This window comes from Halobellus inordinatus, from assembly GCF_024498335.1.
GTDB lineage: Archaea > Halobacteriota > Halobacteria > Halobacteriales > Haloferacaceae > Haloquadratum > Haloquadratum inordinatus.
In genome coordinates this window covers 2354036-2408640 of sequence record NZ_CP101825.1, presented here as the reverse complement: position 1 = coordinate 2408640, position 54605 = coordinate 2354036, and the positions used below count along the sequence as shown (strand labels likewise).

Annotated in this window: 61 protein-coding genes (2 of these 61 running past the window's edge); 17 read left to right on the top strand and 44 right to left on the bottom strand. The window is 63.9% G+C overall.

The genetic code is table 11. The features are described from left to right. The 7 genes from NO362_RS12280 to NO362_RS12250 form a co-directional block, all read right to left on the bottom strand. Positions 1-985, bottom strand: the 5' portion of a protein-coding gene (locus NO362_RS12280; protein WP_256545499.1) for a 5-methyltetrahydropteroyltriglutamate--homocysteine methyltransferase. Its footprint begins 29 nt before the window's first position; the window shows 985 of its 1014 coding nt (coding positions 1-985); it begins with the start codon at positions 983-985; its stop codon lies beyond the left edge, outside the window. Positions 986-1044: 59 nt separating this feature from the next. Beyond that, on the bottom strand, positions 1045-1692 hold the full coding sequence (locus tag NO362_RS12275; RefSeq protein ID WP_439331173.1) for a HemK2/MTQ2 family protein methyltransferase: 648 nt from the start codon (positions 1690-1692) through the stop codon (positions 1045-1047). A 38-nt stretch (positions 1693-1730) separates the two neighbouring features. Next, entirely contained in the window at positions 1731-2927 is a 1197-nt protein-coding gene (locus NO362_RS12270) for a mechanosensitive ion channel family protein (protein WP_439331156.1), read from the bottom strand. 10 nt (positions 2928-2937) lie between these two features. Further along, positions 2938-3804: a 16S ribosomal RNA methyltransferase A gene (locus NO362_RS12265; protein ID WP_256545496.1), complete on the bottom strand. Its 867-nt coding sequence runs from the start codon at positions 3802-3804 to the stop codon at positions 2938-2940. Between the two features lie 185 nt (positions 3805-3989). Beyond that, positions 3990-4634 (bottom strand): DUF655 domain-containing protein, encoded by a 645-nt coding sequence (locus tag NO362_RS12260; RefSeq protein ID WP_439331155.1) that lies wholly within the window; start codon positions 4632-4634, stop codon positions 3990-3992. A gap of 64 nt (positions 4635-4698) precedes the next feature. Continuing rightward, positions 4699-5055 (bottom strand): RNA polymerase Rpb4 family protein, encoded by a 357-nt coding sequence (locus NO362_RS12255; RefSeq protein WP_121569384.1) that lies wholly within the window; start codon positions 5053-5055, stop codon positions 4699-4701. Positions 5056-5067: 12 nt separating this feature from the next. Beyond that, complete coding sequence (locus tag NO362_RS12250) at positions 5068-5358, bottom strand: 50S ribosomal protein L21e (protein ID WP_121569383.1); 291 nt, start codon at positions 5356-5358, stop codon at positions 5068-5070. A 148-nt stretch (positions 5359-5506) separates the two neighbouring features. On the opposite strand from NO362_RS12250, the gene NO362_RS12245 reads away from it, so the two are divergent. Further along, positions 5507-5791, top strand: a complete 285-nt coding sequence (locus tag NO362_RS12245; RefSeq protein ID WP_256545495.1) for a glycine zipper domain-containing protein — start codon at positions 5507-5509, stop codon at positions 5789-5791. A 15-nt stretch (positions 5792-5806) separates the two neighbouring features. On the opposite strand, the gene NO362_RS12240 is transcribed toward NO362_RS12245, so the two are convergent. The 8 genes from NO362_RS12240 to NO362_RS12205 all read right to left on the bottom strand — a co-directional run bounded on the left by NO362_RS12240 (position 5807) and on the right by NO362_RS12205 (position 11830). Next, positions 5807-6073: an elongation factor 1-beta gene (locus NO362_RS12240; protein WP_256289676.1), complete on the bottom strand. Its 267-nt coding sequence runs from the start codon at positions 6071-6073 to the stop codon at positions 5807-5809. 3 nt (positions 6074-6076) lie between these two features. Then, the gene (locus NO362_RS12235; protein ID WP_081927459.1) at positions 6077-6256 is read right to left on the bottom strand and encodes an HVO_2753 family zinc finger protein; all 180 of its coding nucleotides are present in this window, start codon (positions 6254-6256) and stop codon (positions 6077-6079) included. Between the two features lie 45 nt (positions 6257-6301). After that, positions 6302-7579, bottom strand: a complete 1278-nt coding sequence (locus NO362_RS12230; protein ID WP_256545494.1) for a tripartite tricarboxylate transporter permease — start codon at positions 7577-7579, stop codon at positions 6302-6304. 188 nt (positions 7580-7767) lie between these two features. Further along, positions 7768-8106, bottom strand: a complete 339-nt coding sequence (rpl12p, locus tag NO362_RS12225) for a 50S ribosomal protein P1 (RefSeq protein WP_256545493.1) — start codon at positions 8104-8106, stop codon at positions 7768-7770. 18 nt (positions 8107-8124) lie between these two features. Next, entirely contained in the window at positions 8125-9177 is a 1053-nt protein-coding gene (locus NO362_RS12220; protein WP_256545492.1) for a 50S ribosomal protein L10, read from the bottom strand. Next, positions 9174-9812 carry a 50S ribosomal protein L1 gene (locus NO362_RS12215; protein ID WP_121569377.1) on the bottom strand — a complete coding sequence of 213 codons (639 nt, stop codon included), beginning with the start codon at positions 9810-9812 and terminating at the stop codon, positions 9174-9176. The genes NO362_RS12220 and NO362_RS12215 overlap by 4 nt, the downstream gene beginning before the upstream one ends. A gap of 350 nt (positions 9813-10162) precedes the next feature. Further along, complete coding sequence (locus NO362_RS12210) at positions 10163-10642, bottom strand: 50S ribosomal protein L11 (protein WP_256545491.1); 480 nt, start codon at positions 10640-10642, stop codon at positions 10163-10165. A gap of 123 nt (positions 10643-10765) precedes the next feature. Continuing rightward, positions 10766-11830 carry a M20/M25/M40 family metallo-hydrolase gene (locus tag NO362_RS12205; protein ID WP_256545490.1) on the bottom strand — a complete coding sequence of 355 codons (1065 nt, stop codon included), beginning with the start codon at positions 11828-11830 and terminating at the stop codon, positions 10766-10768. A gap of 105 nt (positions 11831-11935) precedes the next feature. Here NO362_RS12205 and NO362_RS12200 point away from each other — a divergent pair, with 105 nt between their 5' ends. The 3 genes from NO362_RS12200 (at position 11936) to NO362_RS12190 (ending at position 14216) form a co-directional block, all read left to right on the top strand. Next, positions 11936-12232: a hypothetical protein gene (locus NO362_RS12200; RefSeq protein WP_256545489.1), complete on the top strand. Its 297-nt coding sequence runs from the start codon at positions 11936-11938 to the stop codon at positions 12230-12232. Between the two features lie 176 nt (positions 12233-12408). Continuing rightward, a complete protein-coding gene (gene mvk, locus NO362_RS12195) occupies positions 12409-13482 on the top strand; it encodes a mevalonate kinase (protein WP_256545488.1) in 1074 nt (357 codons plus the stop codon). Then, positions 13479-14216: an isopentenyl phosphate kinase gene (locus NO362_RS12190; RefSeq protein ID WP_256545487.1), complete on the top strand. Its 738-nt coding sequence runs from the start codon at positions 13479-13481 to the stop codon at positions 14214-14216. The genes mvk and NO362_RS12190 overlap by 4 nt, the downstream gene beginning before the upstream one ends. A 34-nt stretch (positions 14217-14250) precedes the next feature. Here NO362_RS12190 and NO362_RS12185 read toward each other — a convergent pair whose 3' ends face one another. From NO362_RS12185 to NO362_RS12175, 3 genes are all read right to left on the bottom strand, one after another. Next, positions 14251-14658: a hypothetical protein gene (locus tag NO362_RS12185; protein ID WP_256289668.1), complete on the bottom strand. Its 408-nt coding sequence runs from the start codon at positions 14656-14658 to the stop codon at positions 14251-14253. Continuing rightward, positions 14655-15062 (bottom strand): hypothetical protein, encoded by a 408-nt coding sequence (locus NO362_RS12180; RefSeq protein ID WP_256545486.1) that lies wholly within the window; start codon positions 15060-15062, stop codon positions 14655-14657. Before NO362_RS12180 ends, NO362_RS12185 begins: the two co-directional genes overlap by 4 nt. 211 nt (positions 15063-15273) lie before the next feature. Beyond that, entirely contained in the window at positions 15274-15408 is a 135-nt protein-coding gene (locus NO362_RS12175; RefSeq protein ID WP_256545485.1) for a hypothetical protein, read from the bottom strand. 159 nt (positions 15409-15567) lie between these two features. Here NO362_RS12175 and NO362_RS12170 point away from each other — a divergent pair, with 159 nt between their 5' ends. From NO362_RS12170 to NO362_RS12160, 3 genes are all read left to right on the top strand, one after another. Next, a complete protein-coding gene (locus NO362_RS12170) occupies positions 15568-16488 on the top strand; it encodes a sodium:calcium antiporter (protein WP_256545484.1) in 921 nt (306 codons plus the stop codon). A gap of 402 nt (positions 16489-16890) precedes the next feature. Next, positions 16891-19458, top strand: a complete 2568-nt coding sequence (locus NO362_RS12165) for a PAS domain-containing hybrid sensor histidine kinase/response regulator (RefSeq protein WP_256545483.1) — start codon at positions 16891-16893, stop codon at positions 19456-19458. A 160-nt stretch (positions 19459-19618) separates the two neighbouring features. Beyond that, positions 19619-20953 (top strand): RimK family alpha-L-glutamate ligase, encoded by a 1335-nt coding sequence (locus NO362_RS12160; RefSeq protein WP_256545482.1) that lies wholly within the window; start codon positions 19619-19621, stop codon positions 20951-20953. An 89-nt stretch (positions 20954-21042) separates the two neighbouring features. On the opposite strand, the gene NO362_RS12155 is transcribed toward NO362_RS12160, so the two are convergent. The 4 genes from NO362_RS12155 to NO362_RS12140 all read right to left on the bottom strand — a co-directional run bounded on the left by NO362_RS12155 (position 21043) and on the right by NO362_RS12140 (position 23722). Further along, positions 21043-21843 (bottom strand): energy-coupling factor ABC transporter ATP-binding protein, encoded by an 801-nt coding sequence (locus NO362_RS12155; RefSeq protein WP_343218097.1) that lies wholly within the window; start codon positions 21841-21843, stop codon positions 21043-21045. 68 nt (positions 21844-21911) lie between these two features. Further along, entirely contained in the window at positions 21912-22715 is an 804-nt protein-coding gene (locus NO362_RS12150; protein WP_256545480.1) for an energy-coupling factor transporter transmembrane component T family protein, read from the bottom strand. 6 nt (positions 22716-22721) lie between these two features. Further along, positions 22722-23045, bottom strand: a complete 324-nt coding sequence (locus NO362_RS12145; RefSeq protein WP_256545479.1) for a cobalamin transport operon protein — start codon at positions 23043-23045, stop codon at positions 22722-22724. Further along, the gene (locus NO362_RS12140; protein ID WP_256289661.1) at positions 23045-23722 is read right to left on the bottom strand and encodes an energy-coupling factor ABC transporter permease; all 678 of its coding nucleotides are present in this window, start codon (positions 23720-23722) and stop codon (positions 23045-23047) included. Before NO362_RS12140 ends, NO362_RS12145 begins: the two co-directional genes overlap by 1 nt. Before the next feature lie 224 nt (positions 23723-23946). Between NO362_RS12140 and NO362_RS12135 the strand changes: the two genes are divergently transcribed. Beyond that, positions 23947-25059: a pyridoxal-phosphate-dependent aminotransferase family protein gene (locus tag NO362_RS12135; protein ID WP_256545478.1), complete on the top strand. Its 1113-nt coding sequence runs from the start codon at positions 23947-23949 to the stop codon at positions 25057-25059. A gap of 77 nt (positions 25060-25136) precedes the next feature. Further along, positions 25137-25547 (top strand): SRPBCC family protein, encoded by a 411-nt coding sequence (locus NO362_RS12130; protein ID WP_256545477.1) that lies wholly within the window; start codon positions 25137-25139, stop codon positions 25545-25547. 182 nt (positions 25548-25729) lie between these two features. Here the strand turns inward: NO362_RS12130 and NO362_RS12125 are convergent, their stop codons facing one another. Further along, positions 25730-26464, bottom strand: coding sequence for a helix-turn-helix domain-containing protein (locus tag NO362_RS12125; RefSeq protein WP_256545476.1), 735 nt, complete (start codon positions 26462-26464; stop codon positions 25730-25732). Between the two features lie 178 nt (positions 26465-26642). Here NO362_RS12125 and NO362_RS12120 point away from each other — a divergent pair, with 178 nt between their 5' ends. Continuing rightward, positions 26643-27935 (top strand): MFS transporter, encoded by a 1293-nt coding sequence (locus tag NO362_RS12120; protein WP_256545475.1) that lies wholly within the window; start codon positions 26643-26645, stop codon positions 27933-27935. Between the two features lie 212 nt (positions 27936-28147). Here NO362_RS12120 and NO362_RS12115 read toward each other — a convergent pair whose 3' ends face one another. Continuing rightward, positions 28148-28981: a universal stress protein gene (locus NO362_RS12115; RefSeq protein ID WP_256545474.1), complete on the bottom strand. Its 834-nt coding sequence runs from the start codon at positions 28979-28981 to the stop codon at positions 28148-28150. A gap of 723 nt (positions 28982-29704) precedes the next feature. On the opposite strand from NO362_RS12115, the gene NO362_RS12110 reads away from it, so the two are divergent. Further along, positions 29705-30304 carry a DUF5789 family protein gene (locus NO362_RS12110; RefSeq protein WP_256545473.1) on the top strand — a complete coding sequence of 200 codons (600 nt, stop codon included), beginning with the start codon at positions 29705-29707 and terminating at the stop codon, positions 30302-30304. A gap of 101 nt (positions 30305-30405) precedes the next feature. Here the strand turns inward: NO362_RS12110 and NO362_RS12105 are convergent, their stop codons facing one another. The 6 genes from NO362_RS12105 to NO362_RS12080 all read right to left on the bottom strand — a co-directional run bounded on the left by NO362_RS12105 (position 30406) and on the right by NO362_RS12080 (position 37448). Continuing rightward, the gene (locus NO362_RS12105; protein WP_256545472.1) at positions 30406-31656 is read right to left on the bottom strand and encodes an RNA-guided endonuclease InsQ/TnpB family protein; all 1251 of its coding nucleotides are present in this window, start codon (positions 31654-31656) and stop codon (positions 30406-30408) included. 486 nt (positions 31657-32142) lie between these two features. Further along, positions 32143-33495 (bottom strand): APC family permease, encoded by a 1353-nt coding sequence (locus NO362_RS12100; RefSeq protein ID WP_256545471.1) that lies wholly within the window; start codon positions 33493-33495, stop codon positions 32143-32145. Positions 33496-33947: 452 nt separating this feature from the next. Next, positions 33948-35330: an NAD(P)/FAD-dependent oxidoreductase gene (locus tag NO362_RS12095; protein ID WP_256545470.1), complete on the bottom strand. Its 1383-nt coding sequence runs from the start codon at positions 35328-35330 to the stop codon at positions 33948-33950. 81 nt (positions 35331-35411) lie between these two features. Continuing rightward, the gene (locus tag NO362_RS12090) at positions 35412-35735 is read right to left on the bottom strand and encodes a DUF7521 family protein (RefSeq protein ID WP_256289652.1); all 324 of its coding nucleotides are present in this window, start codon (positions 35733-35735) and stop codon (positions 35412-35414) included. Continuing rightward, positions 35735-36076 carry a winged helix-turn-helix domain-containing protein gene (locus NO362_RS12085; protein WP_121569356.1) on the bottom strand — a complete coding sequence of 114 codons (342 nt, stop codon included), beginning with the start codon at positions 36074-36076 and terminating at the stop codon, positions 35735-35737. The genes NO362_RS12090 and NO362_RS12085 overlap by 1 nt, the downstream gene beginning before the upstream one ends. 124 nt (positions 36077-36200) lie before the next feature. Beyond that, a complete protein-coding gene (locus tag NO362_RS12080; protein WP_256545469.1) occupies positions 36201-37448 on the bottom strand; it encodes a hypothetical protein in 1248 nt (415 codons plus the stop codon). A 216-nt stretch (positions 37449-37664) separates the two neighbouring features. Here NO362_RS12080 and NO362_RS12075 point away from each other — a divergent pair, with 216 nt between their 5' ends. Beyond that, complete coding sequence (locus NO362_RS12075) at positions 37665-39608, top strand: PAS domain S-box protein (RefSeq protein ID WP_256545466.1); 1944 nt, start codon at positions 37665-37667, stop codon at positions 39606-39608. 99 nt (positions 39609-39707) lie between these two features. Beyond that, positions 39708-40262 (top strand): hypothetical protein, encoded by a 555-nt coding sequence (locus tag NO362_RS12070; protein ID WP_256545465.1) that lies wholly within the window; start codon positions 39708-39710, stop codon positions 40260-40262. Positions 40263-40294: 32 nt separating this feature from the next. Here the strand turns inward: NO362_RS12070 and NO362_RS12065 are convergent, their stop codons facing one another. The 6 genes from NO362_RS12065 to NO362_RS12040 all read right to left on the bottom strand — a co-directional run bounded on the left by NO362_RS12065 (position 40295) and on the right by NO362_RS12040 (position 45520). Further along, on the bottom strand, positions 40295-41194 hold the full coding sequence (locus NO362_RS12065) for a sugar phosphate isomerase/epimerase family protein (protein WP_256545464.1): 900 nt from the start codon (positions 41192-41194) through the stop codon (positions 40295-40297). Positions 41195-41458: 264 nt separating this feature from the next. Then, entirely contained in the window at positions 41459-41773 is a 315-nt protein-coding gene (locus NO362_RS12060) for a DUF7526 family protein (protein WP_256545463.1), read from the bottom strand. A 193-nt stretch (positions 41774-41966) separates the two neighbouring features. Continuing rightward, a complete protein-coding gene (locus NO362_RS12055) occupies positions 41967-42815 on the bottom strand; it encodes a sugar phosphate isomerase/epimerase family protein (RefSeq protein ID WP_256545462.1) in 849 nt (282 codons plus the stop codon). 124 nt (positions 42816-42939) lie between these two features. Beyond that, positions 42940-43878, bottom strand: coding sequence for a UbiA family prenyltransferase (locus tag NO362_RS12050; protein WP_256545461.1), 939 nt, complete (start codon positions 43876-43878; stop codon positions 42940-42942). Between the two features lie 7 nt (positions 43879-43885). Next, on the bottom strand, positions 43886-44713 hold the full coding sequence (locus tag NO362_RS12045; protein WP_256545460.1) for a sugar phosphate isomerase/epimerase family protein: 828 nt from the start codon (positions 44711-44713) through the stop codon (positions 43886-43888). A gap of 6 nt (positions 44714-44719) precedes the next feature. Further along, a complete protein-coding gene (locus NO362_RS12040; protein ID WP_369335092.1) occupies positions 44720-45520 on the bottom strand; it encodes a TatD family hydrolase in 801 nt (266 codons plus the stop codon). Positions 45521-45680: 160 nt separating this feature from the next. On the opposite strand from NO362_RS12040, the gene NO362_RS12035 reads away from it, so the two are divergent. Continuing rightward, positions 45681-46922: an inositol-3-phosphate synthase gene (locus NO362_RS12035; protein WP_439331154.1), complete on the top strand. Its 1242-nt coding sequence runs from the start codon at positions 45681-45683 to the stop codon at positions 46920-46922. Continuing rightward, positions 46919-48328, top strand: coding sequence for an alkaline phosphatase family protein (locus NO362_RS12030; RefSeq protein WP_256545457.1), 1410 nt, complete (start codon positions 46919-46921; stop codon positions 48326-48328). The genes NO362_RS12035 and NO362_RS12030 overlap by 4 nt, the downstream gene beginning before the upstream one ends. Positions 48329-48768: 440 nt before the next feature. Here NO362_RS12030 and NO362_RS12025 read toward each other — a convergent pair whose 3' ends face one another. The 7 genes from NO362_RS12025 to NO362_RS11995 form a co-directional block, all read right to left on the bottom strand. After that, entirely contained in the window at positions 48769-49434 is a 666-nt protein-coding gene (locus NO362_RS12025; RefSeq protein ID WP_256545454.1) for a helix-turn-helix domain-containing protein, read from the bottom strand. A gap of 681 nt (positions 49435-50115) precedes the next feature. Further along, complete coding sequence (locus NO362_RS12020) at positions 50116-51216, bottom strand: tyrosine-type recombinase/integrase (RefSeq protein WP_256545452.1); 1101 nt, start codon at positions 51214-51216, stop codon at positions 50116-50118. Continuing rightward, positions 51209-51349 (bottom strand): hypothetical protein, encoded by a 141-nt coding sequence (locus NO362_RS12015; RefSeq protein WP_256545450.1) that lies wholly within the window; start codon positions 51347-51349, stop codon positions 51209-51211. Before NO362_RS12015 ends, NO362_RS12020 begins: the two co-directional genes overlap by 8 nt. Next, positions 51349-51588 carry a hypothetical protein gene (locus NO362_RS12010; RefSeq protein ID WP_256545449.1) on the bottom strand — a complete coding sequence of 80 codons (240 nt, stop codon included), beginning with the start codon at positions 51586-51588 and terminating at the stop codon, positions 51349-51351. Before NO362_RS12010 ends, NO362_RS12015 begins: the two co-directional genes overlap by 1 nt. Next, positions 51581-51799: a hypothetical protein gene (locus tag NO362_RS12005; protein ID WP_256545448.1), complete on the bottom strand. Its 219-nt coding sequence runs from the start codon at positions 51797-51799 to the stop codon at positions 51581-51583. The genes NO362_RS12010 and NO362_RS12005 overlap by 8 nt, the downstream gene beginning before the upstream one ends. Continuing rightward, a complete protein-coding gene (locus NO362_RS12000; protein WP_256545447.1) occupies positions 51792-52352 on the bottom strand; it encodes a hypothetical protein in 561 nt (186 codons plus the stop codon). Before NO362_RS12000 ends, NO362_RS12005 begins: the two co-directional genes overlap by 8 nt. Then, a complete protein-coding gene (locus tag NO362_RS11995) occupies positions 52349-52804 on the bottom strand; it encodes a hypothetical protein (protein ID WP_256545446.1) in 456 nt (151 codons plus the stop codon). The genes NO362_RS12000 and NO362_RS11995 overlap by 4 nt, the downstream gene beginning before the upstream one ends. Positions 52805-53118: 314 nt before the next feature. Between NO362_RS11995 and NO362_RS11990 the strand changes: the two genes are divergently transcribed. Further along, on the top strand, positions 53119-53457 hold the full coding sequence (locus NO362_RS11990; RefSeq protein WP_256545445.1) for a winged helix-turn-helix domain-containing protein: 339 nt from the start codon (positions 53119-53121) through the stop codon (positions 53455-53457). Beyond that, positions 53458-53778: a winged helix-turn-helix domain-containing protein gene (locus NO362_RS11985; RefSeq protein ID WP_256545444.1), complete on the top strand. Its 321-nt coding sequence runs from the start codon at positions 53458-53460 to the stop codon at positions 53776-53778. It begins immediately after the preceding gene. Positions 53779-54184: 406 nt separating this feature from the next. On the opposite strand, the gene NO362_RS11980 is transcribed toward NO362_RS11985, so the two are convergent. Continuing rightward, positions 54185-54605 carry the 3' end of a hypothetical protein gene (locus tag NO362_RS11980; protein WP_256545443.1) on the bottom strand. Its footprint extends 479 nt past the window's final position, so only the last 421 of its 900 coding nucleotides appear in the window; its start codon lies beyond the right edge, outside the window; its stop codon occupies positions 54185-54187.

The following is a 54605-nucleotide window of genomic DNA, read 5'->3' as shown; positions in this document are numbered from 1 at the left end:
CGGCGGCCGCAGCGAGGGCGGCGAGCTTCTCTTGGTGTTTGTTCACGGGTAGATAGAACGGCTCGGTGTTCGTACTCAGATACACGGTCTCGAAGTCGGTCGCAGGAAGCTGCTCTTCGAACCACTCGACGCGTTCGCGGAGCGTCTCGGGCGATTCGACGAGCGTGTTCTGTCCGTCCGAGAGGCCGAGCGCGACGTCGTCGGTGACGCCGTACTCGCTGGCGTTGTAGACTGTCTGTTCGCGGTCGCCGGCGACCACGTCGAGGCCGACCGCCGAGACGTCCGCGTCCAGCAGGTGCGCGTAGGTCTTCTCGTCGAGCGCGCCGAAGTACGTGTGGACGACGACGTCGGCGTCGGTTGCGCCCGCGACGGCGTCGATCGCTTCGGGGACGGCCGCCGCGAGGTCGTCGTCGGGTGCGGACTCCACGAGGGAAGGCTCTAAGAGGAACAGGGTCTCGTGCTCGGGGAACGCCTCGACTTCGCCGCCGAGGAACTCCGCGATGGCCGAGAGGAACGTCTCCGCGTCGCCGTAGTGTTCGTCGGTCGCCAGATCCGCGAGCGAGTACGGGCCGGGGAGAACCGCCTGCAGCGGTGCGGCGTCGTCGAGCAGTTCGGACGCCTGCTCTAATTCGGCCGCAACGTCACCGGAGGGAGTCAGGTCGTCGACGACGCGCGGGTCGCGATAGAAGTTGTTGTTGTCGTAGTAGCGGACGATGCCACCGGTCTCGACGTTGTCGTGGACCGTGAGGGGGTGTGCGATCATATCGTCCCAGCGGAGCTGTCCCTCGACGGCGCGGTCGAGGCCGGCGTCGAGTTGGTCGTCGACGACTTCCGACCGCGCGTTTTCGTACGTGGAGACGATCGCTTCGGACTCGTCGCCGGAGATCAGATCGCCTTTCTGGTGTCCTTTGAGGTCCGATAGGTCCGACTTCGCCCAGTCCGGCAGCGGGAACAGGCCGGGCGTCGTCGCTACGAGTTCTGTCATCGACAGACGCTACGAAATGCCGCGGCTTAATATTTGCTAAAGCAGAAAATGCGTGATGGTTATTCGAGATCGGGTGCGGAATCGGATTCCGTCTGTGTCAGCGCGACCACCGAGAGCGACTCGAACGGATAAGACTCCTCGACGACGACCTCGTGGGCGAAGCCGCACGCTTCCGCGCGGTCGATCACAGCATCGTATCCTGTGAGCGAACTCACGAGCAACAGGACGACGCCGCCGGGTGCGAGGACGCGACCGACGGTGTCGAGGAACGGATCGACGAGTTCTCGGCCGGACTCCCCGCCCGAGAGCGCCTGCTCCATCCAGTCGTCCCACTCGTTTTCGGGATCGGTTGGGAGATACGGCGGATTGAACGCGACTGTGTCGAACGCACCGTCGGCGAACGGTTCGACGAGGTTCCCGCGCACCACGTCGAAGGTGGCGGCGTCGCGGCCGTCGATCGCAGACTGTTCACTCTCGTCCGCGTCGCCACCGCGGTCACCGAGTGCCCTACGACGCGCCGCCCGACAGGCGTGCGGGCTGAGGTCGCTCGCGACAACGTCGGTCACGGCGTCGACCTCGCGGGCCGCCTGTTCGGCGACCCACCCCGAGCCGGTACCAACCTCCAGGAACCGCCCGCGCCCACGCGCTTCGACGGCGGCGGCGAGGAGCCCGGAGTCCTCTGCGGGCTGGTAGACTTTCGTTTCCATCCCGCGCCGATCCGCGAGGTCCTGCTTCGTCTCCTCGCTCACGACGACTCACCCCCGTCGCTCGCCGCTTCCGCCGGCGGCGCTTGCTCCTCGCTCGATGCTGCTTCGGCGCCCGTGTCGTCACCCGCGAGGACGAAGCCGCCGGCCTCCTCCCGGCCGGTGAGTTCGCGCTGCGGGAACGGGATCTTGATGTCCTCGGCTTCGAGCGCTTCCTTGACCGCGCCGATGACCGCGGTCTGTGAGCGCCACTTCCGACGCGCGCTCGGATTGTCGATCCAGTACCGGACGCCGAGGACGACCGCGGAGTCGCCGAGTCGCTTGAGCACGACCTGCGGCGTCGGAACGCTCATCGGATCGTCGAGCCTCGACACCGCCTTCTGTGCGACTTTGGCAGCCCGTTCAGGATCGGCGTCGTAGTCGACGCCGACCTCGACTTCGATGCGGAGCCGTCCCTTCCGGCTCCGGTTGACGAGGCTCTCTGAGGAGACGACGTCGTTGGGGATCATCACGTACTCGCCGTCGAACGTCTGGATCCGGGTGTTGACGATCGTGATGTCGGTGACGATCCCCTCGTGCTCGCCGACCTGGATCCAATCGCCGATCTCGAAGGGGCGCGAGAACATCAGCACGAACCCGGCGATGAGCGCCCCGAGCGTCTGTCGGGCGGCCATACCGACGACGATCCCGAGGAATCCCGCCCCGACGAGGATGCCGCCGACGTTCACCCGCCACAGCGAGAGCACGATCGTGAACGCCAGGAGATACAGCGTGACCTGCCCGATCCGGAACGCGATCTCGCGCTCGTGCTCACCGAGTGAGGACCGCGTCTCGGCGATCTCCTCGATGAGCTGTCGGACGAGCCCCGTCATCGTGTACGCACCGATCAGGAACAGCAGCGAGATGCCGATCCGGACGAGGGTCTCCGGACCGTAGTTGTCGCCGAAAACGCCGAGCAGTTCCACCGAAAGCCCCCACACGGCGACGATCGCGACGCCGCCCGTCAGCGCCAGGATCATCGTGCCGAACGTTACGAAGACGTGCCACAGCGTCTGTGGGATCTGTTCGGGCTCGATCGCGTGGAGCCACTCCGTCCGTGCGAGCAGTGCCATCACCGCGACGCCGATGGCGAACGTGACGGCGATTCGACCGGCGGTCGACGGGACGAGTTGCGGGAGACCCGCGAGCGTACTGCCGACCCCGTCGGAGAAGATCTGCAGTGCGAGGAGGGGTCCCACGTGAGACACCTCAGCGGCCGTGTTCGTCGGCGATGGCGGTCAGTTCTGCGAACGCCGCGGGCGAGAGCGACCCTGCCCGGGCGCGGAGCAGGTCCTCGTCGACGTCTTCGACGGCGTCGACGACGGCCTCGGGGTCGGACAGCCCCGAGATGTGCGCGGTGTTGCGGATGCCGTTTCGGATCGTCTTGCGCCGCTGGGTGAAAAGCGCCTTCACGAAGTCGAAGAAGAACGCCTCGTCTGTGACTTCGTAGTCCGGTTCTCGGGGCTGGAGGCGGACGATCGCGCTCTCGACGGCCGGCGCGGGGTCGAACGCCTCCGGCGGCACGATCTCGACGACTTCGACGTCCGCGTAGTGCTGGGCGCTTACCGACAGCCGTCCGTAGTCGTCGGTGCCGGGCTCGGCCGCCATCCGCTCGCCGAACTCCCGCTGGAACATCAACACCAGCGGGCGCTGCGTCGGCAGCAGTCGGAAGGTGATCTCAGAGGAGATCCCGTACGGGAGATTCGCGACGCACGCGGTGAACTCCGGGAGTTCGACCTCCAGGGCGTCGCCTTCGATGATTTCTAATCGTCCGGCTTCGGTGTCGGCTTCGAACTCCTCGCGGAGGAACGCCGCGAGCGCGGGGTCGCGTTCGACGACGGTGACTCGCTCGGCGACGCGGAGCAGGCGATCCGTGAGCGCGCCGGTCCCGCCGCCGATTTCGAGGATGTGTGTCGTATCCGCATCCTCGGGGAGATACGTCGGAATCCGATCGAGCACCCGGTCGTCGATCAGGAAGTGCTGATCGCGGTCGGGGTCGCCGCGCACGCCGGCCCGACGGCGCAACTCGTCGGGGTCGCGAAGATCGGGCGCGGCGTCGGGCGTCGAATCTGTCATTGGCGTCGATTGCAGGCGGGCGCGTGTAAACGTCTCGGCTCGTGGTCTACCCAACTCGAACTATAGTAGCGTTTGCAACTGATTACACAACCGATCGCACGACTGCGTGCGATTCGATGCGTGAAGACTTGCAAACGCTACTGTAGGAAGTAGACGGCCGCCGAACGACTCTCGACGGCGCTGCGCTACGATTCGCGTCCGACGAACGTCTTGTACTTCAGGTCGTCGTCGCGGAGTTCCTCCATAATCCGCTCGGCGAGGATCTCTTTCGGCCGGTGGAGCCCCGAGACCCGTTCTTCGACGTCCTCGAAGCTCTCGAAGGGACCGCGCTTGCGCTGATCGAGGACGTTGTTGCGGAGTTTCTTCCCGATGCCGGGCAGGAGATTCAGTTGATGCAGCCGCAGCGTGATCGGCTGGGCGTCGTTGTAGAAGTCGACGAAGCGCTGCTCGTTGGCGTCGACGATCTCCTCGATTGCGTACTCCAGTTCGGCGTTCGCCGTGTTCGAGATGTCGCCGTACTGCACCTCTTTGAACCCCTCGACGGCGTCGCGGGCTTCCGTCGGGCCGATCACGACCCGGTCGCCGATCGAAATGTCGGCGTCGTCGCTCAGCGTGAGTTCGAAGAGACGGAAATCGCGCTCACCGAGCGCGTACGCGAGAGGAGACTTTCGGTGTCGGGGGCGGTCGTCGTCGGCACGGCCGTGCGGCAGGTGATCGAGAACGACCGCATAGCGCATCGCTGCGGCGTCCGTCTCGCCCTGCGCGCCGGAGTCGTCGCCGCCTTCCGACTCGTTCGCGTCGTCGGCGTCTCCGCTCTCGGTCGTGGTCATACGATGACGTACGCCCACGGCCTATTTAAATAGTTGGCCGACGGCGACGAACCGTCTGCTCGGATTAGACGTACTTCGCGACGACGTTCAACACGTCGTCGAGTTCCTCGCCGCTCAGGGCGTACCGTTCCTGTGCGTACACTGCGCGGAGTTCGTCCCGGCTCTGCGGGAGGAGGTCCGCGATCTTGATCGCCGTCGGGGCGTCGACCTTCTCCAGTTCGAGTAGTTCCTCGACGAGTTCACGCGACTCCTCGGGGTCGAGGTGGGCGAACCGGTTCACGTGTTCGACGGCGCGAGCCAGTTCGTACTGGAGTTCGCGCTCCTCGTCCGCGGCACGCTCGGCTTCGACGTCCTCGAGGAGTGCTTTGACTTCTGAGACGGTCAGATACTCCTCGTCGACTTTTTCCTTGAAGATGGTCATCGGCGGAGCGTGTTACTCCTGGGCGCGCAGGTGAGCGGGACGAGTGATGAGGGTCTTCTCTTTGCCGCCGTCGACGATCTGGACCTTGAACGCGCGGCCCTGTTTGCCGACGACCTCGCCCGTGTGTCCGTTGAAGCGCGGGTGGAAGCGGCCTTCGCGCACGCTCGGGTCGATCTTCAGGTGGACCTTCTGACCTTCGTCGTACTCCTGGATCGCGCGCTGCGGCGGCGACGTCCCGCGGTCGCGCGGCTTGTTCGAGAGCTTTCCTCGCGTTCCGTGAAGTGGACCGTTGGAACTCGGCATAGTCGTTGGAGTCAGTACTTTCGACGCGGTTATAAAACGCACGTTCCCGTCTCGTGAGCCCGCGCCGTTTCTGGGTCTATCGCACGGGCTTCTGTGAGGCTGGGAATCGCCGACAAAACCTAAAACGGAGGCCGTCGTAATATCAGGTATGGCACAGCAATACGCATCAGGCGGCCAGCTTCCCGACGAGGTCGATGCCGCGCTAACCGATGGAGACGACGGATCGTCGCACAGTGACTCGAGTTCGCGTCTCGAACAGTTCGGGATGGGCGTCGCCGTGAGCATCCTCCTCGGAGCACTGCTCGGCGTCGCGGCCGTGGCGAGTCTCAACTTCGGTGCCGTCCCCCTGTTCGTGGCGCTGGGGCTGGGCTTTCTCGTCTCGCCAGTGGTCGGTGTTCTCTTCTTACAGCGATACGAGAGAAAGCAGGCGTAACCGCAGTCGCCGCTTTTAGATTCGGCCGACGTTCTCGACGGAGACGCTTTCGACGCCGTCGACGTCGGTGAACGCTTCTTCGACCGCTTCCGTTCCGCCGGCGTCGTCGGGAACGATCACGGTGGGGAGCAGCGCGACCAGCCCGAACGCGACGTCGTCGCGTTCGAAGCCGTTGATCTTCGCGCCCTCGGGGAGCGACTGTTCGAGTCGCTCCTGCAGTTCGTCGAGGTCGATTTCGGGGCTGTTCGGCATCACCTTGATCTTAGCGGCTACCTTTCCCATCGTTCAGGGTCCCATAAACCCACAGTCGGGGCATTCATAGAGGTTGCTCTGCTTTCGGCACTTCGCACACCGCGAGATCTCGTGGCCACAGTCCGGACAGTTGAACGTTGCCGCGCTCATGCCGGAGATGTTGATGCCACAGGACACGCACTGCCGGGCGTGTCGCTGCTCGGACTGGCTCATACACTACAGCACCCGTCCGCGACTTTTAACGGTTGTCTTTCCCGCTCATCCGAGAACGATCGGGCCGAGGAGCACGTTCATCAGGTGCACGCGTCGCGCGCCGACGCGCGGCGGTATCAATCCGACGAGCGCTGCGAGACAGAACACCGCGTCCCCGAGGACGCCACCGAACCCGAACGCCAGCGCGACGAGCAGCCCGAGCACGGCGACGACGAGCGGCCGTCGCGGGAGCACGCGCACGAGACGGAGATACCGATCACCGAGAGTGACGAGGACCACAATCCCGAGGCTCGCGGCCAGCGCGATCACGACCAGCATATCGAGGAGGCCGAACGGGACGCTCGCGGCTTCGCCCGTACTCGTCGCCGTCGTCCGCCCCGCCACGCCGAGCGAGGTGAGCGCGACGGTGACGCCGCTCCGCGGCGCGCCGAGGACGGCCAGCGACGCGACCGCGAATACAGCTGTCGCCGTGTCGGCACCGCTCGTGGCGACGACGTACGCCCGATCCGAGCCGCGGCCCGCCGGCCCGCTCCCTCCGGAACCACCGAGGGCGAGGACTGCTGCGACACCCGCGGAGACGCCGGGGAGATATCCGACGAGCGCGCCCCCGCCGACGCCCGCGAGGCCGGCCCGGAGTGCTTCGAGCCGCGATAGTCCGAGCGTCACGCCGTCCTGTGGCGGGATCGACCCGTGCGCGTCCAGCGCGTCCAGTAGCACCGGCGCGCCGAACAATCCGCTGAACAGCGGAGCGAGCATCGACGCCGCTCCGTCGGGTGACAGCGGCCCCGACACGGGGAGATCGAGCGTCAGAAGTCCCAGTCCGGTTGCGAGTGCCACACAGAGGAGGGCACCCAGCCGACTCCGACGCGTCGGCTCGGCGAGGACGAGCAGCGCAGTGACGCCCGCGAGTAGCACTGGGAGAGCGGCGAGCAACCACTCGCGGCCGCCGGCGACGACGTGCGACAGCGGAAGCGCGACCCCGACAGCGACGAGGAGCGCGATACCGCTCCCGAGCGCGGAGAGCCGGATCGCCTCGCGGCCGCGACCGGCCAGCACGAGTCGGTGTCCGGGGAGCGCTCCCGGTGCGGTCGCGGCGTCCGGGACGCCGAGCACGAGTCCGGGAACGACCGAGAGGAACGTGTGCACGACGCCGGCCGCGAGAACCGCCGCGCCGACGGCGGCCGGCGGTCCGTCGATGCTCGGTGCGACGCCGACGAGGACGAACGCGACGCTGTTGACGTGGAGTCCCGGGACGAGCCCGGTGAGCGTGCCGAGTCCCACGCCCAGACACGCGTACGCGAGTATCGTTGCCGGCGTCGCCATCGCGACGGAGTGGTCTCGGACTCGTATTTGAACGTTCGCGTCGAACGGGGCGCTGATGACGGACGTCTGGATACTGCGACGGATCGCTGTCGCTCAAGCGGGAGCGTCGAAAGAAATCGGATCGAAAGACGAGTCGGCGCGACGTCCGGATCGGACGGTCGGCGTCGTCGGCTTTGGGCGTATCGGAATTAACCGAAGAGGTTGCCGAGACCCTCGCCGGAGGCCTCTTCGTCCTCTTCTTCTTCGTCGGCTGCTTCCTCGGCTTCCTCTTCGGCTTCTTCCTCTTCCTCGCCCTCGTCAGCGGCCGCGGGCTCGCCGCCAGCGGCGCCGCCCGTAGCGGGTGCGGGTGCGGCGGCGGCCGTCTCGACGGCCTCCTCGATGTCGACGTCCTCGAGTGCGGCGACGAGCGCCTTCACGCGGGACTCTTCGACGTCGACGCCAGCGGCGTCGAGAACTGCGGTGACGTTGTCTTCGTTGATCTCTTCGCCCGATTCGTTCAGGATGAGAGCTGCGTAAACGTATTCCATTGTCGTATACCTCGTGTGTTATCCGAACATCGCGCCGAGTCCTTCGGCACCGTCGTCGTCATCGTCGTCGTCGGTGTCGTCGGCGTCGGCTTCTTGTTCGTCAGTGTCTTCGTCGGCCGATTCCTCTTCTGCGTCCGCTTCGGCCGCCTCCTCGGCAGCCGGTGCGGGCGCCTCGACCCCCCGGAGTTCCTCCGGGAGTGCCTCGTCGTCGTCGATCTGCGCCGCGAGCGTGCGGACCTGGGCGTCGGCTTTCGCGACGAGGTCAGGCAGCACGTCGGGGTCCTCGATGGCGGCGAAGAGCCCGAGGGCCTTCGCGTCGCCAGCGGCCTTCGCGAGTAGCGTCGGCGTGGACTGCGCCGTCGGGATCGTCGCGTTGACCGCGAGGTTCCGTGCGGCGGCAGCGGCGGACTCGATGTCCGCGCGGTACTCGTCGACGTCGATCGCGAGTTCGTCCGGCTCGAAGAGGACGCCTTCGGAGAAGACGCCGCGGAGGTCGAGACCGACCTCCTTCGGCTCGATACCGAGCTCGGAGAGCACGCCTTCGAGTTCTTCGGAGACGGGCTCGCCGGCTTCGAGGACTTTCGAGTCCTCGGTGACCTGGATCGAACCGTCCATAATGCGCGCGGCGGCGCCGACCTGCTGCAGCTCGCCCACGAACGGACCGGGGTCGACGCCCGTGTCACCCTCGGGGATGACGATGTCGTTGGGCGCGACTTCGCCGGCACTGATCGGTGCGGGCGTCTTCGACGCTTCGAGCTGTTTGTAGAGCCCGAACGGGTTGTCGTTGGTGCCGACGAGCGCCACCTGGCCCGAGACGTACTCGACGAGTTCTTCGAGGCCGTCGTCGACGTCTTCGAGCGCGCGGACAGCGAGCGTGTTGCGGCTCATCCGCAGTTCGGCGCTGCCGTGAAGGTCGCGCCGCATACTCTGTAGCTGGCGGCTCGGGATGCCGGCGACGTCGACGACGCCGACCGACTGGTAACGCTCGAGGAACTCGACGAGTTCGGCGACTTCCTCGCGCTTCCACTCGGGGATCGTCTCCGTTCGTCGGGCGGGTGCGCTCTCGCTCATGCGGGCACCTCCACGGACGGTCCCATCGTCGTCTTCACGTACATCGAATCGATGTTGAGGGGACCCTTCTCGAGGTTCGCCTCCAGACGACGGATGATGACGTCGATGTTGTCCGCGATCTCCTCGGAGTCCATGTCCTGTGCACCCACGCGGGTGTGGAACGTCCGGCGATCGCGGGAGCGGAGTTGCACCGTGTTCTTCATTCGGTTCACTGTCTCGACGACGTCGTCGTCCGGCTGGAGCGGCGTCGGCATCTTACCGCGCGGACCGAGAACCGTCCCCAGGAAGCGGCCGATGTCCTGCATCATACTGGCTTCGGCCACGAAGAAGTCGGTCTCGTCGGCGAGGTCTTTTGCCGCGTCGGTGTCGTCTCCGAGTTCTTCGAGGTCGTCGCCGTCCAGAACTTGGTCGGCGGCCTCCTCGGCTCGGAGCGCGGTTTCACCGCTCGCGAACACGACGATCTGTGTCTCCTGGCCCGTGCCGCTGGGCAGAACCACAGACTCGTCGACACGTTTCGACGGGTCGTTAAGGTCGAGATCGCGCAGATTAACGGCGAGGTCTACCGTCTCACGGAAGTTCCGTGGGGGTGCCTCGTCGAGTGCGCGAGAGACTGCGTCAACTATCGTATCTGCCATTATTCACCTCCGTAGTACGCAGGATTGCTCCTACGGGTCAGTGAAACAGGCGTCTGCCTGTCTCGTCGAATCGAACGGGAATGGCGGACTTAAGTCCGTCGAAGCAGATCCCACGTACCGGCCGTTTTCGGGCGCGAAACCCCGTATTCGTGGGAATAGTCGACACGGTGGAACGCGGCCGCACCGGTTCCGATGCGGCGGTCGCCCGACGGTCCTGTGGCGACGGTCGGGCGTCGAGAGACGCGCCGCTCGCGACCGATCGAACCGCAGAGAGAAAGGCGTCCGCAGTGAGTGGGGTCACGGCAACAACGCACCGTGCCCGATTCCGTCGGGGGAGTCTGAACCGCGAGTTACTCGTCGGCGAAGACGTCGTCGTACTCGCCGTCTTCCATCCGCTCTTTGAACTCGCGCGGATCGTTGCCCTCGATCGTGACGCCGAGGGAGGTACACGTACCGACGACCTCCTTCGCGGCGTTGAACGAGTCGTACGAGAGCAGGTCAGAGGACTTCTGCTCTGCGATCTTCTTCACCTGTTCGACGGTCAGATCGGCGACGAAGTTCTCCTGGGGTTCACCCGATCCGGTCTCGAAGCCGGCCTCGTCCTTGACGAGTTCGGCCGTCGGCGGAACGCCGACAGAGATCGTAAAGGAGCCGTCGTCCTCGTACTCGACGGTGATCGGGACTTCCATCCCGTCGAACGCAGCCGTCTCGTCGTTGATCTGCTGGACGACGTCCTGCACGTTCACAGGAGTCGGTCCGAGTTCCGGACCGAGCGGCGGACCAGGGTTCGCCTCCCCGCCGGGAACGAGTACTTCGATAGTTCCAGCCATACCTCACAACACCCTGCGGCGACTTTTAACGGTTTTCTTTCGCCCGAACGGCCGTGTGAGGGTACGACACGCCGCTCGTTCTCCGCCCAGCGGACGATCGACCGTCCGTGCTCCCCGGACGGCTCACAGGTCGAGGCCGAACGGAGCGGCGTCGACGGCCGCGGCTGCCATCGCCCCGAGAAGTTCGCCGACGGCGTCGAGGTCTTCGGTGTCGACGACTTCGACGGGCGTGTGCATATAGCGGTTGGGGATCCCGACGTTCAGCGCGGGGATGCCGCTGCGAGCGGTGTAGAACGCGTCGGCGTCGGTCCCCGTTCGGGTCCCGGTCGCCTGAAGTTGCACGTCGACGTCGACGTCTTCGGCGGCGTCGCGAGCGAGGTCGACGAGCGACGGGTGGTTCGCGCTGCCGCGGGAGACGACCGGTCCCGCGCCGAGTTCGACGGGACCGGTGCGTTTGCCCGGGATATCGGGGTTGTCGGTCGCGTGCGTCACGTCGACGGCGATAGCCGCGTCGGGGTCGAGGTCGAACCCGACCATCTTCGCCCCCTGGACGCCGACTTCCTCCTGGACCGTACTCACGGCGTAGACTGTCGCGTCGACGTCGGCTTCGGCGGCCGAGCGAAGCGCCTCGGCGGCGGCCCAGATCCCGACGCGGTTGTCCATTCCGCGCGCGGCGAGTCGCGTCCCGTGGAGCGGGCGGACGCGCGTTTCGACGGTCACTGGATCGCCGACTTCGACGAGGTCGTGCGCCTCGTCCTCGCCGTCGGCCCCGACGTCGACGAACTGCTCGTCGATGTCGTCGTACTCCTCGCCCTCGTAATCGCGCAGGTGGATCGCTGTCTGCCCAATGACGCCGGCGACGGGGGTCTCGGCGTGGACGGTGACGTGCTGGCCCTTCGACACCGTCCGATCTGCGCCCCCGATCGCGCCGATCCGGAGGAAGCCGTCCTCGGTGATGTCGCGGACGATGTAGCCGATCTCGTCGGCGTGGCCGGTGAACGCAATGGAGACGTCGGCGTCCTCGCTACCCTCGTGGACCGCGACGGCGTTGCCGTACTCGTCGGTCCAGACCTCGTCGGCGAACTGGCGCACGTAGTCGAGCCACACTCGCTGCCCGACCGCCTCGAATCCCGAGGGACTGGGCGTCGTCAGCAGATCCGTCAGAAATGCGTGTTTATCGTCGTCCATAGGCCTGCTCCGATTGCCTGACACCTGAAACCACCGGCTCTCGGTCTCGCTCTCGGACCCATCCCCACAACGGTTATGCCTCGTGTCGGCGTATCGAAACGTGAGATGTCAGAGAAATCGTTCACGTTCTTCGAGATTCATCTGCACGACGGCCTCAGCTTCGAGGCGACGAACACCGCACCCGCGATCGGAGGTTCCACTGACGACGAGGGCAGCGCGTCGTCTGACAGCGACGCGAACGAGGACGCGACCGACGAATCGAGCGGGATGTGCCCGACCTCCGGCGGTCGCCTGCTCGGTGCGCTAGTCGCGGTCGGTTTCCTCGTCGCGCTCGCCGCCGCAGCGAAATACCTCCGCGGAGACGACGAGGTGACCGAAATCGACGACTTCGTCGAGGAGTAACCGATCTGTCGGTTCCGTTCTTACTGTCGGCTCCGCTCCTACCGTTGGCTCCGTTCCTGCTGTCGGTTCCGTTCCTGCTGTGACTCTGTTCCGGCTGTCGGATTCTCTACCACCATCGGATGCGTCGCTCGTTTCCGGTCGGATAGCTTAAGCGGGACCCCCGGTATTCCTCCCCTATGATCGTCTCCAGCGCCCCCGGGAAGGTCTATCTCTTCGGGGAGCACGCGGTCGTCTACGGCGAACCGGCGGTCCCCTGCGCGATCGAGCGCCGGGCCACAGTCACCGTCGATGCCCGCACGGACGACCACATCCGAGTCGAAGCGCGAGATCTGAGTCTCGACGGCTTCACCGTCGAGTACGCCGGCGACACCGGCTACCGACCCGACGTCGACGTTCCGGAAGGGCTCGTCGACGCCGCGGTGGGCTACGTCGACGCCGCCGTCGAACAGGCCCGTGACGCCGCAGACGCACCCGACGCCGGCTTCGACATCACCGTCGAGAGCGAGATTCCGCTCGGCGCGGGGCTCGGCTCCTCGGCGGCCGTCGTCGTCGCCGGCATCGACGCCGCGACGCGGGAGCTCGGCGTCGAGCTCGCGCCCGAGGAACTGGCCGACCGCGCCTACCGCGCGGAGTACGACGTCCAGGACGGCCAGGCCTCGCGCGCGGACACGTTCTGTTCGGCGATGGGCGGCGCCGTGCGCGTCGAGGGCGATGACTGCCGACAGATCGACACGCCGAACCTCCCGTTCGTCGTCGGCTTCGACGGCGGCGCGGGAGACACCGGCGAACTCGTCGCGGGCGTCCGGACGCTCCGCGAGGAGTACGATTTCGCGGCCGACACCGTCGAGAGCATCGGCGACATCGTCCGCACCGGCGAGTCGATGCTCGCCGACGCCGACCCCGACTCCGAACCCACCGACGAACTGCTCTCCGAACTCGGCCGGCTGATGGACTTCGATCACGGGCTACTCGAAGCGCTCGGCGTCTCCTCGCGCACGCTCGACAATATGGTCTGGGCCGCCCGCGAGGCCGGGGCCCACGGCGCGAAACTCACCGGCGCGGGCGGCGGCGGCTGCATCGTCGCGCTCGACGAGACGCCGGAGACGCGGACGGCACTGCGCTACACCGCCGAGTGCCGCGACGCGTTCCGGGCCGAACTGGACCGCGAGGGCGTCCGCGTGGAGGAGTCGGGGCCGGACGCGAGCGCGCGTTCCGACGCGGAGCCGAACGCGGAGGGTGAGCGCCGGTGACGGTCGTCCTCAAACTCGGCGGGAGCGTCGTCACCGACAAGGAGACGCCCGAGACCGTCGACGACGCCGCTCTCGACGCGGCGGTCGAGACGATCGCCGCGGCCGACGTCTCCCGGCTCGCTCTCGTCCACGGCGGCGGGAGCTTCGGCCACCACCAGGCGGAGAAACACGGCGTCAGCCTCTCGGAGGGGAGCCACGACGTCGCGGGCGTGTGGGCGATCCACGACGCGATGCGTCGCCTGAACGACGAAGTCATCCGGCGGTTGCAGGACGCCGGCGTCCCGGCGCTGCCGGTCCACCCGTTCTCCGTCGGGGCACGCGACGCCGACGCCGACCTCGTATTTCCGCTCGATTCCTCGGCGACGATGCTCGACGAGGGGTTCGTTCCCGTCCTCCACGGCGACGTCATCGCACAGGCGGACGCGGGCGCGACGATCATCAGCGGCGACGAACTGGTCACACGGCTCGCGAACGGCCTCGACGCCGACCGCGTCGGGCTCTGTTCGACCGTGCCCGGCGTCTACGACGACGACGGCGAGGTCATCCCCGAAATCACGGCTTTCGACGACGTCGCGGACGCGCTCGGCGGCTCCGAGTCGACGGACGTGACGGGTGGGATGGCCGCGAAAGTCCGTGCGCTCCTCGAACTCGGGGCGCCGGCGCACGTGTTCGGTCCCGACGCCCTGGAGACGTTCCTGGCCGGCGACGCCGCTGGAACCGTCATCAGCGGGTAGCGCCGCGCGGCTACGGAGAAGAATCGGGAGTCTGTCAGGCCCCGGGAACGCCCAGAGCCGACACGGCGCTGATGCCGAGCAGTTCCAGGGCCGCGAGCGTGACGACCGCGGCGGCCCAGGCAGCCGCGCCGGTCACGCCCGCCTTGACCCAGCCGCCCGGGTAGCGCCAGCGGATGACGCTGACCCAGCCCGCGAGCGCGAGCAGCGAGCCGACCAGCGGGATCCAGGCGAGCAGCGCCCAGACGACTGCACCAAGGAGCGCCGTGAGGATGGCGTGTTCGAACGTCAGGCTGGCCGTCCGCCGCCGAGAGACGACGTGTTCGGCCGCGACGTGGATCGCCGCCCCGCCGATGAGGAGACTCACGGCGAAGACGACGAGCCCTTCGAGGGGATCGAATCCGCCGGCCAGCGGCGGGGGTCCGGCGTACTGGAGAGCGATCATCGGTATCGAGATTCGTCAGCGGGGTGTTCAGCGGCTGTGTCATCGCTGCTTGGACTGTCGATCGCCTGGCCGAGCGGCTCACCGAGCGTCCCGGCCAGCGACTGGCGGATCAGCGAATGGATCTGCGCGACGCGGTCCGGGACCGGGTCGGGGAGGTCCGCGCGGGGACCGTCCCCCGACGCGGCGTTCGCGTCGTGAGGTGTTTCCGACGCGATTTCTGGTCGGTCGGCCGCTCGGTCAGCGGCTGCTGTATCGGCTCCGTGGGTGGCTTCGCTGTGTGCGTCGGCGGCGCCGTTCGTCGAACCGGCTGCGTCGGTCGGCGCTGCACCGGGCACAGCCACGGCCGCTCCCGTGGTGAGCATCAGTGCTGCGAGACCGATCGCGACGATCGTCTGGAGTTTCATCGGTGGTGCCTCCGGTCCGCTCTCGGTGCGGATGGCATATCAAAGGTGAAAACGGTGCGTGCGGATTTCAGCAGCTTCGGACCCGTTTCATCCCGATTAAGTCCGCTTTCTCCGGTTTTGCAGCCGGCGCCCTCTCCCCACCGGGAAACGGCGGGGACGAGTCACAGCGAAGCGTAGCGCGCAGACCTGACGCAGCGCGCCGGGCTGTCGGTCACTCCTGCAGTTTGCGCCACTCCCGGTCGATGAATGCCTTACAGGAGCGTGCGGCATCGCTCTCCGGGCTCGGCAGTTCGCCCTCCTCGAGCGCGTCGTCGTCCCCACCGCTGGACTGCTGTGGCCCCGTCATATCCGCTGGTTCGGTCTATTCGTGTTTTACTCTCACTTCGGTTCTTGTTTTCTTGGAAGCAGCCCCCACCTCGTAGCACCGTCCCCGTCTCGGAGGACCGGCGTCCGTCGCCGTCGGCGCCCACCTTTTACTCGGATCGGAGCGTCTGTCCGATATCGGATGCTCCTCGAAGTCGCCGGCTTTCTCGCCGGCCTGGCGCTCCTGTTGGTCGGTGCGGACCGTACCATCGACGCGGCCGCGGAGTTGGCACTGTACTACGGGGTGCCGGCCTTCTTCATCGGCGTCACCGTCATTTCGATCGGGACGTCGATCCCCGAGATGACCACTTCGATCTACGCGTCGGTCTACGGCGCCGGCGACCTCCTCGTCGGGAACATCGTCGGGTCAGAGACGGCGCAGATCACGCTCGCGATCGGCGTCGTCGCCTTCATCGCCCGGATCGAAGCCGAGCGACGGAACGTCCTCGTCTACGGCGGCGCGATGATTCTCGCGATGGTGATTATGATCCTCGTTCTCGAAGACGGGGAGATAATCCGCTCTGAGGGGGCGCTGATGATGCTCGCGTACGTCGCGTTCATCCACGACCTCTACTCGAACGAAGGCGGCGGAGAAGTAACGAAAGAAGTCGCCGAAGAGCAGACACCCCCACAGCGGGCGATTCCCTGGATCGTCGCCGGGATCGCGCTGGTAGTCGTCGGCGGGTATCTGATGGTGACGAACGGGATCGCCATCGCTCGACTCCTCGGCATCCCCGAATTTCTCGTCGGCCTCCTGACCGGTCTCGGAACCACCGCGCCCGAAATCGCCGTCGCCGGACTCGCGGCCAAGCGCGGCGAGGCCGGCATCTCGGTCGGTTCTCTTCTAGGAAGTAACATCACTGATCCGGTGTTCTCGCTGGGCATCGGCGCGCTCGTCGCCGACGTGGCGGTCACCAACTCACAGACCGTGTTCGTCTCGACCGGGTATATGCTGGCCGTCTCGTTGGCCGTCCTCGGGCTGATGTACTGGCAGCGCGGCATCGACCGGCGAGGTGCAGTCGTGTGCGTGCTGCTGTATCTTCCCTCGTTCGTGCTCTTCTGATCGTTCGCAACTCGGCACGAGGGGCTGTATGCGGTGTCAGAGTTATCAGATACAAAAACTAGTTGACCAGATTTAATACGTCTGTCTGACACGGAAGCGTGTATGCGTACCCGGTCGACTATTCTCATCGTTGGGAGTCGGTTCGCAGTTGAGGGGGCAGATTCCAATAGATGATAACAGTCCCGACGACAAGACGTCTTTCCCCGCGGCGGTCACTCGGTGACGACCACCGGCCCGTGGCTGGACGTAGCGCGACAACTCCACCGGTCGAGAAGCACCACACAGGGGTCGCTGCGATACCGACTGGGCGTCCCCAATCTCCCTCGGCACGAGCGCTGCTCCGCGCGTCGGCGTTCCGTCTCCGCGAGGATGCATAACCGGGACGGCGGTCCGAAAAACGGTGTGCTCGGCCCGACCAGTCAGAGCGGCCAGATCCGCGTGCTGTGCGTCGCAGCCGACCCGGTGTGCGACCGTCTACAACGAGAACTCGACCGCGGGAGCGGAGAGGTCCTCACAGAGACCGCACCGAACGCGAGGGTGGCCCAAACCCGTCTCGACGGCCGATTGGATTGCGTCGTCAGCGAGTATGAGCTACCAGAATGGAACGGCGTCGAACTGCTCGAAGCCGTCCGCGAGCACTACAGGGAGCTCCCATTTATTTTGTTTCCGGACGCCGGGAGCGAATCCGTCGCGAGCGACGCGATTTCGGCGGGCGTCTCCGACTACGTCGAGCAGGGAGCTGGCCAGTTTGAGGTGCTATCCGAGCGGATCCGACAGCACGTCGAGCAGAGCCGAGAATACACGAAACTGGAGGCTCATCTCAGACAGGCACAGGCCGTCGCGGACCTCGGTCGCTGGGAGTTTGACCCCGGCGAGGGCCGGCTGTACTGGTCTACGGAGGTTGCGCAGCTTTTCGGGACGGACGGTCGAACTTCGCTACGGCACGAGAAGTTCCTTGAGTACGTGGATCCCGAGGATCGGGCACGCGTCGCGGCGGAGTGGAACGCAGCTCTCGCTGGCGACGACTACGATATCGAATATCGGATCACCACTGCTGACGAGGAGACACGCTGGGTCCGGGACCGTGCCGATTTCATAGGTGATGACGAGGGAACACCAGAAGTCGCACTGGGTGTCATCCAGGATGTCACCGAGCGAAAGGAACGCGAGTCCCAACTCCAGATGCAGGCCGAAGCGATGGAAGCGTCTATGGAGGGTATCTCCATTCTCAGCCCGGACGGCGAGTACGTCTATATGAACGAGGCCCACGCCGACATATTCGGATACGACCCTGAGGACCTTCTCGGTCGGTCGTGGCAGATCCTTTACGACGACGACGAGGGGGCTCGCTTGGAACGGGACGCACTTGCAGCGGTCGCCGAGGCAGGGGAGTGGCGGGGCGAGGCCGTCGGCCGGACCAGGGACGGCGCGTCGGTCGCCCACGAGGTGACGATCTCCCGGCTCGAGGACGGACGCTTGATCTACACGAACAGCGACATCACCGAGCGGAAAGAACGCGAACGTGACCTCCGGCGGTTCAAGCGGGCCATCGAAGCGTCGTCACACTCCGTCTACATCACCAACACCGACGGAACTATCGAGTACGTCAACCCGGCGTTCGAGGAGACGACCGGATACGCGGCCGAGGAGGCGGTCGGGCGGACGCCCCGGATCGTTAAGTCTGGCGAACACGACGACGCGTTTTACCAACAGCTCTGGTCGACGATCCTCGGCGGCGAGACGTGGCACGGGGAGCTTATCAACCGGTCGAAAGGAGGCGAGCAGTACGTCGTCAACCAGACGATCGCACCGGTGACCGACGACGACGGTGAGACGACCCACTTCGTCGCTATCAACGCGAACATCACCGAAATGAAGGAGAAACGCGACGAACTCCACCAGCTCAGGCAGGCCATTGACAAGGCGGAGACGCCGCTTACGCTGACTGACCCCAATACGGCGGACAATCCGATGGTCTACGTCAACGAGGCGTTCAAAGATCTCTGTGGGTACTCCGAAGACGAATTACTTGGGCAGAACTGTCGGATGCTCCAGGGCCCCGACACGGATCAAGAGACGGTCGATGCGCTGCGGCGAGCGGTCGATGAGGAGGAGCCGATCACCGTCGAGATACGTAACTGCCGGAAAGACGGAACACTGTTTTGGAACGAACTCACGGTCACGCCTGTCTACGACACCGAAGGGCGACTCGTAAGGTATCTCGGCACCCAGCGGGAGATCACCGACCGGAAAGAACGGGAACAGCATCTCCAGGTTCTCGATCGAGTCCTCCGCCACAATCTCCGGAACGATATGAACGTAATCCAGGGGCTTGCAGACACAATCCGAACAGACGCCGCCGACCCGATTTCGACCCGCGCCGAGTCCATCATCGACAAGAGCGAACAACTCCTGAACACGGCAGAGAAGCAGCGAGCCATCACCAACGTGCTCTTAGAGCGGCCCACGAACGACCCCGTCGAGGTAGACGTGCTCGTCGAGCGCGTCATTGGGATGGTCGAAGAGGAGTATCCCGAGGCATCCATCGCGGTCGACTGCTCGGGCGAGCGCCCCGTCGTCCCCTCTCCTCGCATCGGCCTCGCGCTTGAAGAGTTAGTCACGAACGCTCTCGAACACAGCGACCGGCCCGCTCCGACGGTCGAAGTCTCGGTTACGCGGCACGGCGAGCAGATCCGGATCGACGTCGTAGACGAGGGGCCGCGGATCCCCGAAATGGAGCGCCAAGTGAGTACTCAAGGAGAAGAGGTTGATCCACTGTACCACGGTAGCGGGTTGGGGCTGTGGCTCGTCCACTGGATCGTCACCCGAGCTGACGGGACCGTCTCCTTCGAACAGAACGAACCCCGTGGAAACCGCGTGCGGATCGAACTCCCGCACGAACCACACGGACGGGTCCTGCGCGGCGGCCTGCGTGCCGCGACGGATCCTACAGAGTCCAGACAAGACTGATCGGCGGCCGCCGCAGGGTTCGGTTCGAGCCGCCTCACGTGCACGGAATTCCCGGTCCCTGAGAAGTCTCCGCATAACTATTGCAGTCGTCGCGGTACGGTCCGCCCCGGAGCGTGTCGAACAATGGACGTTATCATCAGATCTACGAGGGAAAGTACCGATGAGTGAGACGCCGGTCCGCGTCGGCGTCTTGAGCCTCCACAACAGCAAGGAGACGAAAGCGATTCTGAACGCCGTCGAGGCGCTCGGCCACGACACCGAGTGGCTCCGATCCGAGAATACGGTCGTGCGGCTCGGCGGCGACGAGGCGACGCTCGATCCCGACGTCGACGTGGTCGTCAATCGACTCCTCCTCTCGAATACGGATCAGCCTGCGGAGGAACTCGGGCTAGCGCGGACGCTGGCGGGCGTGCGACCGATGCTGAATACCCCAGACGCGACGGCGCAGGCGGCGCACAAGACCGCCGCCGCAGTCGAACTGATCAACGAGGGGCTTCCGGTTCCGCGCACCGCACTGGCGCTCAGCAACGACCGGCTCAACGAACTCCGCGGGGAGTTCGGGGAGGAGGCCGTCTACAAGACAGCCATCGGGACGCACGGCGGCGGCGCGTGGAAAGTGAAGACTAGCGATCCGCTGACAGCCCGCGTCGGGAAGCGACGGGCGTTTCTGCAGGAGCTCGTCGGTCGGGACGACGAACCCCCGCACGATCTTCGGGTGTACGTCGTCGCCGACGAGGTGATCGGCGCGATGTGCCGCTACGCCGCCGACAGCGACTGGCGAACGAACGTCGCCCGCGGCGGGAGCGTCGAGGACGTGACAGAATCCGTTCCAGCGGAGGTCTTAGAACTCGCTCGGCAAGCGGCGGCGGCGGTCGACCTCGACTACGCCGGCGTCGATCTCATCGAGGGCGACGACGGCTGGTACATTCTGGAAGTGAACCCGACGGCCGGCTTCAAAGGCTTCTACCGGGCGACGGGGCGCAGTCCGGCCCCGTACATCGCTCGGCAGGCGATCGAACACGCCGGCGCTTCGGTCGACCTCGAGCGGGTAGAGAGCCTCTCGTCGACGCTCGACGACTCGGTGCCCGCCTGTAAACCGGCGCCGGTGTCAGTCACTCCCGAGGAGGCGATCACGATCGGCTTCACCGAACAGGTGGTCGTCAGCGGGACCAGCGGACGGAAGACGGTCGTAGCCAAGTCTGACTCCGGAGCGTCCAGAACGAGCATCGATCTGCGGCTCGCCGCGGACATCGGTGCTGGCCCGATTCATACTGTTTCGCGCGTGCGCTCGGGGAGTTCGAAGCAGTCCAAGACGCGGCCGGTCGTCGACCTCGTCGTCGGGATCGGCGGCGAGCAGTACACCGTCGCCGCGAACATCGAAGACCGGACGCATATGACGCATCCGCTTCTACTGGGGCGCGACATCCTGAAGAATTACCGCCTCGACGTGAGCCGGCGCGTCGAAGATCACGCGGAAGTGTCCGGTGAGGAGTAGTCCCGACAGGGTCATACTGTCGGACAGACGTTCGCGTATCATATCGGCACGGGGTACCGATACGCCTCACATAGTTCTGTCCGACAGTATCAGGCGTCCGTCCCGTCGGCGACTGTGCGGGCGGTTCGATCGGTCGTCGACGCGTCCGCGATGGCGGCGGCGAGTTCGCTCTCGGTGACCGGCCGTTCGGACGTGTCGAGGCCCGCCGACCGGGCGACGCGGACCGGACTCGGGGGGTGGAGGTTCGCCGTCGCAAGCAGCTCGTCGTCGTAGAACACCTCTCGCGGCGTCCCACAGCCGACGATGTTGCCGTCGGCCATCACGCAGACGCGGTCTGCCACCTCGGCCGCGAAGTCGAGATCGTGCGTCGAGAGCACGACGCTGACGCCGTCCCTGTGGACCTGTTCGATATGTCTGGCGACCAGCCGAGAGCGTTCGGGATCCAACCCCGCGAGCGGTTCGTCGAGGACGATCACGCTCGGCTGCAGCGCCAGCACGCCGGCCAGCCCCACGAGCCGTTTTTCGCCGCCGCTCAGGTAGTGCGGAATCCGGTCTTCGAGGTGGCCAGCGTCGACCGCATCGAGCGCGTCGCGAGCGCGTTCGATCGCTTCCGCACCCGAGACGCCGTAGTTCTGGAGCCCGAACAGCACGTCGTCGCGGACGGTCGGCGCGACGAGTTGGGCGTCTGCGTCCTGGAAGACGAAGCCGACCGTCTTCCGGGCGCGTCGCTCGTCGCCGTTGGCGACGGGCGTTCCCTCGATCACGAGTTCGCCTTCGTCGGGGACGAGCGTCGCGTTCAGATGCTCGAGCAACGTCGACTTCCCCGCGCCGTTCCCGCCGAGTAGCGCGACGACCTCGTCGGGGTAGACGCTGAACTCGACGTCGTGCATTCCGACTGTTCCGTCCGGGTACGTGTGCGCTTCACATCGCAGATCGACGAGGGGCGTCTCCGCGCGGTTCACAGCACCACCCCCGTCGTGACCGCGGCGTACCCGAGTACGGCGGCGTAGGAACCGCCGACCAGAAGGGTTTCGTGGATCGGCGGCCGCGGCACGTCGCCGTACAGCGTCAGGTCGCCGTCGTACCCGCGCGCTTCCATCGACTTGACGAGCCGTTCGGCCCGCTCGATGGCCGACAGCATCGTCATTCCGAGAATGCGTGCGTAGAGGCGCTTGTTCGACCAGAACTCCGAGAGGTTCCCGCCGCGGGCCACAGCGGCTTTCACCAGGTCTTCGAGCGTCTCGATCATCACGAACGTGAACCGGTAGGTGAGCAGCGCGACTTGGTCGACCGGCCGCGGAAGGACCCGCCCCAAGACGTAGGCGACGTCGGAGTACCGGGTCGTCATCGCGGCCGCCAGCGTGAACGTGACGACGGTCAGCGACCGGAAGCCGAGTTCGAGGAACAATACGAGACCGGCGACCGTCACCGAAACGTCTCCGAGCGGCGTCGCGAGCGCGCCACCGATCGGCGTGCCCGGTTCGAGGAACGCCAGCGGGCCCGCCACGGAGACGATAAAGAGCATCGGGACCGTGTACCAGCGCAGCAACCGCCCGGCCGGGAGCCCCGCCGTGACGTACACGAGAAGGACGACGGCGTAGAGGCCTGCAAGCACTGCGGCCCGGTCGACCACCGTCACGGCGAGCACGAGCGCGCCGACGACGCCGAGTTTCGTCCAGGGATTGACGTGGTGAAGCGGCCCGTCGCGGCGCTCGGCGTAGGCCGTGACGAGTCGCGGGTCCGGCACGTGATTCGAGAGCATCTTCGGTTACCGTCCCGTCCGTTTTGCGTCGTCGAGGCCGCGGTATCGGTCGGCGTAGACGTACAGTCCGACGCCGACGAGCGCGAAGAGAGCCGCGACGGCGAGGAACTCGACGACCAGACCACCGTTCCGGATCGGGCCGGCGACGACGACCCCGCGTCCGAGGTCGACGAGCGCGCCGCCGCCCTCCTGGATACCGCGCTGCAGCGTCGTCGCCGACCGCTTGGCCCACGGAACCGCGCCGCCGGTGGCAGCGAAACCCCACAGCCCCGCGGCGAAAAACACCGCCAGGAGGCCGAGCAGGCTGCCGTACTGCGTCCAGCGCTTCATCAGGCCGTCACCTCCGAGGCGTCGCGGCCGAGACGGTCGACGAGGCCGACGAGGTCGGGGCGGACCGACGCGAGGAACTGTACGACGAACCCGGTCAAGAGCCCCTCGACGACGGCGACGCCCAGATTCAGCCCGACCAATCCGGCGACAGCGACCGTGAGGTCAGCGCGGGGGAGGGCACTCCCGTTGACGCCGCTGACGACGATGATCGCCCCCATCAACACCGCGCCGGCCGAGAGACCGAGCGTCGCCGCCCCCGTGCTCGCGGGGAAGACGTCCCAGTCCAATCCGACCAGCGTGCGGAACGCGTAGTAGGCCACGACGGCCTCCGACGCGTTGACGAGCGTGTTTGCGCCCAACAATCCGACGGCACCGTGTCCGAGCGCCGCCGAGAAGATGTTCACCACGAGCGCGATCAGCGCGCCGAGGAGCGGCCCGGCGAGGATGCCGACGAGGCCGGTGAGGTTCATATGGATCCCGCCCCACACTGGGATGTTCAGCTGAAAGACCGCGAAGCTCGCCGCGCCGGCGATGCCGGCGAGCGCGATCTGGCGGGTCTCGATACCGCCTTTCCGAATGCGGTAGACGACCACGCCGATGAGCCCGGTACCGATGAGTGTCCAGAGAGCGAGCGCCCAGAGCGGGAACGAACCTTCGCCGAGGTGAATGTGTGCCATCGAGTAATAAATCTACGACACAAAATAATAAATTTGGCTATTCGATATTTTCTTGTTATTAATATTGCTCGCGGTACAGCAGCAGGCGAGGACAGCTCATCAGTCGTCAGATCCCAACCGGCCCCGCACAGGTAGCCACGCCAGAAGCACCGCCGTCCATCCCAGTGGGGAATCAAAAGTACCATGACCTCCCGCTGCGCAGTTGACCGTAGCTAGGTGATTCCGTGACCCAGAAACGCGAATACAAAGACGACTATCCGGACAAGACGCTGTACATCCCGGGGCCGACTGAGGTACGCGAGGACGTCATCGAGGAGATGTGCCAGCCGATGTTCGGTCACCGAATGGACCGGATGACGGACCTGTACACGACGATCGTCGAGGACACGAAGGACTTCCTCGGCACCGACAACGACGTGATGATCCTCACGGCGTCGGGGACGGAGTTCTGGGAGGCGTCCACGCTGAACCTCGTCGACGAGAACATACTCGTGCCGACCTGCGGGAGTTTCAGCGAGCGCCACGCCAACGTGGCCGAGCGGCTCGGCAAGAACGTCGACCGCCTCGAATACGAGTGGGGGCAGGCGGTCAAACCCGAAGACGTGCGAGCGGCGATCGAAGAGAGCGACAAACACTACGACGTCGTCGCGTGCGTGATGAACGAGAGTTCGACCGGCGTCCGAAACCCCATCGAGGAGATCGGTGACGTCGTCGCCGAGTACCCCGACACCTACTTCGTGGTCGACGCGGTGTCGTCGCTGGGCGGTGACTACGTCGACATCGACGAACACAACATCGACGTCATCTTCGCCTCGACGCAGAAGGCGTTCGCGATGCCGCCGGGACTGGCCGTCTGCGTCGTCAGCGACGACGCCTACGAGCGCGAACTCGAGAAGGACGAGGCGTCGTGGTACGGCGGCTTCCAGCGCGCGCTCGATTACTACGATCGGAAAGGTCAGACGCACTCCACGCCGGCGATCCCGGTAATGCTGGCGTACCGCAAGCAGATGAAGTATATGCTCGAAGAGGGTCACGAGGGGCGCTCGGACCGTCACCGGGAGATGGCCGAGTACACGCGCGAGTGGGCGCACGAACACTTCGACATGTTCCCCGAGACGGGCTATGAGTCCCAGACGGTGGCCTGCATCGAGAACACGCAGGGCATCGACGTCGCCGGGACGATCGACGCCGTCTCCGAGCAGTACGACATGGTCTTCTCGAACGGCTACGGCTCGACCCTCGGCGAGAAGACGTTCCGCATCGGTCATATGGGCGAACACGACCTCGAGTCGATCAAGGCCCTGACGGACGCCATCGAAGACGTCGCCGACATCTAATCGAACGGCGAGCCACTCCTCGGCAACCGCCGTGCGCCGCCGTGAGTGTTATTCACACGGCGGTCGTCTGTCACACTGTGACGACGCACCGCGAGATCGCGGAGACGCCGGACGGCCGCCGACTGATCGTCTCCCGGCAGATCGACGCCGCCCCCGATCGCGTGTGGGACCTGTTCATCGACACCCAGCAGTGGCCGCGGTGGGGGCCGTCGATAACTGCCGTCGAGTGTCGGGACCGTCGGATCAGCGAGGGGACGACCGGCCGCATTCGAACTGTCGGCGGCCTCCGGGTCTCGTTCGTCGTCACCGCCTGTGCCGACCACCGCTGGACCTGGCGCGTCGCCGGCATTCCGGCGACGGGGCATCGCGTCGAGAGAGTAGATGGGGGCTGCTGCGCCGCCTTCGAGATCCCGTTACTCGCAGCCCCGTACGCGGCGGTCTGCCGGCGGGCGCTGCGGAATATCGACGCGCTCGCGACCACTTCCTGAGCGGCGCCGACTCCAGCGTTTGGATGCGGGTCGGTGGATTCTGTCTGCCTGAAACGTGCTCGATACCAATGCGTCCAGTCACACGAGACAACAGGACTGTCTCGGGGTCGTCGAGGACGCCGTTGCAACCCTCACGATCGCCCCGGACGGAGTACCAATACCGTCCGTATGAAACGGCTTGATCAGTCTGCTCGCTGCTCGGGCTGTCGGTTCCGTTCTACCTCTAATGGGTCTCCCGTCGACGTCGCCGTAACCAGTCGCAAAAACTGTCCGGCGTTCGTGAGAATCTTGTTCTCCGCCTTCCGGAGGTGTTCTTCGTACGTCGAGCGCGCGACGGCCGTCTGCTCTGCCAGCGCTCGGAGCGACGTCTTCCGGGGCTGCTCGTAATACCCGCTCTCTAACGCCAACCGCAACGCCGCCATCTGTCGGTCGGTCACGTCTTCGAACAACTGATCGACCGGGGCGAGCATACTGTGGGGAATCTGCTGTTCCGTGATCGCCGTCTTCGAGAGCACCTCGATGTCGCGGTCGGCTTCCAGATCCTGCAGGAGTGCGCGGACGTCGCTCTCGTCGAATGCGATCACCGAGTAGTGCTCCCAGCCCTGGCGGTGAACCGTCGGTGGCTGATACAGGGTGTTGTACTTCTCGAACCGTTCGATGATCGAGTCTTCGAGCGAGCAGAGACAAGACTGGGTGACGACGTGAAGCCCCGATTCGTCGACCGACCTGTGCAGAACCGTTCCGAGGCCGCCTATTTCGTCGAGGAGTTCGTCCGCCGGCGTTCCTGGCGACGTGAGTTCGACCACCTGACAGTCACTCAGATACCACTCACGGATGGTGAGATCCGGGTGATGCTCCGAAATTTCGCGATACGGACACTCGTGTTTGACCCGAAACGAAGCCTCGTACAGACTCATCGTGTTGTATCTGTGCTAAAATAAATTAACAGTACCGGCTATGTCCGGCAGTACCTATATCCCAATATGTCTCATACGGGTGTATACTGATGCCGGAACGCAGCCCTGATCGAGTCAGTAACGAATTACCGGATAGCAACGGTGAGCAGCGCGCCGTGACGTTCGACGGGGGTGAACTATGAGTACAGACACTGAACTCAAACAGGGTATCCGCGAACACCTCGGGCAGTTCTCGCTGCACGTCCTCCTGGTGTTCGCGACTGGGCTGACTATCGGGTCCGAACGGGCGGTCGTGCCCGTCCTCGGCCGGGACGTGCTCGGCGTCGAGTCGCTGTTCGTGATCGGGTCGTTCGTCGTCTCGTTCGGCTTCGTCAAAGGACTCTTGAACCTCTACGCCGGCAAGTGGGGCGGCGAGTACGGCCGCAAGCCCGTGCTCGTCCTCGGGTGGGCGACTGCACTCCCGCTTCCCGTCATTCTCATCTTCGCGCCCAGTTGGGGCTGGATCACCGTCGGGAACGTCCTGCTGGGCATCAACCAGGCGCTGACCTGGAGTATGGCGATCAACGCCAAAATCGACATCGCGGGGCCGGATCAGCGCGGTCTCGCCGTCGGTATCGACGAGGCGTTCGGCTACACCGGCGTCGCCGTCGGGGCCTGGGTCACCGGCGTCATCGCGGCCCGGACGAGCCTCCGGCCAGAGCCGTTCTACTTCCTCGCAGCCGTCGTCGTGCTCGCGTTCCTCATCTCGATCTTCCTGATCAAAGAGACCGTCCAACTCGCAGAGGCGGAGGTCGACGACGAAGACCACCACGACGCGAACCTCCCGTTCGTCGACGTGCTGAAGCGCGCGACCTACGGCGACAAGACGCTGTTCGCGGCGGCACAGGCCGGCCACATCGAGAAGTTCGTCGATACGCTGTTCTGGCTCGCCGTCCCGCTGTATCTCACCAGCCAGGGGCTTGGAATCGCGGCAGTCGGGTTCGTCGTCGGCGTTCACAGCGCGATGTACTTCCTGCAGATTGCGACCGGCGGACTCGCCGACCGCATCGGCCGCCGACCACCTGTCCTCGCCGGAATGTTCCTCACTGGGGCTGGCGTCCTCGGGATGGTCCTCGTCGAGGGCTATCTCCCGTGGACCGTGCTCTCTGGTGTGTCCGGCCTCGGAATGGCGTTGCTCTACCCGAATCTGATGACCGTTCCCGGCGACGCCGCCCATCCGACGTGGCGCGCGACCGGGATGGGCGTCTACCGTATGTGGCGCGACTCGGGGTATGGCGTCGGTGCGATCCTTATCGGGCTCTCGATGGAGTTCGTGAACGCCGAGGCGGCGTTCTACATCATCGCCGCCCTGATGTTCGTCTCCGGGGCGGTCGTGTACGTCTGGATGGAAGAGACGCACCCCGACTTCGGAACCCACGAACCACCTGCGCCCGCGCCTGAGCAGGCGAGTCAGACGGTCGCACAAGACTAACGTTCGCGTTTGCAATTGATTCTGGGTACAGCGAAAGTGATATCGACGGTTTGTGCCTGTTCTGGAGAGAACTGACGACCGATTAGGTAACGGATTTCGAGAAGAGTCCGCCGTGTTCCGGCCGAACACGGTCGATGGCAAGGAAATGTAAACACCGTCCATCTGACTAATCGATCGAGCTCATAATTGACAAATTCCAGTCGCAAATGACGTCATTCAGTGTCTTGTCGTACGGTGAGTACGGGTGCATCGCTCGTGCGCAGGGTCCTCTCAGTGACGCTGCCAAGTAGATGGCGGCGTATCCCCGAGCGTCCGTGTGTTCCCATCGTAACGAGGTCGATTCCGTGAGCACTGACGAAATTGTTGATCACCTCGTGGGGTGTCCCGGACTGTATATGGGTAGTGAGAGAGACGTCGCGGTCAGATGCTTCTTCCGCAACTGCTTCAAGTACCTCGACCGCTTCATCACGTAGCGAGTCACCAATTGGCGGCAGTCCCGTCTCGCCTTCGATCACATAGAGCACGCGTACAGAGGCACCCGACCGTTCGGCAATGGATATTCCGTGTTCGACCGCAGCAGCAGCACCGGGGCTCCCGTCTGTCGGGATGAGAATTCTATCGTATCCCCCGCGCTCTCGACCGATCGCGTGTGGTGGCACTGCTAACACGGGATCGTTGCTCAACCGAATCACGCGCTCGGTGACGCTGCCGAGGAGGACCCGACTCAGCCCACGTCGCCCGTGCGTCCCCATAACGATGAGATCGATATCGTTCTCCGATGAATAGGACAGGATCGCTTCGTGCGGACGTCCGTGCTCGATGACTGATTGGGAGGAAAGGTCTGATTCCTGTTCGATGAGTTCCTCTAGTTTCGATATGGCGTCTTGAGCCTGTGCATCTGCCAGGCGTTCGGAACGCTCGGTATCACCAGTGACGCTGATGACGTGGATGGAAGCGTCGAATGTCTCTGCGATCACGAGTCCGTGACGAGCGGCGGCTTCGGCAGATGGACTTCCGTCGGTCGGAACGAGTATTCGGTCGTACATAGAGGAATCTTGGCGGCCATCTTACTATGTTCTTGTGTACCATACGTCGTGGACACGTGGTTTGTGTGGAAGACGTGTACCGAGGGTGGCTACGAAAGACGAGAACGAGCAAGTGAACCCAAATCACCGGCTGTGTTGCGACCGTATGGCTTCTGCCGATACCGCTGTTTCTCAAACGTATGGACGAACGACAGACCTCCAGCGCTTGCCAACCGCCCTGCGACCCGAACATAAGCGCTGCAAACCCTCGGAATCTGCCCCGACGAGGAACATCGCTGTCTGTTGATTTCGATGAGTGGAATGGGAGTCGCCGTACACGCGGGATGTCTCGGTGACGGCGAGAGCGATGCCGCCTTGACCACCGTGGTACTTCTTGATTAGGGTGGACGGGTCGAGGTCGAGATATCCGAAGATGAGATCCTGTTGTATCCCGAACTCAACGTTGGTGACTGGATTCTACCGGTGAAGTTGAAGGTATCGCCCGGAACACTACCGGGCGAGAATCTACTAGTAGGCCCGGTGGAACTAAAATAGAACGTTTTGGGCTTTAAACCAGTAAATACGACACAGATGCCGAACTCCGGGATTGGAGACACGACTCTGTGATAATTTTGAACACGGGTGAACTTTGAGCCGTTGATGTCGGTGACGTGACAACAAGACGCCAGGAATTCCGGGTTCACCAGCCACAGGCCTATCCGACTAGAGAGCCTACAATCGAAGATGGCAGATGACAAGAACAGCCGAGAGAAGCAAGCGCGGGACACCGATAGACGTCAGCGAGAGCGCGACGTTGCTGCAGAACTAGAGCGGGGGGACGAACCGGAGCCACCGGTAGAGGCAGAAGAGTTCGGCGATCTTGAGTCGGAACTCGAATCAGTTGAATTCCCGGCAACGGGGGCCCAGCTCATCGCTGCCGCCGGCGACCTCAAGGTTGAATCGGCCGACGGGAGCTACACGATCGAAGAACTCTTGCCGGCGACGGACGAGGAGACGTTCGATTCGCCCGTTGCCGTCAGTGTTGCAGTCCAGCGGCCGACCGTCGCCGCGGCCATGAAACGGGTTGTAGAAGCCAGCGAGACGCTCCCGAACGCGGATCTCCGTTGGTCACAGCGCAAAGCCTACGAAATGACGTTCAAGGAGCTCAAAGCCATTGACGCCGATGACGACGATGAAGGGATCCAGGCCATTAGCGATTGGATTATCGAACGCATTCGAGACAAAGAAAAACTTCCGGGATCCCGTGCTGTACGGCGACAAGCGGCCAAGTTCTGCCGGGCAAAGGGGTACCAAGTCCGCAACGATGAGTGGCTCGGGATATAGAGACAAACAATATGGAAGTGGCGTAAACTACCTCACCCTACTCCCTCGGCGCTCTGCGCCTCGGTCCTTGAGGGTGGGGCTTTGATGTGGACTCCCGGCAATCAGTCACCAGCAATAGGCCGGTAACTCTTGCCGCTCAACGTCCCACCAGTTATACGCAGGTCTACTTCTGCGTCTCCGTCCCCCGACGTGGGCGAGGAACGGAGTCTGTGTATTCGCTTCCGGGCGTAGCGTGCTCCGATATTCTTTGCTCCGTTATAATCCGCGTTCACTTCGTACCCGCATTTTTGGCACTTGAAGTGCTCTCCGTGGCGATTGTCCTCGTGTGTGAACCCACAGCCCGTCCGAGAACAGCGTTGGGACGTGTGGTTCGGCTCGACTTGCTCCACGGAGACTCCCTGTTCGGGGGCCTTGTAGGAGACGTACTCGAACAAGCGTCGGAACGCCCACACGTGGTGCCACTTCGCCTGCGGAAGTCGCTCACGAATGTCGGTCAAGTCCTCAAACACGATCACGTCGCAGTCGTGATCGACGGCTTCCGAGACGAGTTCGTTGGCGACTGTGTGAATGTACTGTTTCCGCCATGCTTCTTCGCGCTTGCCGAGCCGAACGAGCGCGTTGTGTGCGGCCTGCGTGCCGCGCTGTTGTATCTCTCCACGCCGTCTCTCGAACTCGCGGCACCAGTGGTCGTAGTCGTCTCCTTGCCAGAACGTACCGGTCGAAGAGACAGCGAGACTGTTGACGCCAAGGTCGATACCGAGGACCGTTTGGTCGGGGTGCTCGGTCTCTGTCGAAACCTCTGCGTCGTTACCGTCTGTCTGCCGAGTCGAAATGTGGAGGTAGAACTCGTCAGTCGCCGCGTCGTACCGAAGGGTACTCTCGCGGAACTCAAACTCCTCGGAGAGTACGTACTGCTCGTAGGGCGTCGGACTCTCTGCCGGGAGCACGAACGACGGTTCGACCCGGCTCTCAACTGTCGCCAGCGACACTTTGTTGCGGTAGAAGGTCGCGCTCCGCGTGTCGTAGTCCATCGTTTCGGCGGTGAACGTCGGGCAAGAGACGCGCTGACCCTTCTTCCAGCGTTCGACACACGCCTTGACGGCTTCGACAGCGCGGCGGATAGCGGCTTGGACGAGCTGTGCCTGTAGGTCCGTTTTCTCTCGGAGTTCGGAGTAGAGTGCGTCTCGAACCTGCCGTTTGTTGGTCTTGCACTCGGTGTATGAGGCGTCCGACCAACAGTAATCGGCAGTTCGGTTCGCACAGAACAGATATTGTTCGGCGGTTCTGTGGAGTGCGTCGCGTTGCTCGTCGGAAACGGCGAGTTTCACGACGACGGTTCGACGCACGTCCATATTTCAGAGAGTACATAACGGTACTTATGCGTTCGGGAGTCGGTGGGTCGCAGTATGCCGGTTGTATCACCGTGTCGGTTTCCTCTCCGGCCTACTCGCTCCCTCTGGTCGCTCCTTGAGGCCGGAGGCTCCACCTTGAGTTATGCTGAAATCCGATAACCAGGAGTGAGCAATACGCGCGCTTTATTCAGCGTGGACATCCAAACCTGACAGACATACAGCACCCCCGGCAGACACCATTCCCGGCCCGTCATCATCGATTTTCCCGGAAATACGCCGATAATGGGGCTCTCTGTGGACTACTCTGTCCAGACAATAGACCCAGTTGAAACTAGTTGAATTATTCACAATTAATTCTAGTAGCATATAAGAATGTACGCCCGGAACACTACCGGGCGATAAACTACTAGTAGGCTCGGTGGAAGTGCACGCGTGAGTCCATGCCGAACGAGGTCGTCTCGCCATTTTGAAATTCCGTCGCTTAGATCAACCTCTCTCCCCATCGTCTACATCGGGCGTAAACGAACTCCGCTCTACGTAGAGGAACTCGATGAGGAAGACTACAGCAAAGATTCCCACGATCCAGAGCAGAATCTCCACGTCAGTCTGATACAGGTGATAGAGAACAACCGGGAGTGCGACTCCTGTGCCGATCAGACCGAGTATTGGAATGAAGCGGTTCGAGCCCGTCTCGTCGGCAAGCACGATATTCGTGTAATTCGTGACTGCAAATGAGATCAGAAACGCCACTGATCCGAACTCAGTAATCTGTTTGAGAGTTCCCAGGGCTGCGAGTGCTGCCGTCAGACTACCGATAATTAGCAACGCGTAGACGGGGATTCCGTCACGGTTTCGGAACGAAAACACGCGCGGGAGTGCACCTTCTGTTGCAATCTTATGCACAAGCCGCGAGGTACCGAACAAGGTCGCGTTGATGCCCGACGAGGTGCTTTTCATTGCCGAAAGTATGACGAGAACAAACCCAGCACCCCCGAGAACGGGGATGTTGGAGACGGCCTCGGCCAGTGCGACCTCCTGATGGGCGAGGAGTTGCTCTGGCGTAAGGTGAAGTGTCGCCATAAACGAAACCGAGACGTAGATCAGCATCGCAATAGCGATGGCGGCGTACATCCCGATTGGCAACACCCGTTCCACGTTCTCGATGTCTTCGTAGTCATAGACCAGGAGTTGAAAGCCCTCGTAGGAGACGAAGATGATGGCGAATCCTGCGATGGGGCTGACGACGCCCTTGCTGAAGAAGTCGAGTGCTGCCACATTCCCATCATAAAAAATCACTCCGAGGGTTGCGAGCGACAGCAAAATGACGATTTTGATGTACACTGCGATATCTTCAAAGAGGCCAGTCTCGTTGACGCCCGTGAGGTTGAGACCGACGAATGTAGCGACAATCACGGTTGAGATAATCGGCCGCAGTAGTTGCGGGAGTTCGATCCCTGCGATGGCTCTCGCGGCAGTGAGCGTGTAGGCACCGAAGGCGAACGCGTACATCGCCATTACACCCACGTATCCGACGACGAGAACCCACCCCACGTACGCGGCGATAGTCGGGTTGCCGACGGTGTGCTCGACGAATGAAAAGACGCCACCGTGTTCCCCGAAGTGCAGCGTGAGTTTGAGATAGGAATAGGAAGTGAGGAGAGTGATGACGCCCGCAACGAGATACGATAATGGGACTGCATTACCGGCTTGCTGCATTGCGACGCCCAGTACAGCGTAGATTCCGCCCGAAACCATTCCGCCGACACCCATCGCAATGACCTCGAGGAGTCCGAGTTTCTCAGGACGACTGCGAGTCAGGAGAGAGCGGAGTGATTTCATAGGAGTCATAATTGAGACACACCGTTAGATTGTAACAAGCGTACTAGCCAAAAGCTTGTGAACTGATTAGTGGTGCTGTACACGGTTGCTTTTTCACTACACACGACGATACACTTTATCTTCCAAAATCGACGGGAGACATAAATACGGAAGACCTGTCTCAACGATAGACCATCCCGGAGCGACTCATATCATCAATAGATAGTATTAGTGACATACTCAAAATGTACGCCCGGAACACTAACGGCCGGCCTCATCCCGGGGCTGCGTGCCGCGTCGGCCGGGAAACCCTCGTGTCAGGCGGCCCGTCTTTGGGGCACGGACGTCCCATATGTCGCACACCCGGGTTCGCCGCCTCGTCATCGCTCCCGTGATGGGAGTACTCGGGCGGGGACTAAGGGTGCGCACCCGTATTACGAAGTCGACGCTCAAGGCCGTTCCGACTCAGCGCGCTACAGCGTGTATTCGGATTCGGTGAGTTGGACGTACTTGCCGTTGCGGAACGAGAACTTCGTGCGCTTGTAGGTCGTCACCAGTCGCGCCGCGCTGAAGCCCGCGCTGATGTTGCTCGTGTCGAACAGTCCGTAGCCCTCGCTGTTGTCGAGGAGTTTCCGGGCCGTCGAGAACGCCCAGTCCCAGTCGTCTGGGTCGTAATCGCGGACGACGTCAGCCATCGCGACGTTGCGGAGGATCTCGTCGCCGATGGCGTCCTTCCAGCGGTCGTTGTACGGCGAGAGATCTCCGGCGGCGGCGAGTTCGCCCGCGATCGCGCCGGTCCGGACGGCCGTGTGATCGCCGCCCTCGTGGAACGCCGAGGTCGACCCCATCGCGCCGCCGACGACGGCGATGCCCGCGTCGGTCGGCGAGTCGATCGGCCGCGTCGAGGAGATGGCGTACGTCTCGGTCCCACCGGACTTCCCGCGGTCCTCGACGAGGGGGAAATCCTCCGCTATGTCGTACTCGCCGCCGTACTCTTGTTCGAGGAGCCGGCGGATGTACTCGCGGCCCTGCGGGATCCGGTCGTCCTCGGGCTCTAAGAGCGGGTAGTCTTCGGGGTTCGCCAGGTCGTCGAGTTCCATCCCGATCGGCATCGTCAGGCCGATCCGCGCGACGTTGTCGTCGTTCGGGAAAATCCACGGGTAGGCGGTGTGGCCCGGCATATACCCCCACCAGAACTTGATCGCGCCCGCGACCTCCTCGAAGACGTCCGCGGGGAGGCGACGGTGTTCCTGGTAGGCGATGTGGTTCGTCTCCCGCGTCGAGAGGCGCTCGGTGACGTCGAACGGGAGATACTCGTCGAGCACGCCGGTCGTGACCTGTCGCTGCGGGCCGTCGGCGAGGATCAGAAAGTCGGCGCCGATGGCGTCGCCGCTCGCGAGTTCGACGCGGTGCCGCGGTCCGTCGCCGGTGTGATCGCTCTCGACGCCCCGAACTGAGACGCCGACCCGATAGGACGCTCCGGCGTCTTCCGCGCGGCCGCGGAGGAAGTCGTCGAAGCGCGCCCGCTGCATACAGAATCCGAAGTTGTCGTACGACGATTCGATCCCGGTCGACCGCAGCGTGATCGACTCGTTGGGCCCGATGAACTCCGCTCGATCCAACTCGCCGAGGACGACGTCGTCGGGCATCTCGTCGGGGTGGATGCCCATTATGTCGACCCAGTAGTCGAGGATGCCCGCGGCGTCCGTCGAGTCCGGTCCCAGTCGGTCCGGCCGATCCGCGCGCGGAACCCCCTTTTCGAGGACTACCGCGGACGCGCCGGCCGACGCGGCGGCGTGTCCGGCGGCCGACCCCGCAGGTCCCCCGCCGACGACTGCTACGTCGAATCGCTCCATATGGCTACAGCGACCCCGGTCCGGTATTATACTGTCGCTGTCGGGGGCGCAGAACAGATCCTGTCGAAGCGCGGGAGGTGGTCAGCGCCCGGTCGCGATCTGAAGCGAGTAGGCGATACATACCAGTCCGACGACCTGAGTCGTCCGGACGAGCAGGCGGATCACGTTCTGAAAGCGGATCGGGAGGACGCGGAACGCGATCAGCCCTTGGCCGGCGACAGCGAGCGTGTACGTCAGCCCGAAGAGGAGAATCATTCCGACAGAGAGCCACCGCATCGAGCGCTCGTCGTTCCGGCGGAGGCCGCGATACGCCTGATACCCGATATAGAGACCGAGGAGCGCCGAGAGTGTCGCTGCAGCGCCCGCCAGCAGGCCGATCGGGGAGCCGAGTCCGGCGACCGACATCAGAGCTTCCCCCACAGCCGCGTCAGTTGGTCGGCGACGTCGTCGCTCTCGCGTTCGATCTCCCACGACAACTCGCCGTCGCGGATCGTGACCTCGAAACGGTCGAGCCGAGAGGCATAGACCGTCTCGTGGTGTCCGTCCGACCGCGGTCGGGTCCGCTCGCCGACGAGGTCGGCCTCTGTCAGGCGGTCGAGCCGACGGTAGATCGACGACGTCGAGAGTTCACAGCGCGCTGCGAGTTCAGTGGCCGAACGCGGCGTCTCGCTCGTCGCGACGAGAATCGACCGCACGTGCTCGTCGTCGAGCAGCGCGACGACGGTTGCGAGGTCCACGTCGGCCATCTCACCCTCACGTATCATCCGACTCCGGCATAGATTCTGGGTCTCATACTGGATCGTCTCTGCGGTTGGTAGTCGGTCGGCTGTGGAACGCGACGAACCGGCGCTCGCCGTCACGACAGCGACGCTAGCCATCAGTCCCACCCCGAACGTCGCGGCCGAAGAGCACGTGGAATCCGACGCCGCCGGTCGAATAGACGAGGCTCACACCGGTCGCCTCCGGATCGTCGCTCAGATCGACGGTCGTCTCTGCACCGGCCGCGACCTCCCGAGTGCCGGTCCAGAGGTCGCGCTTTTCGATCTTCCCGGGCACAGACGGGCGGTCGAGGTCGTAATAGAGCCTGTCGGCGGGGACCGATTCGCCGGCCTCGTGACGGAACGTCACCGCGTCGGCGTCCGGATCGTAGGTCGCCCCCCACGTCACCTGCGGGAGGTCGTACTCGGGGGCGAGTTCGCGGTCGGAGCGAAGCGGGACCTGCGTCTCGACGGTCGCGACGCGCCCCTCGACCCGGACGTCGAACTCGTCGGCGCCGTCGACGAACCGGTAGTCGTCCTCGCGCAGTGCTGCTTCGAGAGCCGCGCTCGTCGGCGCCCGGCCGTCGGCGTAGTGATAGTGGACGACCTGATAGGCGGTGTCGTCGTCGAACCGAATCGCGTCGGCGAGCATCACCGGGCGGTCTGTCGGGTCGCGAACGCCCGTGTTGACGCCCAGATAGGGGTTGTCGCCCGCGGCCGCCGTGAGCCGATCGAAGGCGGCGTCGGCTTCGTGATACCGCTGTCGCTCGCCCGCTCCGGCATCGACGAGCGCTTCCAGGTTCGGGGCGTCGTGCTGGTACGCGCTCGTCCACACGATGGCGTCGTCGCCGATCGCGACCCGGCGGGGGACGTCAGACCGGACGAACGTCGCGTATCCGCGGTAGTCGCCGTCGCGTTCGTAGCCGGTGCCGGTGACGGTTCGTGTGACCTCGGCGCGGTCGAACGACGCCTCGACGACGACACCGAAGTTCGACCCGACGAATCGGTCGTAGTTCTCGAAGCCGATGCCGAAGGCGTCCAGTGCGGCTCTGGCGTGGGCCTGCCGTCCGACGAACTTTTCGGGAGCCTCCGGACGAAGCGCGGTCGAACCCAGCGCGGTGAAGTGGTACGGATCGGCCGAGGAGTCGACGCTCGACGGCGCCGGCAACCACTTTCGGTATCCGGGGTCGCCTGCTGGCGGGACGCCGACGCGGCCGTAGCGCTGGTCGCCGCCGAGTGGCGGGAGACTGGACAGACAGCCAGCCGTCAGTGTCGAGAGGGACACCGCGAGTGCCGCGCCGCCGCCGGAGAGCAACTGCCGTCGCGTTCGATCGGTGGAGGGCCGAGAGTCGGGGGACATACTGCAGTCCGTCCGACGGTCGGCTCATCCGTATAAACCCGACATCGACCGCGGAGGGGCGCAGGCCGTCGATAGATTTTTGTACAACTTCGCACTCCCCAGGGAATCGAACTTCCCGGTGGGACACCGGCCGCACCGAAACGAGGCGGAGTCTCGATTCTCCCTCTGCGGCTAGCCGTCATGCTTTTCTAACCACCGCGCTCACGGTGAAATAGTATGGATTCCGATTCGTATCGCGAGCGGCTCTACGACGTGTTCGCCGATCCGAATCGGGAGACTGAAGAGAAGATCACGCGCGCGCTCGAAATCGGATCCGATTACCTCGACCTTCCTATCGGATTTCTTACTAGAATCGAAGATGGAATGCAGGAGATCGTCCAGGCGACGGGCGACCACCAACTCATCCAGCCGGGCGAACAGTGCCCACTCCGGGACGCCTACTGTAAGCGAACGATCGAACTCGAGAGCCCGTTCGCGACGCACGACGCGGCCGCGTCCTCTATCGACGAGCAAGCGATCCAGACGTTCGGGTTGGGCACGTACATCGGCGCCAAAGTCGTCGTGAACGACGAGATCTACGGTACGGTCTGCTTTGCCGCCGACGACGAGCGCGAGGAACCGTTCTCGGAAGCCGAGGAGGTCTTTCAGGAACTCCTGGCGAAACTCGTCAGTAGCGAACTGGAACGGGACGCCTACGAGCGCGAAATCGAGAAGCAAAACGAACGGTTGCGACGCGAGAAACGCCGGTTCGAGGGGATCGCCGAAACGAGCTTCGACATCCTGTTTCGGCTCGACCTCGACGCCAGATTCACCTACGTGTCCGCGGCCGTCGAGCGGATCTTGGGCTACGACCCCGACGAGTTGGTCGGCGAACCCTTCGTCGATTTTATGACGGAATCGTCGGTCGAGGAGGCGGTGGCGGGCTACGTAGACGTCCTCGACGAACAGGGGGTCGCGCGGATGGAACTGGACTTCCTCGATCAGTCGGGTACTGTCGTCGTCATCGAGGTCAACGCGACGCCGGTGACGGCCGGAGGCGAGGTCGTCGGGATCCAGGGCGTCGGTCGGGACGTCACAGATCGGAAAGAGCGCGAGCAGGAACTACGCGTCAAAAACCGAGCGATGGAGGAGGCGCAGGTCGGTATCTCGATCGCGGACGTGCGCAAGCCGGACAACCCGCTCGTCTACGTGAACCGCGGGTTCGAGCGCGTGACGGGATATTCGGCCGCGGAGGCGACCGGCCAAAGCTGTCGGTTTCTCCAGGGGGAGGCGACGGACCCAGACGCGGTGAGTCGCCTCCGGTCGGCGATCGACGTGGGCGACCCAGTGACGGTGGAGCTCATCAACTACCGGAAGGACGGGACCCCCTTCTGGAATCAGGTCCGCCTCGCGCCCGTCGAAGACGACGGGGGGACGCTCTCGCACTATCTCGGGTTCCAGAACGACGTCACAGAGCGTAAGCGAACCGAGGAACTGATCCAACTCCTCAATCGGGTGCTCCGGCACAATCTGCGCAACGACCTGAACGCGATCCTGGGATGGAACGGCGAGCGACAGCGTTCGATGGAGACCGGGACCGACGCCGAAGACCGAATCCAGCACATCGCACAGGAACTGGTCGAGTTGTCCGATCGCGCCCGCGAACTGGAACAGTACGCACGCGGCGACCGTGACCCCCGGCGGCTCGCCCCCGACGCGCTCGTCGCGGCGGTCCTCGAAAGTCACCGAGACGCCTTCGCTGGAGCGACGATCGAACGAACGATCCGAACGAGTACAGACATCTGTGCCGGCCCGGAGCTACGGCGGGCCGTCTCGGAACTCGTCGAGAACGCCATCAAGCACGACCCGTCGCCCACTCCGCGGGTGGCGATCGACGTCGTCGACGACGGCGACTGGATCGAACTCACGGTCAGGGACGACGGTCCCGGAATCGACGAGATGGAAGCGGGGGTCATCGCCTCTGGAAACGAAACCGCACTGCAACACGGCTCAGGCTTGGGACTGTGGCTCGTCAACTGGATCGTGACGCGCTACGGCGGGTCGTTCCGGATCGGCGCCGACGACGACGGTGGCACGACGGCGACGATCCGACTGCCCGGTATCGACGCGGACGAATCGGTGGCGTCGGTCGCCCGCCGGCCGACCGTGCTCTTCCGGTAGACGGAGCGGTCACGGCAGCGAACAGCAGACCGAACCGGAGGAGCTACGAGAGTGGCGTCGGGGGCGGTTTTGATACTGTCCCGACACGTCTGTGTACGTATGGCCCCCGACGCCGACCGCCCGGTCGAAGCGGACAGTGGCCCGTCCGTGCCGGCGTACGGCCCTATCGACGCCGTCCTCGGATACGCGCTGTTCTACGTCGTCGTCGACCGCGTCACTCCGAGCGTCACTGCAGTCCTCGCGGACATCTTATCCGTCGCACCGTCGACTATCGGATTCGGGCTCGCAGCCGCGCTCTGGTTCGTGCTGGTGGTTACGGTGCTCGATCAGTCGCGGCGACAGTTGGCGGCGCTCGGCGTCGGGACGGCGGACGCAGTCCGTCACGAGGCAACACAGCGCGGCACGCTCTCGGAACCGCAAACGGAGTTCTATCTCGCAGCGCTGCTCGTCGGCGGGGTCGTCGCCGCCTGGACCTTCGATACCGCGATGACAACTATTCCCTCCCTCGTCCGGGTCGTTTCGACGGCCGATCCCGGTGGCTTCGTGATTCGGGCGTTCCTGGAGACGGTCGTCTTCTTCGTCGCGTTCGGAACCGCGACCCGGGCACTCGATCGATTGCTCGTGGGCGCGATCCGACAGTGGCTCGCGGCGTGACCCCGCCCGCTGTGTGACCGCGTGATCGTCCCCTACTCGGCGTCGGCAACGCGAACGTCGGGATCGTGGCTCTGGCCGAGGTGTTTGCGCAGGAACGCGGCCCCGTGATCGACCTTCGAGTCGGCGTCGACGTCGAGTTCGTTCTCGTAGACGACCCACTCGACGCCCGTGTCGCGAGCGGCGGCGAAGATCCGTTCCATATCGAGGACGCCCTCCCCGTGCGGCGCGTCTTCGAAGGCTCCGAAGCGTCCGGTGGGTGCAACGTCTCGCAGGTGCAGTAGTTCGAGTCGATCACCGAACATCGGAAACGCGGAGACGGGATCGAACCCGGCGGCACGGATCTCGCCGACCTCGACTTCGAAGAAGAGGTCCGCAGTCTCCGTCTGCGTGATCAGATTCCAGAGGCCGGTGTTGGTGGCTTTCGGCTGGCGACCCGCGCGGAGTGCACGGCTGGCCGCCATCGTCGCGGCGTTCTCGACGCCGGGAGGCAACGGTGCTGCGTCCGTGATCGTCTCCACGACGTCCGGCAGCAGCGGCCAGAGGTAGTGCCGGACGTTGTGTATGCCGAGATCGATGCCGTAGTCGTCTAACTCCACCGAGGCGTCGCGGAGTCGCTGGGCGAGCGATTGGACCGCGTTCCGCGATCTGAGGTGTCCGAACGAGATGTGCGGCACGATCAATCGGTCACACCCGATCGTCGAGCAGCGGTCGAGGAGGTCGTTTTCGCCTGTCAGGGCCGCCTCGACGAGCGGGAGTTCGGCGTGGACGCCGACGGGGACGGTTCCGGTCTCGCTGAGGGCGGTCGCGACCGCCTCTGGCGGTTCCTCCCGGAAGCGGTGGGCGAATTCGACGCCCTCGTAGCCGGCCGCCGCGGCCCGGCGAACGATGTCCGGGAGCGAATCGTCGAGCGTCCGTACGCTGTAGAGTTGCAACGCTGGTCGAGGTATGTCGGTCACAGTTTCTGTAGTTCGCTGGCGCGTGTATTGTTATAGAACGCATATTTCCTCACTAATCGGCCAATAGCCGCGAGTCATGCCGCGTTCTACCGGCAGTGGAGTCGGATGCGAGTGATGTTAGCTATCGGAACCAACTCGGTTCGGTCTCTGGATCCCGTGATCGGTCCTGACAACTAAAATGCAAATATCCGCGCTGCCGAGCGCTGCGACTATCAGGCCCCTACTATTTCGCGAACAGTATCAAGCCCGGTCAACGTCCATAGTGCCGGTTACCTCGTAGACGCCGAACAGCTCTGTCTCTGTGATCTGTGCGGTTATCTCGTCGCCCTCGCTGATGTCCTCGTCTTCGACGTCCGCAACGACAGTGACCGCCTCGATTGGGTCCCGCCTCACGAACGCCCATATGAGTTCCAACAGCGAGGGATGGCCACCGCGGCGACAGACCAGGACGCCACGCGATGCAGCCAGTTCCTCTAAGGCAGGTTCGAGATCGTGCTCGGCGAGTTCGTCTGGTGGAATGACGCGCAGTACGTCGCCGTGAAACGTCTCTGACACAGCGGCAGTCTGTGGCGAAGCAGGAAGGCGGTGTCGGTCGATCTCCGAGTGCTGATGCTGTCTGCCAGACGTCCGTGACGTATTGCGGTACCCCAGAGTTGTCTCGGGAGCGCCGGACGTTGTTGCCAGTGGCCACGTGCCGCTCCGCCGCAGGCCCGACAGGAAGCGTGAGTGATCTCAATAGTCCTGCACCTCAGCAGTATTGCACCAGTTCCTCGTACGCACGCTCGGCGGCCCGGTCGGGCTCGTGCGGGTACGTGTACAGTTCGGCGGTGACGAACCCGTCGTAGCCGACATCGTCCAGCGCGTCGAAGATGGCCCGGAAGTCGAGGTCGCCCTCGCCGGGGATCCGGTGGTAGTGCTTGCCCCGGCGGCCGCCGACGATGTCCTCTACGTGCACGCCGGTGATGTGGCCAGCGCTCCGGTGTATGGTCTCGGTGAGGTCCTCGCCGTACACGGCCGCGTGTCCGACGTCGAGGTTGACGCCCAGCGACTCGCGGCCGACGTCGTCTATCAGGGCTAACACCTCGTCGGTGCACTCGACGAGTAGTTCCGGTTCGAACTCGATGCCGACGTCGATACCCCGCGGCTCCGCGTAGTCGAGGATCTCGTGGAGCGACGCGCGAAGTGTCTCTTGCGCCCGTTTCGGCGGGTTGCCCGCGAGCGGTCGGCCGGTCGCGAGACAGACCGCGGGCGACCCCACCGCCTCCGCGAGGTCGATGGCGCGGTGCGTGTACTCGATGCGCCACTGGCGGGCCGCTTCGTCGTCGGTGATGACGCTCGGCTCGAAGAACGCCGAGGGCGGCGCGTCGTCGTAGTAGCCCATCGCCGTGTTCGCGTTGACGTTTGCCACCGACAGGCCTGTCTCCGCGAGGGCGTCGCGCAGCGCGCGCTCGTCGTGGCCGTCGAACGTCGGGAAGTAGGCGTGGGGGTCGTCGCCAAGGATCTCGACGCCAGCGTAGCCGTGGTCGCCGATGCGTCGAACCGCCTCCGGAAGTCCGTATTCGGAATAGGCGTTCGTCGAGAAGGCCAACTCGACCATCACTGCCCCCCTCTGCGCCTGCCGGGGCGGCCGGCAGCTACGGTTCGTCGTCGGTGCGTCGTCGTCGATTCGAATCCGGCTCGGTGAATCGTGTGTCTCTGATGCATACGTGTCATCATCCTCCTTACGAGACGGCGAACAGTTGTGACAGTCCGACTGCGGGACCGACGAACGCGATCGCGACCAGCGCCCATCCGGCGCCAGCGACGGCCGCGACCGCCGCATCGAGCGGCACGAGCGCGAGCACGCACGTCCCGATGACCGGGCCGACCGTCTCCGGCGACGGGTCACGGTAGGCCCGTGCGAGCGCTCGCCCCGTCACGACGAGAAACGCGGCCGCGAGTACGATGCCGACGCCGGCAGCGAGTCCGTGGGCGGTGAGGCCGACAGTCGCGAGGAGGGTCACCGCGACCGTCCCGGCGACTCCGGCGGCGCCGCCAGCGACCACCACCGACCGCCGCGACGCCCCGGTCGTCTCCGTTGCGGCCACCAGCGTCACGCCCGCGACGTACGTGGCGAGCACGACCGGGATACCGAGCGCCCACAGGGGCAGCGACGCGACCGTCGCGTCTGTAGCCGTCGTCCCGAACAGGACGTTCAGTCCGCGGGCCGCGCCCATCGCTAGGAAGCCCGCCGGTCCGCCCTTCAGCACGCCGTCGTACGCGACGACCGCCGCTGCGACCGCGAGTGCCCCGATTCCGGCAGTAGCGCCGGCTGCAGCGACTGCGAGGAGCACCGCACAGAGCAGCAACGCGGCTCCGAAAACACCGGCCGTCGGGCGCGACACCCGACCGGCAGGGATCGGTCGCTCCGGACGCTCCTCCGCGTCGACGGGGGCGTCGAAAAAGTCGTTGAGGGCCGTCCCAGCGGCGTAGAGCAGCACCGAAGCGGCGGCCACGCCGGCGACGGCCGGGACCGTGGCCGTCCCGCCCGCGGCGACGGCGAGTGCGGCCCCGGCTATCACGTCCGGCGGCGCAGTGAAGAGGTTCGGAACGCGAACTAACTCGGCGTACGCGGCCACAGTGCGTCGCACCCGGCGTGTGCCGCGTCGGGAGTGAGCCATCGTCCGATCAGATCCACCCGTGCTCGTCGAGATACTCGTACGCCTCGCGCGCCGTCTCAGCCGCGGTCTCCTGATACGGGTATAGCTCGACGGTGACGAATCCATCGTAGCCCGTCTCCGCGACGGCTTCGAGAAAGCCGTCGATGTCCATCGCGCCGTCGCCCAGTTGGGTGTGCTCGTGCGTGCGGTCGGCCGGAATGTCCTCTACGTGGTAGTGGGGCGTCTGATCGACGACCCGGCCGACGGCCTCGGCGGGATCCTCGCCGACGCAAAAGAGGTGCCCCGCATCGAAGTTGCAGCCGACCGCTTCCGAGTCGACACGGTCTGCGATGTCGAGATACTGGTCTGTCGTCTCGATCAGCAGGTCCGGCTCGGGTTCGATCAGCACGTCGACGTCGAGGGGTTCGGCGATCTGCACGATCGACCGCATACTCTCTCTGAACGTCTCCATCGCCCACTCGTAAGACCGGTCTGCAGGGACGGGGCCGCCCGGCTGGATCGAAATCGAGTCGGCTCCGATGGCGTCGGCCAGACGGAGCGACTCGTGCGTGTAGTCGATGCGCTGCTGGCGGTACTGGGGATCGGTCTCGACGTAGGAAGGGTGTTGAAAGCCCTCCGCAGTCATCATAAACGCGTTACAGTTGCTTATCTCGAGGCCCGTATCGTCGAGCACGTTCTCGACCGCGGCGATGTCCGCTTGGTCCGTGTCTGCGGGGTGAAGGTGCGACGCGCCGAGCAGGAGTTCCACCCCGTCGTACCCGATGTCGGCCAGAATCTCGACGGTTTCGAGCTGATCGTACGCCTGGAACGCGTTGGCTGAGAATGCAAATTGCATCGGCTCTCAGGGCTCGTAATCGAAGTTGGGCGACTGGTCGAAGAACGCGTATGGGTTCTCGAAGACGACCGTGCGGACCGCCTCGCGGTCCCAGCCGCGGTCGAGCATCTTGTCGCGGGCCTTCGGCACCGCCAGCGGGTCCGAAGGGTCCCAGTCGGCCGCGCTGTTGAGTATCATCCTGTCGGTGCCGTACTCCTCGAGCAGGTCGATGGCCTTCTCGTCCGCAATTTTGCCCGGATAGAGGGTGAATCCGATCCAGCAGTCGGTCTGCAGACTGGTGTCGATCGTGTTCTCGGTGTTGTGGTCGATGATGATCCGTTCCTCGGTGACGTCTTCTTCTTGGATCATCTCGACGAGCCGCTCGGTCCCATCCGGCTTGTTCTCGTGGGGCGTGTGGACGATGACGGGGAGTTCGCGTTCCTCGGCCATCCGGAGCTGCTTGCGGAACGCGTACTCCTCGGCGTCCGTCCCCTGATCGAGCCCGATCTCGCCGACGCCGACCACGTTCTCGCGGTCGAGGAACTCGGGGAGCCGTTTCATCACTTCCTCGGCCATCTCGGGGTAGTTCGCCTCCTTGGGTTCGAGCCCGAGGGTGACGTAGTGGTCCATCCCGGCCGCGCGCTCGGCGCGCTCGGTCTCGAAGTCGGTGATGTGCTCGAAGTAGTCGAAGAACGAGCCCGCGTGACGTTTGTCCGTCCCGCTCCAGAATGCCGGTTCGATGCAGCACTCGATTCCCGCCCGCCGGGCTCGGCGGTAGTCTTCGCTTGACCGTGATACCATATGCATGTGGGGGTCGATCACGCGCATCGATTCAGCAATCAGGTAGTTCTCACTTCGTTATGAGTCTCCTACTATCGGCTTCAAAAGCTGAAAACCGCGGTTAAACGGTCAAATAAGCCCTCTCAGACCCGTTTGACCGAGTGTCGCCCTCCCAGCGGTACCTGTCTCGTTCAGGCGTGTCATAACAATGTCGCTAGTTCGACACGGAGTACCTACGCCAATGACAAGCACAGGTGTTTGGCTGATCGGCGCGCGCGGAAACGTCGCGACCACCGCGATAGCAGGCGCGCGCGCACTGGCCCGCGGCGAAACGGACACGACTGGCCTGGTGACGGCCCGGGAGCCGTACTCGCGACTGGCGCTCCCCGACGTCGGAGAGTTCGTCTTCGGCGGCCACGACATCAGAGAGCAGAGCCTCTTGGAGTCGGCGCGAGATCTCTCCGAGAACGGCGTCCCATCTCCGGAAATCGTCGACACAGTGGCCGAGGACCTCCGCCACATCGACAGACGGATCGAGACGGGAACGGCGCTGAACTGCGGGGCGGCCGTCGACGACCTCGCCAGCCAGGGCTCGCTGGACGAACGGCTTCCGGTGGGCGAGGTCGTCGACCGCATCCGAGACGACTACCGGGCGTTCCGTCGGGAGCACGACCTCGATCGTGTGGTGGTAGTGAACGTCGCCTCGACCGAACCGCCGCTGGAGGAGCCGGACCGATACGACACGCTCGATGCGTTCGAGCGGGCGATCGCCGGAAACGACCGCGACCTCCCCGCGAGCGCACTCTACGCGTACGCCGCGATCGTCGACGGACACCCCTACGTCAACTTCACGCCGAGCACTGGCTCGGCACTCGGCGGCCTCCGGGAACTCGCCAACGATCGGGACGTTCCGCACACGGGACGGGACGCCAAGACGGGTGAGACTCTCGTGAAGTCGGCACTCGCGCCGATGTTCGGCGGGCGGAACCTCCACGTGCGGTCCTGGGAGGGCCACAACGTCCTCGGCAACGACGACGGTCAGGTCCTCGAAGACGAGGCCAACAAGGCCGGAAAATTAGCGAGCAAGGGTGGCGTGCTCGACTCCATCCTGCCCGATATCGAGCACAACCGGGTCCGAATCGACTACACACCGTCGCTGGGGGACTGGAAGACCGCCTGGGACTACGTCCACTTCGAGGGCTTCCTGAACACCGAAATGAAGATGCAGTTCACCTGGGAGGGCTCGGACTCGGCACTCGCCGCTCCGCTCGTGCTCGACCTCGTTCGCTTGCTCGCCCACGCCGACGAGCGCGGCGAAGGGGGGCTCCAGCGACATCTCGCGTCGTTCTTCAAGGCCCCGATCGGCGTCGACGAACACGACCTCTCGCGACAGTTCGCGCTGCTCGACGCGTACGTCGACCGCCACTCGATGGAGGCGGCTGTCGAATGACCGTCTCCGACGGGCCGGCCGCGGACCGGCGCGTCGTCGTCCTCGACGTCGTCGGTCTCCAGTCTGACCACCTCGGCAGTGGCCACGCGCCGAATCTGACCGGGTTGCTCGATGAGGAGCACACGGCCGACCTCCGGCCTCCGTTTCCCGCAGTCACGGTCCCGGCCCAGACGACGCTCGCGACCGGACGCTCGCCGGCGGCCCACGGCGACGTGGCGAACGGCGAGTACGACCGCGACGCGGACGCGGTGGCCTTCTGGGAGCGCGACCGAGGTGATCGCACTCGGATTTGGGAAGCCGCCGCCGACGCCGGTCTCACCACCGGCGCGCTGTTCTTCCAGCACCTCGTCGGGACGAACGCCGACGTGTCGGTAACGCCGTCGCCGATCGAAGACGAGGACAACAACATACTCGAGATGAACTGCTGGACCAATCCTGACGGCTTGTACGACGATCTGGAGGCCGAATACGGCCACTTCCCGCTCCACAACTACTGGGGGCCGGCCGCGAACGAGCGAAGCAGCGAGTGGATCCTGACCGCCGCGCGCGAGGCAATCGAACGGTTCGACCCCGACCTACTCTGGGTGTACGTCCCGCACCTCGACTACGACGCGCAGCGGCACGGTCCCGACGCGCCCGAGACCGACGCGGCGCTCGAAACTGTCGACGAACTCCTCGGGTCGTTTCTATCGTTCCTCCGTGCGGACGAGCGCTGGCAGGAGACAGTCGTGAACGTCGTCAGCGAGTACGGGTTCCACTCGGTCGATACGCCGGTGTTCCCCAACCGCGCGCTTCGACAAGCGGGGCTACTTTCGGTGACCGACGACGGCCACGGCGGCGAGGAGGTCGATCTCTCACGCTCGGCAGCCTTCGCGATGGTCGACCACCAAGTCGCGCACGTGTACGCCGACGCTGACGTGGTCGCCGCCGCCCGCGAGACGCTCGAAGCGCTCGACGGCGTGGCCCAGGTGCTGGACGATGACGGAACGGCGGCGCGGGGTATCGACCATGCGAACGCGGGCGACCTCGTGTTAGTCGCCGAACCGGACGCCTGGTTCCAGTATTACTGGTGGGACGCCAACGAGGCGGCCCCATCGTACGCCACGGATATGGACATCCACGCCAAGCCCGGCTTCGACCCCTGCGAGCTCTTCGTCGGCGATGCTGGACTGGCCTCGCTCGACCCGACACAGATCGGCGGCTCACACGGCTGCGTCGACGAGGAGACGCGAGGAGTGTACGGGATCGGCGGCCCTGCCGCTCCGGAGACGTTGTCACCCGACGGACCGGTCGACGCGCGGGCCGTGGCGCCGACGATCGCGACGCTTCTCGGGGTCGAAGAGCGGCTGGAGATGGACTTCGAGGCGGCATCGCTGCTGTCTGGCGTCCGGTCGACTTCGGACTGACGCGTAGCGAGCGGAAGCCCGGGAGGATATCGAAGCGCCCCCTCCTGCAGAGAGTGACCAGAAAACCCGCACTGATTCGGATCCCGGCCGAGTGCGCCCCCGTCTGTCAGCGTTGAGGCGGCACCTACGTCACGTCTCCGTCTATCGCCGCGGGTCACACCGATAGACGGCGTAAACGTGGACTGATGCAGCGGCTGTCCGCGATTCGGCGCGCGTGGAGCATCGAAGCGGCAGTGTATCTAACCGTCCTTGCACCTGTGGTCGGCGCAGCGGCGATCGCCCTCTGAAAAGGGATGCTGAACGATTCGAAAGCAGAGTTAGAGACGCATCTCCCAGGGACCGCTGAGCGCTACTGGATCGCCTGTCAGAACGAGTCTACAGATTGACCGCAGAGCCTGCTGTCAGAGACGGTAGGTGGTCAGTGCGTTTTGAGACGTTGGTCAATCTGATACGTCACTGTCATCCACCAGAGACGATACGACGAGTCGCTTGGTTCCACGCCGAAGAAGACCGCTGGCGGCGGGTTGTGAGATGTCCAGATCAGCGGCGACCTCGCTGAGCGTTGCGTTCCGTGGTTCTTCGAAATACCCTGTCTCCAATGCAACGAGCAGTGCTTCTCGTTGGCTATCGGTCAACCCCGCGTCTTTGGTGCCCAGACTATCGTATTCGTTCACGCGCAGTAAGTCGATGTCGATGTCGTGCTGTTGTGCATAGTTCCAGAGATGGGTCAGGTTCGTTCGTTCGGGCACCCATATCGTGAATATCCAAGCCTGTCCCTCGTTCTCCATTTCGAGTGTGACACCATTCGCGGTCGAAATAACTGACGAGAGGATTTTCGCTTCGTCCGTGTACTCGAAGCTATAGATGGCTTCCTCGTCTCTGGTTTCGATAACGCGTTCGAATTCGCCGACGGTGTTATCGCTCCGCAGTCCGTCTTCAAACTGCGAGAAGTCAGACGACTCTATACGATAGAAGAACTTCCCCGATGTGGGATCAGTCCCCGCCTCTGACACCGATTTGACTTTCGCGCTTCGGTCGTGGTTGACTGTCTCTGTGAGCACTATGTCAGGGTGCTCGACTCTGACGACCGCTTTAATATCGGTCATTGATATCGGCCATTGTTCTGTAGGTGCGTATTTGTTGTATGGTTCTGCAATCAATGAGTTTTGAGATATCCGACGAAGAAGTACACTGCGATGTTTGCTATCGGAGTCGTAGTTGTGGGCGTGTGGTGTGTTAAGTGAGCCGGTTAGTCGAGGTTGGTTGACACGATAAATACTGTTTCGAGTGCCTACTCCTCGTACACGGTAGTCAGAAGATGAATCCCACTCAGAACTCGATCCAATCCACCTGGACCGGGTGGTTCACCGCATTCGTTCGCAGCTACGCCGGCGTTTCGACGCCGTGGCTGAACAGCTTCGCCCAGATACGCTCAATCCGACCGGCGACGGACGTCGAGGGAGATCCGGCGGGGAGATAGAAGTTTGGTTCGGTCTCTCTGCCTCGATCGTCAGTAGGGTTTCTCTGCGTCATACAATTGAACGAAGGGCCCGTAACCGCATTGTTCTGTAGCTTAACGGTATAACCGATTTATACCGGGGGTAGAAGGGTTGTGTCCTGACGGGTGGCCGACGAATCGGCTGCTCTGGACATATGAAAGGACGACGCACTAAGACAAACAGTACACTCGACGGGTAACAGATTACGTCATAGAAAACAACTATGGGACCGCTGAGCCAGCGCACTATTCGCTACCGAAGCCATCCGCTCTGTCGATGTCGTCGTCATTATTCCAGATCCTCGAATCTCTCGCGTCTGTTTTCGAGCCGCTGCAGTTCGTCGCTGAAATCGTAGTGCTGTCTGATCGTCTCCGGCGTCGCGTCCACCCGCTCTGAGACGTCCTCCGGCGAGATTCCGCACTCTCGCATATTCGAAATCGCGCCGGTTCGGACCTTGTGCGGTGACTTCACCGACGGACAGCCACTCTCGTGGCCGTGCTCTCGGTACTCGCACGTCTCCGGGTTCTTATCGTGCGGACACGGCCCGACCAGACACGGCTGCGTCAGCCGGTACATCCAGCGTCTGACACACGTGTTCGTCGGCCGCCCGTGCGTCGACGTCAGCAACGGCCGCCGGCCGTTCTCGTCGATCTGCTCGGTCCGCTTCTTGTCGATGTAATCCTGCAGGACGCGCACCTCGTCGTCCGTCAGCGAGACGATGCGCTCGCTCTTCGATTTGTTCTTCAGGGGCGTACCCGACTCCGGCCGATGGATCATATACAGGTGCGGCCCGATCTCCTCGGGCACATTCTCGGTACGCTCGCCGATCATCCGGAGCCGCTCTTTGTCGATCTCGCCGTCGAACGAACAGTCCTCGACGTCGATCGCCCGCAGATCACCCAACCGGAACGCGAACCGCCACATCAGCAGCATCGTGACGTGCCGTCGGCCCGCGTACTCGAAGCGCTCCAGATACTCCAGGATCTCTCGCGCTCGCTCCGGCGGCAGTTTCTCCACGTTCGTCTGGTCGTCGGCCGAAGCGGTCGGCTTCAGCAGCTGCACCCGATCCGGCATCGCCGGCTCGGTCGCCTCGATCGCGACGAGGAACTCGAAGAACTTCTTCAGCGTCCCGAACTCGTTGTTCAGCGTCGTCCGGTTACACGTCTGCTGGCGGTACGCGAGGTACTCCTGCAGATCGCGGCCGCCGACCACGTTGAGGTTCAGGATGTCTTCGTGTTCGAGCCAGCGCACGAACCGCATCAACCGGTCGTGATACGTCCGCAGCGTCTGCTCTGTCGAGTCCGACTGCCGCCGCTCGATGAACCGCTCGACAGCGTCCCGCGGCGTGATCGGACTCAGATCGCGACTGCCCGAGCGCGACTCAGCCATCGTCGCGTCCTCCCAGCCCGCGACCGTCGGTTACCCCCGTAACGTCGGTCGCGAACTCGTGTAGGTGGAACTGCGCGACGTCGTGGTAGGCGTCGTCGGCGCGAGTGCGGACGCTACTCCAGCGTTCGCCCATCAGTCCGCGCCTCCGGTCACGTCGCCGCTGTCGGCGTCCATCAGCCGGCCGGCAAGCCCACCTTGCGGGCGCGGCCCGCGCTTCGACTCCCGACGGACCGGCTCGTCGAACTCCGAATCACAATCGGAGCAGCGCCAGCGGCCGTCGCCGTCGTCGAGCTTCGAGACGGCCTTCTCGGGACTGCGCCGGAAGATGTTCGCCGACGAGTCGCAGTTCGGGCAGGCGAGCACCTCAGTCACTGGCAGACACCCCCGCTGCCGCAGATTCAGCCTCTCGCCGGAGTCGCCGCGTGAGATAGCGGAACAGCTCCAGGCCGAGTACGATCACCACGGCGATCACGAAGAGCCCGCCGAGGGCCATTCCCGCGAATCCGGACCACGAGGCCGACGCGAGCACGGCCACGATCGCGCCGTAGCCGGCCAGGTGCGCGAGCACGTCGTCGTCAGTCATCCGCCGACACCTCCGCGGTCGGCGTCGCTTCGGTCATCAGTTCGCTGTCGGGCGCAGACAGCGCACTGAGGACTTTTTGCTTCGTGTAGTCCGATGGGTCGTAGTCTTCGAGAACGTCCAGCAGCGCCAACTGCGGGCGGTCGCTCGCCGCGTGCTCGCTGAGGTCGTCGAGGATCGCACAGACTGCGTTCGCGACGTCGTCCTCGCTCGCGACCCGCGAACTGTGGCGCTTCGCCAGCGGGACCACCGCGGCCTGCCACGCCGCGATCGAGCCGCTGAGTCGGAGGTCCCACTCGCTCTCGTCTTCGGGCTCGTACTCGGCTTCCGCGTCGCTCAGCGTCTCGGTGACGAAGCGCGCGACGTTCGCGTGGGCGAGCTGTGCGCCGCCGCTGCGGAAGACGGCCGCGTGTTCGTCGAGCCAGTCGGCGTCGACGTCCAGCGTAGCTTCGAGGTCGACCGTGACGGTCGTCTCGATCGCGACGCCGTCGCGTTCCGTCTCGGTGGTCGTCAGCGCGGGGCCAGACGCACGGAGCGTGAGCGCGTCGTCGGTCATTCGGTGCCTCCGCGGTCTTCGAGATTCGTCTCGACGCGCTGGGCGACGCGATCGCGGATGTTCTCCTCGACGTGCTCGCTCAGGTAGACGCCGTGTTCGTGGGAGATCTGTTCGATGACCTCCGCCGCGACCGCGTGCGGCGTCACCTCGCCGCGTCGCATCTCGACGAGCTCTTCGTCGACGTAGAACTCGTCGAGGGTGTCGTAGAGGGCCTGGTAGATGGCCGTGTGGACGCCGCGCGTCACGTCGCTTCCGTTGGCGTGGAAGTACGCGTGAAAGCCGGCGTCGCCATCCAAGATGGCCTCCAGGTCGCCGTTCTCGGCGTCGAACTGCTGGACGGACGCCTGGAAGGTGTCGTACCACGTGTCGTAGGCGAAGTCGGTCTGCTCGCCGCCGTCGGTGACGAGTCGGTGCTCGCTCTCGTCGAGCGCGACACCGCACGGTCGGCACACTGGCTTTCCAGTGTGCGCGTCGACGCCGATCGCTCGGTTCGTGCAAAAGGCGCAGTCGCCGCTGTTATTTGGAGTCGGTGCGTCTGTCGTCGCGCGGGCTTGAATGCCCGCAGATGGTCTTTTGACCATGGTTCTGTGTTCTGGCACAGAACCCGCCGCGGCCGGGTGCTACTACACCGCGGCCGCGACCTATACTGAGTCTCACTAGCCGAGGGTATCTCGCTCGGGCTCCGTGACCACGGATTTATGCCGCCATTGCATAAATGTAATGGTAGCACTGATAGTTTTTGGTGGGAACTTTATGCGATTCACCTATGGTACGAAGTTACAGAAATGCAACATCGTTGCGTATGAAGCGTAAGAGTGCAGATTGGATGTCGGTCTGGGATGACCGGATTCTTGAGCTTCTGCGGGAAGAAGGCCCAAATTCCCCTACGCCAATTTCTAAGCACAAGTACATTCACGTGACTGCTTCGCAGGTCTCTCGACGACTGCGACGGCTCGCTGAATACGGACTTGTCGAACCGTACCCGAACGGCGTCTATGGGATTACGACAGACGGTGAGTTCTATCTCGACGGAGAACTTGACGCCTCAACGATCGGTGAGGAAGACGACAATAAAGAGAACGGAGACGCTCACGCGGAGGCGTAGATGCTCAAATCGTCGCCCTGGATGCTCCTCCTCGATGATCGCATCTTAGAACACCTCGATGAAGGCCCGGAGCTGACGGCCTGGGAGGTCGCTGTCGATCTTGATGGACGAGCAGCGTTAGTTCGACAACGCTGCGAAATCTTAGCGGAGGCCGGCTTCCTACATCGGCGTCGCCGCGACGGTCTTGACGATCGCTACTCGATTACGACTGATGGGCATCTCTATCTGGAAGGCGAACTGGATGCGAATCTCCGACGGCCGATTCCAGCTCCGCGGCCGCCGCACGCTGTTCGTCCCGGGTGGTGGGCCGGGTTTGGATAGGTAGTTGATGATTTGCTAAATATCGGTGTTTACTCCTCACATCCTCCTCGACAAATATGACGACGAGTTCCATCAAGGGACAAGCCTTTCAGCTCTATCATTGGCCGCTGCTTACCGCAGTTATCGCACATCCCTTCTTCGACAATGTCCCAGTCCTCTATCCGTAGATCGACATCAACGGAGGAGTATTCAGGGTCAGGACATTTTTTTGAATCCACTTGCGGTAGGTTTGGACCGCGTCGGTCTGAGCGTGGTGATTCCTGATCAAACGCATCGAATGTGCAAGCCCAATCGCAAGCTTGGCAGCGTAGAAGTTGGGTAAAGGACTTCCATTTCTCAACGACAGCCTCAGATTCACAATTAGGACAGCCCCAACTACACTCACCCCAATCGTCGATGTTCTGTACTAATTCATCCATTGCTTGAGAACATCATTTGCAGATTGTCTCATCAGCGCTAATTTCGGTACTTCTAATTCTTCTCTGTCCAGTAGGCCTTCGACTTTTTCACCCTTGTCTGTATGCTTGATCCGATTTACCATCTTTCGCCAGTTTCCAGCCTGCTCCTCATCTAAGGGCGTATTTTTAGCTATTAATTGATCTCTCTCGTTTCTCTCTTGGTACTTCCCAGAGAAGAGGATATTTTCACAGACGTAGTACAGATTGGCGGCAGCTGTCCATAGATCAGATGAAAGAGCATCATCATACATATGAAGAGCAATCCGGATATCCATCTCGTCGTCAGTCGCGACCTGCTTTGACCGGTAATACCTAACAGACTCAAAGATAGACATCACGTCACCGGTAACATCCACTTCATCAGGGATC

Excerpts from the sequence above, each read along its gene's own strand:
- NO362_RS12275 (WP_439331173.1), bottom strand. The coding sequence starts at position 1,692 with ATGGAAACGAAAGTCTACCAGCCCGCAGAGGACTCCGGGCTCCTCGCC.
- NO362_RS12265 (WP_256545496.1), bottom strand. The coding sequence starts at position 3,804 with ATGACAGATTCGACGCCCGACGCCGCGCCCGATCTTCGCGACCCCGAC.
- NO362_RS12260 (WP_439331155.1), bottom strand. The coding sequence starts at position 4,634 with ATGACCACGACCGAGAGCGGAGACGCCGACGACGCGAACGAGTCGGAA.
- NO362_RS12255 (WP_121569384.1), bottom strand. The coding sequence starts at position 5,055 with ATGACCATCTTCAAGGAAAAAGTCGACGAGGAGTATCTGACCGTCTCA.
- NO362_RS12250 (WP_121569383.1), bottom strand. The coding sequence starts at position 5,358 with ATGCCGAGTTCCAACGGTCCACTTCACGGAACGCGAGGAAAGCTCTCG.
- NO362_RS12245 (WP_256545495.1), top strand. The coding sequence starts at position 5,507 with ATGGCACAGCAATACGCATCAGGCGGCCAGCTTCCCGACGAGGTCGAT.
- NO362_RS12240 (WP_256289676.1), bottom strand. The coding sequence starts at position 6,073 with ATGGGAAAGGTAGCCGCTAAGATCAAGGTGATGCCGAACAGCCCCGAA.
- NO362_RS12235 (WP_081927459.1), bottom strand. The coding sequence starts at position 6,256 with ATGAGCCAGTCCGAGCAGCGACACGCCCGGCAGTGCGTGTCCTGTGGC.
- NO362_RS12230 (WP_256545494.1), bottom strand. The coding sequence starts at position 7,579 with ATGGCGACGCCGGCAACGATACTCGCGTACGCGTGTCTGGGCGTGGGA.
- rpl12p (WP_256545493.1), bottom strand. The coding sequence starts at position 8,106 with ATGGAATACGTTTACGCAGCTCTCATCCTGAACGAATCGGGCGAAGAG.
- NO362_RS12220 (WP_256545492.1), bottom strand. The coding sequence starts at position 9,177 with ATGAGCGAGAGCGCACCCGCCCGACGAACGGAGACGATCCCCGAGTGG.
- NO362_RS12215 (WP_121569377.1), bottom strand. The coding sequence starts at position 9,812 with ATGGCAGATACGATAGTTGACGCAGTCTCTCGCGCACTCGACGAGGCA.
- NO362_RS12210 (WP_256545491.1), bottom strand. The coding sequence starts at position 10,642 with ATGGCTGGAACTATCGAAGTACTCGTTCCCGGCGGGGAGGCGAACCCT.
- NO362_RS12205 (WP_256545490.1), bottom strand. The coding sequence starts at position 11,830 with ATGGACGACGATAAACACGCATTTCTGACGGATCTGCTGACGACGCCC.
- NO362_RS12200 (WP_256545489.1), top strand. The coding sequence starts at position 11,936 with ATGTCAGAGAAATCGTTCACGTTCTTCGAGATTCATCTGCACGACGGC.
- mvk (WP_256545488.1), top strand. The coding sequence starts at position 12,409 with ATGATCGTCTCCAGCGCCCCCGGGAAGGTCTATCTCTTCGGGGAGCAC.
- NO362_RS12185 (WP_256289668.1), bottom strand. The coding sequence starts at position 14,658 with ATGATCGCTCTCCAGTACGCCGGACCCCCGCCGCTGGCCGGCGGATTC.
- NO362_RS12180 (WP_256545486.1), bottom strand. The coding sequence starts at position 15,062 with ATGAAACTCCAGACGATCGTCGCGATCGGTCTCGCAGCACTGATGCTC.
- NO362_RS12175 (WP_256545485.1), bottom strand. The coding sequence starts at position 15,408 with ATGACGGGGCCACAGCAGTCCAGCGGTGGGGACGACGACGCGCTCGAG.
- NO362_RS12170 (WP_256545484.1), top strand. The coding sequence starts at position 15,568 with ATGCTCCTCGAAGTCGCCGGCTTTCTCGCCGGCCTGGCGCTCCTGTTG.
- NO362_RS12160 (WP_256545482.1), top strand. The coding sequence starts at position 19,619 with ATGAGTGAGACGCCGGTCCGCGTCGGCGTCTTGAGCCTCCACAACAGC.
- NO362_RS12155 (WP_343218097.1), bottom strand. The coding sequence starts at position 21,843 with ATGCACGACGTCGAGTTCAGCGTCTACCCCGACGAGGTCGTCGCGCTA.
- NO362_RS12150 (WP_256545480.1), bottom strand. The coding sequence starts at position 22,715 with ATGCTCTCGAATCACGTGCCGGACCCGCGACTCGTCACGGCCTACGCC.
- NO362_RS12145 (WP_256545479.1), bottom strand. The coding sequence starts at position 23,045 with ATGAAGCGCTGGACGCAGTACGGCAGCCTGCTCGGCCTCCTGGCGGTG.
- NO362_RS12140 (WP_256289661.1), bottom strand. The coding sequence starts at position 23,722 with ATGGCACACATTCACCTCGGCGAAGGTTCGTTCCCGCTCTGGGCGCTC.
- NO362_RS12125 (WP_256545476.1), bottom strand. The coding sequence starts at position 26,464 with ATGAGTCTGTACGAGGCTTCGTTTCGGGTCAAACACGAGTGTCCGTAT.
- NO362_RS12120 (WP_256545475.1), top strand. The coding sequence starts at position 26,643 with ATGAGTACAGACACTGAACTCAAACAGGGTATCCGCGAACACCTCGGG.
- NO362_RS12115 (WP_256545474.1), bottom strand. The coding sequence starts at position 28,981 with ATGTACGACCGAATACTCGTTCCGACCGACGGAAGTCCATCTGCCGAA.
- NO362_RS12110 (WP_256545473.1), top strand. The coding sequence starts at position 29,705 with ATGGCAGATGACAAGAACAGCCGAGAGAAGCAAGCGCGGGACACCGAT.
- NO362_RS12105 (WP_256545472.1), bottom strand. The coding sequence starts at position 31,656 with ATGGACGTGCGTCGAACCGTCGTCGTGAAACTCGCCGTTTCCGACGAG.
- NO362_RS12100 (WP_256545471.1), bottom strand. The coding sequence starts at position 33,495 with ATGAAATCACTCCGCTCTCTCCTGACTCGCAGTCGTCCTGAGAAACTC.
- NO362_RS12095 (WP_256545470.1), bottom strand. The coding sequence starts at position 35,330 with ATGGAGCGATTCGACGTAGCAGTCGTCGGCGGGGGACCTGCGGGGTCG.
- NO362_RS12090 (WP_256289652.1), bottom strand. The coding sequence starts at position 35,735 with ATGTCGGTCGCCGGACTCGGCTCCCCGATCGGCCTGCTGGCGGGCGCT.
- NO362_RS12085 (WP_121569356.1), bottom strand. The coding sequence starts at position 36,076 with ATGGCCGACGTGGACCTCGCAACCGTCGTCGCGCTGCTCGACGACGAG.
- NO362_RS12080 (WP_256545469.1), bottom strand. The coding sequence starts at position 37,448 with ATGTCCCCCGACTCTCGGCCCTCCACCGATCGAACGCGACGGCAGTTG.
- NO362_RS12075 (WP_256545466.1), top strand. The coding sequence starts at position 37,665 with ATGGATTCCGATTCGTATCGCGAGCGGCTCTACGACGTGTTCGCCGAT.
- NO362_RS12070 (WP_256545465.1), top strand. The coding sequence starts at position 39,708 with ATGGCCCCCGACGCCGACCGCCCGGTCGAAGCGGACAGTGGCCCGTCC.
- NO362_RS12055 (WP_256545462.1), bottom strand. The coding sequence starts at position 42,815 with ATGGTCGAGTTGGCCTTCTCGACGAACGCCTATTCCGAATACGGACTT.
- NO362_RS12050 (WP_256545461.1), bottom strand. The coding sequence starts at position 43,878 with ATGGCTCACTCCCGACGCGGCACACGCCGGGTGCGACGCACTGTGGCC.
- NO362_RS12045 (WP_256545460.1), bottom strand. The coding sequence starts at position 44,713 with ATGCAATTTGCATTCTCAGCCAACGCGTTCCAGGCGTACGATCAGCTC.
- NO362_RS12040 (WP_369335092.1), bottom strand. The coding sequence starts at position 45,520 with ATGCGCGTGATCGACCCCCACATGCATATGGTATCACGGTCAAGCGAA.
- NO362_RS12035 (WP_439331154.1), top strand. The coding sequence starts at position 45,681 with ATGTCGCTAGTTCGACACGGAGTACCTACGCCAATGACAAGCACAGGT.
- NO362_RS12030 (WP_256545457.1), top strand. The coding sequence starts at position 46,919 with ATGACCGTCTCCGACGGGCCGGCCGCGGACCGGCGCGTCGTCGTCCTC.
- NO362_RS12025 (WP_256545454.1), bottom strand. The coding sequence starts at position 49,434 with ATGACCGATATTAAAGCGGTCGTCAGAGTCGAGCACCCTGACATAGTG.
- NO362_RS12020 (WP_256545452.1), bottom strand. The coding sequence starts at position 51,216 with ATGGCTGAGTCGCGCTCGGGCAGTCGCGATCTGAGTCCGATCACGCCG.
- NO362_RS12015 (WP_256545450.1), bottom strand. The coding sequence starts at position 51,349 with ATGGGCGAACGCTGGAGTAGCGTCCGCACTCGCGCCGACGACGCCTAC.
- NO362_RS12005 (WP_256545448.1), bottom strand. The coding sequence starts at position 51,799 with ATGACTGACGACGACGTGCTCGCGCACCTGGCCGGCTACGGCGCGATC.
- NO362_RS12000 (WP_256545447.1), bottom strand. The coding sequence starts at position 52,352 with ATGACCGACGACGCGCTCACGCTCCGTGCGTCTGGCCCCGCGCTGACG.
- NO362_RS11990 (WP_256545445.1), top strand. The coding sequence starts at position 53,119 with ATGGTACGAAGTTACAGAAATGCAACATCGTTGCGTATGAAGCGTAAG.
- NO362_RS11985 (WP_256545444.1), top strand. The coding sequence starts at position 53,458 with ATGCTCAAATCGTCGCCCTGGATGCTCCTCCTCGATGATCGCATCTTA.